Origin of the sequence: Nonomuraea sp. NPDC049400, assembly GCF_044466425.1 — a bacterium.
Classification (GTDB): Bacteria; Actinomycetota; Actinomycetes; order Streptosporangiales; family Streptosporangiaceae; genus Nonomuraea.
Window position 1 is genome coordinate 1 of record NZ_JBITMP010000053.1, and the last position, 56,547, is coordinate 56,547.

General features: G+C 71.4%; 52 protein-coding genes and 1 pseudogene (1 of these 53 only partly in view). 25 read left to right on the forward strand and 28 right to left on the reverse strand.

The window, feature by feature from the left end:
* Nucleotides 1-95 precede the first annotated feature (95 nt).
* Nucleotides 96-365: pseudogene (locus ACIBVN_RS48835) on the reverse strand (DDE-type integrase/transposase/recombinase); the annotation flags it as partial.
* A gap of 164 nt (nucleotides 366-529) precedes the next feature.
* Between ACIBVN_RS48835 and ACIBVN_RS48840 the strand changes: the two are divergent.
* Together ACIBVN_RS48840 and ACIBVN_RS48845 are read left to right on the forward strand one after the other, a co-directional pair.
* Nucleotides 530-826 (forward strand): hypothetical protein, encoded by a 297-nt coding sequence (locus ACIBVN_RS48840; protein ID WP_397147711.1) that lies wholly within the window; start codon nucleotides 530-532, stop codon nucleotides 824-826.
* Between the two features lie 47 nt (nucleotides 827-873).
* Entirely contained in the window at nucleotides 874-1,305 is a 432-nt protein-coding gene (locus tag ACIBVN_RS48845; RefSeq protein ID WP_397147713.1) for a type II toxin-antitoxin system PemK/MazF family toxin, read from the forward strand.
* 72 nt (nucleotides 1,306-1,377) lie between these two features.
* On the opposite strand, the gene ACIBVN_RS48850 is transcribed toward ACIBVN_RS48845, so the two are convergent.
* Complete coding sequence (locus ACIBVN_RS48850; protein WP_397147715.1) at nucleotides 1,378-2,376, reverse strand: LacI family DNA-binding transcriptional regulator; 999 nt, start codon at nucleotides 2,374-2,376, stop codon at nucleotides 1,378-1,380.
* A gap of 318 nt (nucleotides 2,377-2,694) precedes the next feature.
* Between ACIBVN_RS48850 and ACIBVN_RS48855 the strand changes: the two genes are divergently transcribed.
* Complete coding sequence (locus ACIBVN_RS48855; protein WP_397147717.1) at nucleotides 2,695-3,261, forward strand: hypothetical protein; 567 nt, start codon at nucleotides 2,695-2,697, stop codon at nucleotides 3,259-3,261.
* Between the two features lie 95 nt (nucleotides 3,262-3,356).
* Nucleotides 3,357-3,776 carry an HIT family protein gene (locus tag ACIBVN_RS48860; protein ID WP_397147719.1) on the forward strand — a complete coding sequence of 140 codons (420 nt, stop codon included), beginning with the start codon at nucleotides 3,357-3,359 and terminating at the stop codon, nucleotides 3,774-3,776.
* Between the two features lie 84 nt (nucleotides 3,777-3,860).
* Here the strand turns inward: ACIBVN_RS48860 and ACIBVN_RS48865 are convergent, their stop codons facing one another.
* Entirely contained in the window at nucleotides 3,861-5,681 is a 1,821-nt protein-coding gene (locus ACIBVN_RS48865; protein WP_397147720.1) for a PQQ-dependent sugar dehydrogenase, read from the reverse strand.
* 194 nt (nucleotides 5,682-5,875) lie between these two features.
* Nucleotides 5,876-6,763, reverse strand: coding sequence for a hypothetical protein (locus ACIBVN_RS48870; protein WP_397147722.1), 888 nt, complete (start codon nucleotides 6,761-6,763; stop codon nucleotides 5,876-5,878).
* A 104-nt stretch (nucleotides 6,764-6,867) separates the two neighbouring features.
* Between ACIBVN_RS48870 and ACIBVN_RS48875 the strand changes: the two genes are divergently transcribed.
* Both ACIBVN_RS48875 and ACIBVN_RS48880 read left to right on the forward strand, forming a co-directional pair.
* The gene (locus tag ACIBVN_RS48875; protein WP_397147724.1) at nucleotides 6,868-8,100 is read left to right on the forward strand and encodes an NAD(P)/FAD-dependent oxidoreductase; all 1,233 of its coding nucleotides are present in this window, start codon (nucleotides 6,868-6,870) and stop codon (nucleotides 8,098-8,100) included.
* Between the two features lie 80 nt (nucleotides 8,101-8,180).
* Nucleotides 8,181-8,906: a DUF3152 domain-containing protein gene (locus ACIBVN_RS48880; RefSeq protein WP_397147725.1), complete on the forward strand. Its 726-nt coding sequence runs from the start codon at nucleotides 8,181-8,183 to the stop codon at nucleotides 8,904-8,906.
* 62 nt (nucleotides 8,907-8,968) lie between these two features.
* On the opposite strand, the gene ACIBVN_RS48885 is transcribed toward ACIBVN_RS48880, so the two are convergent.
* Together ACIBVN_RS48885 and ACIBVN_RS48890 are read right to left on the reverse strand one after the other, a co-directional pair.
* The gene (locus ACIBVN_RS48885; protein WP_397147727.1) at nucleotides 8,969-9,526 is read right to left on the reverse strand and encodes a GNAT family N-acetyltransferase; all 558 of its coding nucleotides are present in this window, start codon (nucleotides 9,524-9,526) and stop codon (nucleotides 8,969-8,971) included.
* Between the two features lie 230 nt (nucleotides 9,527-9,756).
* Nucleotides 9,757-11,064 carry an MFS transporter gene (locus ACIBVN_RS48890; RefSeq protein WP_397147729.1) on the reverse strand — a complete coding sequence of 436 codons (1,308 nt, stop codon included), beginning with the start codon at nucleotides 11,062-11,064 and terminating at the stop codon, nucleotides 9,757-9,759.
* 28 nt (nucleotides 11,065-11,092) lie between these two features.
* Here ACIBVN_RS48890 and ACIBVN_RS48895 point away from each other — a divergent pair, with 28 nt between their 5' ends.
* The gene (locus ACIBVN_RS48895; protein WP_397147730.1) at nucleotides 11,093-12,103 is read left to right on the forward strand and encodes a DUF5937 family protein; all 1,011 of its coding nucleotides are present in this window, start codon (nucleotides 11,093-11,095) and stop codon (nucleotides 12,101-12,103) included.
* A 196-nt stretch (nucleotides 12,104-12,299) separates the two neighbouring features.
* On the opposite strand, the gene ACIBVN_RS48900 is transcribed toward ACIBVN_RS48895, so the two are convergent.
* Nucleotides 12,300-13,307 (reverse strand): phosphotransferase enzyme family protein, encoded by a 1,008-nt coding sequence (locus ACIBVN_RS48900; protein WP_397147732.1) that lies wholly within the window; start codon nucleotides 13,305-13,307, stop codon nucleotides 12,300-12,302.
* 706 nt (nucleotides 13,308-14,013) lie between these two features.
* Nucleotides 14,014-14,388, reverse strand: coding sequence for a hypothetical protein (locus ACIBVN_RS48905; protein ID WP_397147733.1), 375 nt, complete (start codon nucleotides 14,386-14,388; stop codon nucleotides 14,014-14,016).
* Nucleotides 14,389-15,053: 665 nt separating this feature from the next.
* Here ACIBVN_RS48905 and ACIBVN_RS48910 point away from each other — a divergent pair.
* Nucleotides 15,054-16,175 (forward strand): MBL fold metallo-hydrolase, encoded by a 1,122-nt coding sequence (locus ACIBVN_RS48910; protein ID WP_397147735.1) that lies wholly within the window; start codon nucleotides 15,054-15,056, stop codon nucleotides 16,173-16,175.
* Nucleotides 16,176-16,339: 164 nt separating this feature from the next.
* On the forward strand, nucleotides 16,340-17,266 hold the full coding sequence (locus ACIBVN_RS48915) for a pirin family protein (protein ID WP_397147737.1): 927 nt from the start codon (nucleotides 16,340-16,342) through the stop codon (nucleotides 17,264-17,266).
* On the opposite strand, the gene ACIBVN_RS48920 is transcribed toward ACIBVN_RS48915, so the two are convergent.
* A complete protein-coding gene (locus ACIBVN_RS48920) occupies nucleotides 17,263-19,575 on the reverse strand; it encodes a protein kinase (protein ID WP_397147738.1) in 2,313 nt (770 codons plus the stop codon). The two genes, ACIBVN_RS48915 and ACIBVN_RS48920, sit on opposite strands and share 4 nt — an antisense overlap.
* 38 nt (nucleotides 19,576-19,613) lie before the next feature.
* On the opposite strand from ACIBVN_RS48920, the gene ACIBVN_RS48925 reads away from it, so the two are divergent.
* On the forward strand, nucleotides 19,614-19,793 hold the full coding sequence (locus ACIBVN_RS48925) for a hypothetical protein (RefSeq protein WP_397147740.1): 180 nt from the start codon (nucleotides 19,614-19,616) through the stop codon (nucleotides 19,791-19,793).
* Nucleotides 19,794-20,020: 227 nt separating this feature from the next.
* On the opposite strand, the gene ACIBVN_RS48930 is transcribed toward ACIBVN_RS48925, so the two are convergent.
* Nucleotides 20,021-21,034 (reverse strand): DUF3558 family protein, encoded by a 1,014-nt coding sequence (locus ACIBVN_RS48930; protein WP_397147741.1) that lies wholly within the window; start codon nucleotides 21,032-21,034, stop codon nucleotides 20,021-20,023.
* A gap of 313 nt (nucleotides 21,035-21,347) precedes the next feature.
* Complete coding sequence (locus ACIBVN_RS48935) at nucleotides 21,348-21,560, reverse strand: hypothetical protein (RefSeq protein WP_397147743.1); 213 nt, start codon at nucleotides 21,558-21,560, stop codon at nucleotides 21,348-21,350.
* 705 nt (nucleotides 21,561-22,265) lie between these two features.
* On the opposite strand from ACIBVN_RS48935, the gene ACIBVN_RS48940 reads away from it, so the two are divergent.
* Together ACIBVN_RS48940 and ACIBVN_RS48945 are read left to right on the forward strand one after the other, a co-directional pair.
* Nucleotides 22,266-23,822, forward strand: a complete 1,557-nt coding sequence (locus ACIBVN_RS48940; protein ID WP_397147745.1) for a serine hydrolase domain-containing protein — start codon at nucleotides 22,266-22,268, stop codon at nucleotides 23,820-23,822.
* Between the two features lie 151 nt (nucleotides 23,823-23,973).
* Nucleotides 23,974-24,756 carry a MerR family transcriptional regulator gene (locus tag ACIBVN_RS48945; RefSeq protein WP_397147746.1) on the forward strand — a complete coding sequence of 261 codons (783 nt, stop codon included), beginning with the start codon at nucleotides 23,974-23,976 and terminating at the stop codon, nucleotides 24,754-24,756.
* 14 nt (nucleotides 24,757-24,770) lie between these two features.
* On the opposite strand, the gene ACIBVN_RS48950 is transcribed toward ACIBVN_RS48945, so the two are convergent.
* From ACIBVN_RS48950 to ACIBVN_RS48990, 9 genes are all read right to left on the reverse strand, one after another.
* Nucleotides 24,771-26,999: an ATP-binding protein gene (locus ACIBVN_RS48950; protein ID WP_397147748.1), complete on the reverse strand. Its 2,229-nt coding sequence runs from the start codon at nucleotides 26,997-26,999 to the stop codon at nucleotides 24,771-24,773.
* Nucleotides 27,000-27,240: 241 nt separating this feature from the next.
* The gene (locus tag ACIBVN_RS48955; RefSeq protein ID WP_397147750.1) at nucleotides 27,241-27,699 is read right to left on the reverse strand and encodes a hypothetical protein; all 459 of its coding nucleotides are present in this window, start codon (nucleotides 27,697-27,699) and stop codon (nucleotides 27,241-27,243) included.
* 159 nt (nucleotides 27,700-27,858) lie between these two features.
* The gene (locus ACIBVN_RS48960) at nucleotides 27,859-28,464 is read right to left on the reverse strand and encodes a DUF1707 domain-containing protein (RefSeq protein ID WP_397147751.1); all 606 of its coding nucleotides are present in this window, start codon (nucleotides 28,462-28,464) and stop codon (nucleotides 27,859-27,861) included.
* Between the two features lie 76 nt (nucleotides 28,465-28,540).
* The gene (locus ACIBVN_RS48965) at nucleotides 28,541-28,963 is read right to left on the reverse strand and encodes an ABC transporter permease (protein ID WP_397147753.1); all 423 of its coding nucleotides are present in this window, start codon (nucleotides 28,961-28,963) and stop codon (nucleotides 28,541-28,543) included.
* A gap of 31 nt (nucleotides 28,964-28,994) precedes the next feature.
* The gene (locus ACIBVN_RS48970) at nucleotides 28,995-29,420 is read right to left on the reverse strand and encodes an SHOCT-like domain-containing protein (RefSeq protein ID WP_397147755.1); all 426 of its coding nucleotides are present in this window, start codon (nucleotides 29,418-29,420) and stop codon (nucleotides 28,995-28,997) included.
* Nucleotides 29,421-29,431: 11 nt separating this feature from the next.
* Nucleotides 29,432-29,692: a hypothetical protein gene (locus ACIBVN_RS48975; protein ID WP_397147757.1), complete on the reverse strand. Its 261-nt coding sequence runs from the start codon at nucleotides 29,690-29,692 to the stop codon at nucleotides 29,432-29,434.
* Complete coding sequence (locus ACIBVN_RS48980; protein WP_397147759.1) at nucleotides 29,689-30,066, reverse strand: DUF2089 domain-containing protein; 378 nt, start codon at nucleotides 30,064-30,066, stop codon at nucleotides 29,689-29,691. The genes ACIBVN_RS48975 and ACIBVN_RS48980 overlap by 4 nt, the downstream gene beginning before the upstream one ends.
* 417 nt (nucleotides 30,067-30,483) lie before the next feature.
* Nucleotides 30,484-31,482 carry a coiled-coil domain-containing protein gene (locus ACIBVN_RS48985; protein ID WP_397147761.1) on the reverse strand — a complete coding sequence of 333 codons (999 nt, stop codon included), beginning with the start codon at nucleotides 31,480-31,482 and terminating at the stop codon, nucleotides 30,484-30,486.
* A gap of 113 nt (nucleotides 31,483-31,595) precedes the next feature.
* Nucleotides 31,596-33,251, reverse strand: a complete 1,656-nt coding sequence (locus tag ACIBVN_RS48990) for a protein kinase (RefSeq protein WP_397147763.1) — start codon at nucleotides 33,249-33,251, stop codon at nucleotides 31,596-31,598.
* Nucleotides 33,252-33,981: 730 nt separating this feature from the next.
* On the opposite strand from ACIBVN_RS48990, the gene ACIBVN_RS48995 reads away from it, so the two are divergent.
* Nucleotides 33,982-36,288 carry a bifunctional polysaccharide deacetylase/glycosyltransferase family 2 protein gene (locus ACIBVN_RS48995; protein ID WP_397147765.1) on the forward strand — a complete coding sequence of 769 codons (2,307 nt, stop codon included), beginning with the start codon at nucleotides 33,982-33,984 and terminating at the stop codon, nucleotides 36,286-36,288.
* Between the two features lie 15 nt (nucleotides 36,289-36,303).
* On the opposite strand, the gene ACIBVN_RS49000 is transcribed toward ACIBVN_RS48995, so the two are convergent.
* The 5 genes from ACIBVN_RS49000 to ACIBVN_RS49020 form a co-directional block, all read right to left on the reverse strand.
* A complete protein-coding gene (locus tag ACIBVN_RS49000; protein ID WP_397147767.1) occupies nucleotides 36,304-37,392 on the reverse strand; it encodes an FAD-dependent oxidoreductase in 1,089 nt (362 codons plus the stop codon).
* An 81-nt stretch (nucleotides 37,393-37,473) separates the two neighbouring features.
* Nucleotides 37,474-38,256, reverse strand: coding sequence for a phosphotransferase (locus tag ACIBVN_RS49005; protein ID WP_397147769.1), 783 nt, complete (start codon nucleotides 38,254-38,256; stop codon nucleotides 37,474-37,476).
* A gap of 113 nt (nucleotides 38,257-38,369) precedes the next feature.
* Complete coding sequence (locus tag ACIBVN_RS49010) at nucleotides 38,370-38,924, reverse strand: hypothetical protein (protein ID WP_397147771.1); 555 nt, start codon at nucleotides 38,922-38,924, stop codon at nucleotides 38,370-38,372.
* 2 nt (nucleotides 38,925-38,926) lie between these two features.
* Nucleotides 38,927-39,715: a hypothetical protein gene (locus tag ACIBVN_RS49015; RefSeq protein WP_397147773.1), complete on the reverse strand. Its 789-nt coding sequence runs from the start codon at nucleotides 39,713-39,715 to the stop codon at nucleotides 38,927-38,929.
* Between the two features lie 104 nt (nucleotides 39,716-39,819).
* On the reverse strand, nucleotides 39,820-39,981 hold the full coding sequence (locus ACIBVN_RS49020; protein ID WP_397147775.1) for a hypothetical protein: 162 nt from the start codon (nucleotides 39,979-39,981) through the stop codon (nucleotides 39,820-39,822).
* A gap of 562 nt (nucleotides 39,982-40,543) precedes the next feature.
* Here ACIBVN_RS49020 and ACIBVN_RS49025 point away from each other — a divergent pair.
* Nucleotides 40,544-40,879, forward strand: a complete 336-nt coding sequence (locus tag ACIBVN_RS49025; protein ID WP_397147777.1) for a hypothetical protein — start codon at nucleotides 40,544-40,546, stop codon at nucleotides 40,877-40,879.
* Between the two features lie 36 nt (nucleotides 40,880-40,915).
* Here ACIBVN_RS49025 and ACIBVN_RS49030 read toward each other — a convergent pair whose 3' ends face one another.
* A complete protein-coding gene (locus ACIBVN_RS49030; RefSeq protein WP_349456752.1) occupies nucleotides 40,916-41,569 on the reverse strand; it encodes an Lrp/AsnC family transcriptional regulator in 654 nt (217 codons plus the stop codon).
* A gap of 109 nt (nucleotides 41,570-41,678) precedes the next feature.
* On the opposite strand from ACIBVN_RS49030, the gene ACIBVN_RS49035 reads away from it, so the two are divergent.
* Genes ACIBVN_RS49035 through ACIBVN_RS49060 form a run of 6 tightly spaced genes read left to right on the forward strand, consistent with a single transcriptional unit; the run spans nucleotide 41,679 to nucleotide 47,966 of the window.
* Entirely contained in the window at nucleotides 41,679-43,262 is a 1,584-nt protein-coding gene (locus tag ACIBVN_RS49035; protein WP_397147779.1) for an ABC transporter substrate-binding protein, read from the forward strand.
* A 14-nt stretch (nucleotides 43,263-43,276) separates the two neighbouring features.
* Nucleotides 43,277-44,353, forward strand: a complete 1,077-nt coding sequence (locus tag ACIBVN_RS49040; protein ID WP_397147781.1) for an ABC transporter permease — start codon at nucleotides 43,277-43,279, stop codon at nucleotides 44,351-44,353.
* Entirely contained in the window at nucleotides 44,350-45,228 is an 879-nt protein-coding gene (locus tag ACIBVN_RS49045) for an ABC transporter permease (RefSeq protein ID WP_397147783.1), read from the forward strand. Before ACIBVN_RS49040 ends, ACIBVN_RS49045 begins: the two co-directional genes overlap by 4 nt.
* A 55-nt stretch (nucleotides 45,229-45,283) precedes the next feature.
* Nucleotides 45,284-46,060 (forward strand): ABC transporter ATP-binding protein, encoded by a 777-nt coding sequence (locus ACIBVN_RS49050; protein ID WP_397147785.1) that lies wholly within the window; start codon nucleotides 45,284-45,286, stop codon nucleotides 46,058-46,060.
* A complete protein-coding gene (locus tag ACIBVN_RS49055; RefSeq protein WP_397147787.1) occupies nucleotides 46,057-46,965 on the forward strand; it encodes an ABC transporter ATP-binding protein in 909 nt (302 codons plus the stop codon). The genes ACIBVN_RS49050 and ACIBVN_RS49055 overlap by 4 nt, the downstream gene beginning before the upstream one ends.
* On the forward strand, nucleotides 46,962-47,966 hold the full coding sequence (locus ACIBVN_RS49060) for a M24 family metallopeptidase (protein ID WP_397147789.1): 1,005 nt from the start codon (nucleotides 46,962-46,964) through the stop codon (nucleotides 47,964-47,966). Before ACIBVN_RS49055 ends, ACIBVN_RS49060 begins: the two co-directional genes overlap by 4 nt.
* Before the next feature lie 7 nt (nucleotides 47,967-47,973).
* Here ACIBVN_RS49060 and ACIBVN_RS49065 read toward each other — a convergent pair whose 3' ends face one another.
* On the reverse strand, nucleotides 47,974-49,035 hold the full coding sequence (locus ACIBVN_RS49065) for a hypothetical protein (protein WP_397147791.1): 1,062 nt from the start codon (nucleotides 49,033-49,035) through the stop codon (nucleotides 47,974-47,976).
* 62 nt (nucleotides 49,036-49,097) lie between these two features.
* Between ACIBVN_RS49065 and ACIBVN_RS49070 the strand changes: the two genes are divergently transcribed.
* From ACIBVN_RS49070 to ACIBVN_RS49090, 5 genes are all read left to right on the forward strand, one after another.
* Nucleotides 49,098-49,649: an acyclic terpene utilization AtuA family protein gene (locus ACIBVN_RS49070; RefSeq protein WP_397147793.1), complete on the forward strand. Its 552-nt coding sequence runs from the start codon at nucleotides 49,098-49,100 to the stop codon at nucleotides 49,647-49,649.
* A gap of 74 nt (nucleotides 49,650-49,723) precedes the next feature.
* Nucleotides 49,724-50,488, forward strand: coding sequence for a GNAT family N-acetyltransferase (locus ACIBVN_RS49075; protein ID WP_397147795.1), 765 nt, complete (start codon nucleotides 49,724-49,726; stop codon nucleotides 50,486-50,488).
* Entirely contained in the window at nucleotides 50,485-51,585 is a 1,101-nt protein-coding gene (gene menC / locus ACIBVN_RS49080) for an o-succinylbenzoate synthase (RefSeq protein WP_397147797.1), read from the forward strand. Before ACIBVN_RS49075 ends, menC begins: the two co-directional genes overlap by 4 nt.
* Nucleotides 51,586-51,928: 343 nt before the next feature.
* Nucleotides 51,929-52,240: a hypothetical protein gene (locus ACIBVN_RS49085; RefSeq protein ID WP_397147799.1), complete on the forward strand. Its 312-nt coding sequence runs from the start codon at nucleotides 51,929-51,931 to the stop codon at nucleotides 52,238-52,240.
* A gap of 45 nt (nucleotides 52,241-52,285) precedes the next feature.
* Nucleotides 52,286-54,499: a hypothetical protein gene (locus ACIBVN_RS49090; protein ID WP_397147801.1), complete on the forward strand. Its 2,214-nt coding sequence runs from the start codon at nucleotides 52,286-52,288 to the stop codon at nucleotides 54,497-54,499.
* Nucleotides 54,500-54,577: 78 nt separating this feature from the next.
* On the opposite strand, the gene ACIBVN_RS49095 is transcribed toward ACIBVN_RS49090, so the two are convergent.
* On the reverse strand, nucleotides 54,578-56,547 hold the 3' portion of the coding sequence (locus ACIBVN_RS49095; protein ID WP_397147803.1) for an Orn/Lys/Arg decarboxylase N-terminal domain-containing protein. The gene runs 268 nt beyond the window's last position; the window shows 1,970 of its 2,238 coding nt (coding positions 269-2,238); its start codon lies beyond the right edge, outside the window — the gene reads right to left on this strand; its stop codon occupies nucleotides 54,578-54,580.

Below are 56,547 nucleotides of genomic sequence, written 5' to 3' on the forward strand. Positions count from 1 at the left end.
ATCACGGACTCCCCAAGCTCGCCGACCGGCGACCTGCACAAACACCAGGAACAAGCGAATCGAACCGAAGGGGTGCAGTGTGAAGCCAACGTTTTGGTTTGTGGCCGGTAGGGGTGGGTGCGCTTGGGGGTGATGCCGGCCGCGTGCAGGGTGTCGCGCCGCAGGCGGGAGCGGTAGCAGTTGCGGTTGTCGGTCAGGACCCGGCGCACGGTGATGCCGCAGGTAGTGAAGTAGGCCTGGGCGCGCTGCCAGAAGGCGGCCGCGGTGTCCTTGGTCTCGTCGGGAAGGATCTCGGTGTAGGCCAGCCGGGAGTGGTCGTCGAGGGCGGTGTGCAGGTAGCCGTAGCCCAGCAGCGGGTTGCGGTGAGCGTTGCGGGGCCGGTCGGGGGTGGCGGCGGGAGTTCTCCGGGTACGCGGCCATCCAGGGCACCAGACCGCAGACACTGGCGTACGCCCTGGCGGACTCCCCCGCCGGGCTGCTGGGCTGGGCCCTCGACGCGTTCGCCTCCTGGGGGCAGGACGTGGGCGGAGTGCCCGCTGACGACATCCTCACCAATGTCACCATTTTCTGGCTCACCGGCACGGCCGGGTCAGCTACCCGCATCTACCGGGAGAGCGGCGGCGACTGGGAGGTGCCGGACGCGCCGGGGAAGACGCCGACCGGCGTGGCGGTCTTCCCCGGGGACAGCACGGTCAGGCGGTACGCCGAGCGGGCGCACAACGTGGTGCACTGGTCGGAGTTCACGGACGGCGGCCACTACGCCGCGCTCGAGGCCCCCGAGTCGCTGGCGTCCGACATCAAGGCGTTCTTCGAGGGCGTGGTGTGATCCGGGCCAGGCTGGATTTCGGCGGCGCGCCGCCGTAGGCTCCCCCAATGCGCGATCTAGGTGAGGATCCCCGGCCCGCCCGGGGTGCGGTACGCGAGATCCACTCGCTCAACGGCCCTGCAACCCTGGCCTACTCCCCCGACCTCGACGGCCTGGCCGACCCCGGGGAGATCGTCTGGGCCTGGGTGCCGTACGAGGAGGACCCGGCACGCGGCAAGGACCGCCCCCTGCTGATCGTGGGCCGGACCGGGCGCAGGCTCCTGGGCCTGATGCTGTCCAGCAAGGGCGACGACGGGCCCGACTGGCTGGAGATCGGCGCCTGGGGCCGGGACGGCCGGGTGTCGTCCGTGCGGCTGGACCGGGTCTTCGTGCTGGACGAGGACGACATCCGGCGCGAGGGCGCGGTGCTCGACGGGGAGCGGTTCGCCCGGGTGGCGGCCCGGCTCATGAAGACCCACGGCTGGGACGCCGGCCGGTAGCCCGTGCCGTGGCGACCGGCACCGATCACCCGGTCGCCATGCATGGGTCGGAATCCTGAGGAGGGGCGGCGGTCAGCGGGTGGAGGCGCGTGCCACCAGGTCGGGCTGGAAGATCACCTGGCAGTGCTCGTGGGCGTCCGGCTCGTTGGCCTCCTCCAGCAGCATCAGCGCGGCCGTGTGGCCGAGCTGCTCACGCGGCTGCCGGATGGAGGACAGCGGCACCGCGGCCGCGGCGGCGAAGTCGATGTCGTCGTAGCCGAGAATGGCCAGATCGTCCGGCACCCGCAGGCCGCGCTGGGTCATCTCCTGCAGCACCCCGATGGCGACCAGGTCGTTGGCGCAGAAGACCGCCGTGGGCCGGTCGGCGGGCGGCAGGGCGGCGATCTCCTGGCCGGTCGCGCGGCCCGTGGCGACGGTGAGGTCGGGCAACGGGATGACGGTCAGCTTCCCGGCCCGGCCCAGCACGGCGGCCAGGCCGTCGTGCCGCTGCCGCACCTGGCGTACGGTGAACGGCCCGCCGGCGAAGGCGATGTGGCGATGCCCCCGCTCGAGCAGGTGCCGCCCGGCCAGCCGCCCGCCGAGCATGTCGTCGACCGCGACGGCGCAGCCGTGCTGGTGCGGGGCGGAGCTGTCGAACCGCACCACCGGGATGCCGCGGGAGACCAGCCGGCTCAGCCGCTCCTCCTCGCCAGGGTCGTTGACCGGGGTGATCAGAACACCCAGCGGGCGCTGCTCCTCGAACGTCTCCAGCAGCCCGGCCTCGCGCTCGGCGTCCTTGTTGCTGTTGAAGACCATCACGGTGAGGCCCGCGTCGTGCGCGGCCGTCTCGACGCCGCGCAGCACGTCGATGAAGAACGGGTTGGCCAGGTCGAGCGCGACCACGCCGATGGTGCGGCTGCGCCCGGCCCTCAACTGCCGGGCGGAGCCGTTGCGGACATAGCCGAGCCTGGCGATCGCCGCCCGCACCCGCAGCCGGGTGTCGGGGGCCACCATCTCGGGCCGGTTGAGCACGTTGCTCACGGTGCCCACGGAGACCCCGGCGAGCCGGGCGACCTCTTTGATGCTCGACATCGTTCCTCGTGGCAGGCGTGTTGTTTGATCATAACGCCTTCGACCAGGGGTCCGGCACTACATGCGGCAGCGCGCTCCCGAAGGGGCAGCCTGGACGCCTCGCGAGTTGCCGGGTGACCGACAGCCGGCACAACGCCCCGAGCTGCGGTCGCCATCGCCACCCGCACACCGTGGCTTCGAAAGCGGTCGACAAACAGGACCCCAAAGGCGCGAGTCTGGCCGGCCCCGGCCATCGCCGGATGTGTAAAACGGCTGGAGATCGCTTGCGCGTGATCTCGGCAGTGCACACCCGACCCGCCTTCAACCACGGAGCTCATCATGACCAGCAGGCAGACCGCGTTCATTCCCCTTGCGCTGATGATGGCAACGGGCTTGACGCTCGAGTCGTCCGGCGCCGCCATGGCGGCGGTCCCGCGGCCGGTGACGATCGCCCCGCTCTCCGCGGCCCCCTATCCGCCGATTCCCGGCCCTATCCGCGACATCATCAAAGATCTCAAGAGGATCAGCCAGGACCTCCAGAGGCTGCAACGGGACATCCAGCAGCTGATCGACGATCTCCGGAGGTTGTTCCCCAGGTCCCCTTCGATTTCGGCCGCGAATGATGTCACTGCGGATGCCTCCGAGCTCATCTCCCGGATCGATGCTCTCGATCCCGCCGACGTCAGCCAGTACGCTCCGGGGATCGCCGCCGAAGCGGCCAGGATCGCCGCCAACGCCCAGCGGCTGGCCGCCCGCGCCCAGAGCACCCGTACGAGCATGCAGGCGGCGGGCAGAGCCCCCCGGATCTCCGCCACCGCCAAGCGGATCGTCGCCACCGCCAACAGGACCACGGCCAACGTCGAACGCTTGGACGCCCAGGTCCCCGCCCGTTCGAGTGTCGAGTGAGCCGGCTCGGGTACGGACGATCCGGCTGCCCCATCCGCTCATCTGGTCCCGGCACCCGCTACGCTCCTGCTTGATCGAGTCGAGGAGGGGTGGCCATGGCCGGGACCTGTACGTTCTGCGGCATCGTCGCCGGGCAGATTCCGGCGGAGATCGTCTACTCCGACGAGCACGTGGTCGCCTTCCTCGACATTTCGCAGGCGACCCGCGGCCACACCCTGGTCGTGCCCCGCCAGCACTGCCGTGACCTGACCGACATCGGCCCCGACCGCGCCGGCCTGCTGATGCAGGGCGCCGTGCACACGGCCGCCGTGCTCCGGCGCGCGCTGGAGCCGAGCGGGATGAACATCTGGCACGCCACCGGCCCCACGGCCTGGCAGACCGTGTTCCACTTCCACCTTCACCTGCTCCCCCGCTACTCCCCCGAGGATCTCAGGCAGGCGTGGACCCATCGGGAGCTGCCGCTGGCTTCGCTGGCGTCGCTGGCCGATCGCATCAGGGCCGCCGCGGCGTCCTAGTGCCTCGTTCCTCGCATCGCGCGGACGCGCGCCCGGGGGCGGGCGCGCGTCCGCGCGGCCGAGTCGCTCCTGCCGGCCCGGTGGTCAGTGGGTGCCGGTGACCTTCCAGATCTTTCCGTTGGCCTTGGACAGGACGAACAGGTCACCCGTCCGGTCCATGCCGATGCGCAGGTCCACCCGGGCGTCCCCGGCCATGGCCTGCATGGTGGTCAGCGAGCCTGCCGCGTTGTGGACCTTGAGCTGGTACAGCGGCGCCAGGTCGGTGCCCCCGCGGGTCATCTCGGCCTCGTCGGTGGCGAAGATCCAGCCCTGTACGAGGTCGCCGAAGACGTACTTGCCCTGCAGGGCCGGCAGCGCGCCGCCCCGGTAGACGAAGCCGCCCGCGATGGCCCTGCCGAGGTCGCCGGTGCAGCCGGGCGGGCCGTTGTGGTCGTAGGCGGCGACCGGGTAGGTGTAGCCGTACCGGGCGTCGTCGGCGGGCAGCGGGTAGAGGTAGCAGGGTTCGTCCCGGTTGAAGACGAAGGCGCCCTCGCGCTCGCTCCAGCCGAGGTTGTCGCCGGCCCTGACGTCGTAGACACCCTCGATGTCGTGCTCGCCGATGTGGCCCAGGAACATCCGGCCGGTGCCGCCGCGGTCCCAGCTGAAGCGGTGCGGGTCGCGCATGCCGAGGGCGTAGATCTCGCCGAGGGTGCCCTGCTGGCCCACGAACGGGTTGCTCGCCGGGATGCCGTAGCGGCCGTTGGCGCTGTTGGCGCCGCGCGGGTCGATCCGCAGGATCTTGCCGAAGGGCTGGTTGCGCTGTTGCGGCACGGTGCTGGACGTGCCGCGGCCGCCGTCGCCCACCGCGATGTACAGCAGCCCGTAGTCGGGGCTGCCCGGCGTGGCGTTGGGATTGAAGTCGATCTGCTGGACGGCGTGGATGTAGGTGCCGAAGCCGAGCCGTAACAGCTGCCTGCGGGTGCCGCTGAAGGTGGCCGCCGCCGGGTTGTTCGCCGTCCACTCCGTCACGACGCTCTGCACCACCGCGCCCGACTGCGTCCAGTCGGCGCGCTGGTTGTTCAGCGCCTGGAACGCCTCGCTGTGCACGGTGTAGAAGCGGCCGTTGGCCGCGAACTCCGGGTGGAAGGCCACGAAGCCGAAGCCGCTGCCGAGGCCGCGGCCGGAGAAGAAGTTCGACCCGACGGCCGCGCGGACGTTGAGGTACGTACTGGGGGTGCCGCCGCCGGGCGGCAGCGTGTAAAGCGTGCCGTTGAGGTCGGGCACGTACCTGCGGCCGTCGGCCAGCTGGCCGAGGTGGTTGATCCTGGCGTGCCGCTGCAGCCGGGAGTCGGTGGGCGTGGGCACCGGGTCGGACTTGGGGAACTGGGCGTACTCGGTGAGCACCAGGCCGAGGTCGGCCTGGATCGGGTTCTCCGGGACGGGATCGGCGATCGGGCCCGAGCCGCCACCGGCGACGCCCACGGTGAGCGCGTCGATGTTGGCCAGGCCGGCCGCGGTGGTGGCGGTGAGGCGCACCACGTTGGCGCCGGCTTGGAGCGAGGCGGCGACCGTCTCGTTGTTCCAGGTGGTCCACGCGCCGGTGGGGGCGAACTGGGGGGTGGAGTGGGTGGCGCCGTTGACCGTGAGGGTGGCCGGGCGCGCGGCCGTGGCGCCGTTGGCGTACCTGACGGCCAGATTGGTGTTTGCGTCCGCGTCGGCCTGCACGGTGAACTCCACCGCCGCGCCGACCGCGTTGGCGCTGTTGACGAAGCCGGTGCCCGAATAGCCGGCGTGGTTGCTCTCCACCACGCCGTTGATGATGACCGCGTCCTCCGCCTCGTGGACGACGGAGCCCGCGGCGGCGGTCTGGCCCGGCCAGACCAGCAGGGCGGCCAACAGCAGCGTGGCCGTCGTCGTTCTGCGCATGATGAGCCCTTTCCTGGAACGGAGATGGGATCTCTTCAGTGGAGATCGTGGGAAGCCCATCCGATGTTTCGAGAGCGGGGAAGGCCGGGTACGGCCCAGCCAGCCGCCCGCTCCGATCGCCAGATCGATGGTGCCGCGCCGCGAATGTGAGCCGCGGTCGGTGCCGTCGGGTCGCACGGCACTCACACGGGCACTCACATCGGCACGATCAGGGCCTGGGGGCGGCCCGCGGGGAAGGCCCAGACGTGCTTGCCGGCCGCGATCATCAGCGCGAGCGGCGCCTTGAGCCCCAGCTGGATCATGCGGACGGCGGCGCCGGCCGCTGGGGCGAGCGCGAACAGGTCACGTCCCCCGCCGGCCAGCACACCGTTCGCGCAGGCCAGGAACGGCACCGGGCCCGCGGGAGCGCCCACGAACCGCCGGGGCTCCCCCGACCAGGCGGAGACCCGCAGCAGCCCGCCCGCCACGCTGATCCACAGGGAGCCCGCGCACACGATCATGCCGCCGCGCTCGCGCGTGCCCAGGTCCACCTCCCTGGGGCCGCCGCGCAGCAGGGTGTCGCGTTTCGACGTCCACCACAGGCGCTCGCCCTCGACCGCGCACAGGTCCAGGCCGGGTAACGCCACCGGCTCGCCGAGGTGGCCGGGCTCGATGAGTCTGCGGGCCTGGCCGGCACCGACCGCCCAGATCTCGCCGCCGCCCGCGAGCACCCTGCCCTTGAAGCGCGCGCTGGCGACCGGCACGCCGCACTGGTCGAGCCAGTACACCCGGTCGGCCGAGGCCCCCGCCAGGGAGCCCTGCGGCAAGGAGTCCACGGGCGGTGCCGTGGCGAACGTCCTGGGCATCACGACGGTCCCCGCCAGCGCCCCGGGCACGCCCGCCGTGCCGGACACCGTGCCCGGCACCGCCGCCAGCGACCGTAACTCCGGCAGCTCGCCGGCCTCTTCCCCGGCGTCCAGCGGCGTGCCGGACGTCGTGTACGCACGCACCCCGCCGGCCCCCGCGCACCAGACCGAGGTGCCGTCCGACGCGGCCGCCCGGACTGGGCTCGGCAGCTCGATCCTCGTGACGGCGACGTCCATGCGCCGACCATAACCGCCGGAAATCCAGGTGGCATACAGGGGTGCCCTGCTGCGGAGGGATCCCGGCATCAGACGAGGTCAGCGAGGCTGCGATCATTGTACGCATGCGTGTTGTGGTCATCGGGAGCGGCATCGTCGGGGCGAGCGCGGCCTACTACCTCAGCCTGCGCGGGGCGGCGGTGACCGTGGTGGACGGCGGGTACCGGGGCGAGGCGACCCAGGCGGGGGCGGGCATCGTGTGTCCCTGGGTGGACCATCCGGAGGACGACGACTGGTACCGGCTCACCCGCGAGGGCGCCCGCCACTACCCCGGGCTGGTGGAGGCGCTGGGCGAGGACATCGGGTACGCCAAGGTGGGCGCCCTGCTGGTGGCCGAGGACCCGGCCGATCTGGAGCCGGTGCGCGGCCTGCTGCGCCGCCGCTATCCCGGCGCGCCGGAGATGGGGGAGGTCATCGACGTGGACACCCCCTCCGAGTTGTTCCCGCCGCTGTCCGACAATCTGAGTGCGCTGCTCGTGCCGGGCGCCGCCCGGGTGGACGGCTGCTCGGTGCGCGACGCGCTGCTGCGCGCCGCCGTGGCTCACGGCGCGGAGGTGCGTACGGGCGCCGCCACCCTCACCCCGGACGGCGAGGTCTACCTGCACGCCCTGGCCCGCGAGGCCGTCACGGAGACCGCCCCGGCCGCACCCCCGCCCCCTGAGGCCGCCCCGGGAGAACCCGCGGGCCAGGGCCGGTCCTGGCGACAGGGCGCGCCGCTGGCGCCCGCGGCGCCGCAGGGACCCACGTCCACGGGAGCTCCCCGGTTCGCCGACGAGGGCGTGCGGCTCGAGGCCGACGGCGTGATCGTGGCCGCCGGGGCGTGGACCGGCCAGGTGTGCCGGCCCCTGGGCGTGGAGCTCCCGGTCTTCCCCCGGCGGGGGCAGATCCTGCACGTCACCATGGAGGGCGTCGACACCGCGTGGTGGCCGATGGTGCTGCCGAGGGTCGGCCCGTACCTGCTGGGCTTCCCGAACTCGCGCGTCGTCATCGGCGCGACCGTGGAGGACGTGGGGTTCGCGCCGCGCGTCACCATGGGCGGGCTCGACGAGGTGATCAGGGCGGGGCTGCGGGTGGCGCCCGGGCTGTTCGCGGCGACGGTGACCGAGGCCAGGGTCGGCCTGCGTCCCGTGTACGCCCCCGGCCGGGCCCTCATCGGCCGGCTGGCCGGACGCGTGGTGGTGGCGACGGGCCTGAGCGCGTACGGGCTGACGGCGGGCCCGTTCACCGGCGAGATCGCCGCCGCGCTCGCCCTCGGCGAGGAGCCGCCCATCGACATCACGCCCTACGCCCCCGCCTGAGCCGCCCCTGTCGGAAAGGCGCGACAAGCGTGCACGTAACATCGGAATCCTCCCCACCATGAGCCCGTGGGGAGGCCGCGTTGCCGCTGCTCGCACTGTTGATGCTGCTCCTGCTGGTGTCCTGCGCCACCGCGCCGCTCCCGCCGCTCCCGCCGCCCCCGCCGCCGCCTCCCCTGCCTTCCCTGCCGACCGTGCCCCCGAAGCCTCCCCTCGCGCCCAGGAAGCATCCCGTCAAGCGGCCGGCCGAGGAGGTGAAGGTCCCGTACGAGGCCGCGGGCGTCTACGAGGTCGTGCTCGGCGGCGCGCCGCCCAGGCGGGGACGCGGGGAGGTGGTGCGGTACCTGGTCGAGGTGGAGCTCGGCCTGCCGTTCGATCCGGACGCGTTCGCCGCCCAGGTGCACCGCACGCTCAACGACCCGCGCGGCTGGGCGCGTTTCGAGCGCGTCGACCACGGCCCGGTGCACGTTCGGGTCGCCCTGTCGAGCCCTGGGCTCACCGTCCGCCAGTGCCGTCCCCTCCGCACGGGTGGCGAACTGTCCTGCTGGAACGGCGAGCGCTCGATCATCAACGCCCGGCGCTGGGCCAAGGGCGTCCCGCAGTACGGCGGCGACCTGGCCGCGTACCGGAACTATCTGATCAGCCACGAGGTCGGCCACAGCCTGGGCCACGAGCACCGCTCCTGCCCGGGACCCGGGCGCCTGGCCCCCGTCATGACCCAGCAGTCGAAGTCGCTGGGCCGCTGCCGCCCCAACCCTTGGCCCTTCCCTGACCGCACAGCGGGTGAAAACGAGGATCGGCGGCGATGACCCCGGCAGGGGTGCAGCCAAGGGCTGGTGATGTCGAAGTCGTATCGGCGGTTGGGCTGCTTTCAGTGCAGGTCGAGCAGCATCACGTCATGGAGGTCCGCGCCTGTCCCCCATGGCCGCGCCTCGCCGATCTTGCGGTATCCCCACGCCCGGTAGGCAGCCGACGCTGCCTTGCTGTCCGGGTGGACGTTCAACAACACCCGCTCCGCCTCGATGCCGTCGAGCAGCGTCTCGTGCAGACGCCGCGCGATGCCCTGCCCGCGCCACGGTCCGCGCACGGCGAGTTCCATCAGCCCGAAGGTGCGGTGTCCGTCCTCCCGTCGCATGTCGTCGGGCACCGGCTCGGTCAGTTCGTCCCACCAGCCGGTGTCGGGGGCAAGCGGGTAGCCGTACGCCATGCCGACCGGCTCGCCGTCCTCGGTACGGGCCAGGGCAGCGCGGAAGGCGTGCTTGCGGGCCTGGGAGGGGAAACGGCGGAAGGCGGCGGCGACGTCGTCCTCGGTCTCGTTGTAGGGAGGCTCGGCGAACGCTTCGGCATAGATCAGCCTGAACGCGTCCTCGGCCTGCGCCGCGGCTGACCCGTCCATGCGCTCTATCGCGATGGTCCCCTGCTGCGTCATGTGATGCCACCTCTGACGGTCTCGCGGATGCGCTCGCCACACTCACGGGCCGCGGCACTCTCGTCCCGGGACCGCGGCTCGCTCAAACTCCCGGATCCTATCCGGCACCCGCGGAAGTGAAGATCGACGACGACATGGGAGCCCGGTGCCCCGGTAAACCGCGCAGCGGAAGTCGCGAGACGCAGCCTCGAGATACCCGCAAGCTCACCAGCAAGTAAAGGCATCCCGTCTCAGCGCGCCTTCGCGCCGGCACCAGCCGGTACGGGTGCCTCTGGGACGGACGTTGCTCTGGGGCGATACCTTCGGGCGACCGCCGCGGCGCCGGTGCCGCCGGCGACGAACAGTGCGGCCAGCGCGAGCCAGCCCACGGTTTCGTGTTCGATGGCGGTGGCGGTGACGAGCACCGGTGAGACCATGGCGGCGATCGCGTAGCCGGTCTGGCTGAGGCCCTGGTAGGCACCCGCGTTGCGCTGGTCGGCCAGTTCGAAGGCCATGCCCCAGCCGCCCGCCTCGCCCAGGATCTCGCCGAAGGCGTGGGCGAGCCCCGCCAGGAGAAGCAGGACACAGGCGGTGATCATGTTTCCGTAGCCCGCCAGCGCGTACAGCCCGCATGCGAGCGCGAGCAACCACGACGCGCGCCGGACGGCGATCCCGGCGCGACGCACGTCGTGGACGCCACGCGAGACACGCACCTGGAGTACGGCCACGACCACGGTGTTGAGGACGAGCAGCACGGACACGATGGCGGTGGGGGCGCCGGTGGAGGCGACCCAGAGAGGTACGCCGACGGTCAGCAGGCCGAAGTGCACGGCCACGACGGCGTTGCACGCCACGCTCGCCAGATACGTGCGGTCCTTGAGCGGTGACCGTCCCCCCGCGGGGGTGTCGGCCGCCTGGCCTTCCGCCGAGGCGACCATCCGGGCCGGAAGCTCCGGCACCCGGGATCCGAGCCGTGCCAGCGGCACTGTGGCCGCCAGCAGCAGGACTCCGGAGGCGATCATCGCGGCCTGGTACGCCACGGCGGTGCCCGTCAGGAGCGCCGCGGCGGCGGCCAGGGTGCCCAGGCCGATGAAGACGTTCGTGACCACGCGCATCCGCGCCCGGACCACCACCCGTTCCGGGCCGGTGTACCACCGTGCCAGCATCGCCTGCTTCGACGTACCGCTCGCCGAGCGCATCAGCGCGGCCAGGCAGGCGACCAGGGTGAACACGACGGCATCCGAAGCGAGCGTGTAGGCGAGCATCGCCAGGCCGTTGAGGAGCGTCGCCACCGTCTGAACGCGATGCGCGCCGACCCGGTCGGCGAGCCACCCCGACGCGTACGAGGCCAGCACACCGGCGCCGCCCGCGATGCCCAGCCCCAGGCCCACCGTCGTCGCACCGAGCCCGATGACAAGGGTGAAGTACAGCGTGCTGACGGTGTAGAAGACGCCGCTGGACAGCGCGAACGCCATCGTGCTGAGAGTCAGCGAGCGGCCGACACGGTCCTCGGGGAAGAAGGTTCGGATCACGCCCCGTTTCTCTCGCACCTCGGGCATGGAAACGAATGATGTAGCGTATGGCTACATGGTCGCTGTCCGGAGCGGCGGGGTCATCGCGTACGAGCTCGCGGGGATGGACGTCGCCGATGTGCGCTTCGCCGCCTCGCCGATCAACGAGCTCACACTGTCACTGCGCACGTTCCGTGACCCCGGACGTTTTCCCGTGCACCTGCCCTGGCTGCGGCGCACGGAGCACGTTCGATCCAGGCTTGACCTGCCCCTGCTGCACGCCCTCACGAACGACGCGCTGTGGTCGCCCGACTATCTGACACCCCGGCCGCACGCTCCCCTCACCCGGATCGACGACGAACTCGCCGCCGTCGCGCGCGTGCCCCTGGAACGCATGCTCGACGACCTGCGCGCCCTCCATCCCGGGCGGCTGCCCGCACCGTTGCGGGGCGAGCCGGCAACCGTTCGCGCGCGCATCACGGAGGCGCTGCGGACGTACTGGCGCACCTGCTTCGCGCCGTGGTGGCCGCGGATGCGGACGGTCCTGCAGGCCGACATCATCTACCGCGGACAGGTCATCTCCGCGCATGGTCTGGCGGCGATGTTCGCCGACCTCAACGAGCGGGTCCACCTGGACGAGGGCGTCGTACGCGTTCGCCTGGTCAGCAACACCGGCTACCGCCGGTCCACCGGCGGAGAAGGGCTCACCCTGGTGCCGACGCTCTTCAGCAGGGGTGTGACCGCCCCGATCTCGCCGGAAGAGCCACCTCTGATCATGTACGGCACGCGCGGCGCCGGAACGCTCTGGCAGGCGGAGTCCCGCCGTTCCCCCGCAGCGCTCACCGAACTACTCGGCGCGACCCGCGCGGGCCTGCTTACGGCGCTGGAGACGCCGGCGTCGTCGACAGAGCTCGCCGGCCGCCTGGGCGTCACCACCTCGGCCGTCAACCAGCACCTGCGAGCTCTGCGCGACGTCGGCCTGCTCACCAGCGCACGCCACGGCCGCTCGGTTCTTTATCTGCGTTCGGAGCTCGGCGACGCCCTCATCACGGGCGGGGCCGCGGAAGACTCCGAAAACGCGCGGTGACACGCCGCCGGCGGATGACCGGCCGGAACCCGGAACCCCAAGGAATGCCGCTCGCGACCCTGCCCGCCGCCATCCCACCGTGACCTGCCTCCCGCCGGCGTCCGGAGCCGACCGTCAGCTCAAGCGGGCCGATGACCGCCTGCGGTCAGCAGGTGGCGCAGGGCGCGGGCGGGCCATGGGGCTCGCGCCAGCCGAGTCACCCGCGCCCGCCGGCGGCCGCGAGTGACCGGAGCTTTCCGCCGTTGGCGTCGAGCCAGCGGGTCGTGTCCTCCAGCTTGCGGATCCGGTCGACGACCTCGCTGAGCTGTGCCTTCCCGTTCAGCCAGCGGCCCGCCCGCGACAGGGCGCTGCCGACGGCCCGGGCGAGGAGCAGTTGGGGCAGCGCGTGGGCCTCGGCTGCGTCCAGCGGGCGGACCGAGGCGTACCCGCGGAGGAAGGCCGCCGTACGGAGCTGCCAGTCGCGCGTCTCCAGGGCCCCGCTGTAGAACAGCGCCGCGATCATGTCCTGAACCAGGAAGCCGACCCCGGCGAACTCGAAGTCAAGCAGCCCGCTCACCTCCCCGGTGTCCTCGTCGACCAGCACGTTCGAGACCGCCAGGTCACCGTGGATGACCTGGGTCGGCAGCGCGCCGCCGCCCGCGGGCCACTCCTGCCCGACTCGGCGAGCCACGGCGTCGAGGCGGGCGGCCCGCTCCGCGCTGATCCCGGCGGCGCGTAGCTGACGGCAAAGGGCACCGACGTGCGGCACGGCGGGGTGCGCCAGAGGATTACCGCGCCAGTCCCCCAGCCCGTCTTCTGGCGGCACGCCCAGCATGACCTCGCCGAGCAGCCCGGCCGCCCGGCCGAAGCGCTCGAGTGCCGTCTGGCCCGTGAGGTCGGGCCGCGCGCCGGGGATCCACCGGCAGACGGTGGCGGGCCCGGCCGCAGTCTCGATCACCGTGTCCCCGCTGGGGGCGGCGACTGGCTCAGGCACCTGGAAGGGAAGTCCGGCCTGCCGTAGCCACCGCAAGAGCCGGTGCTCGGCGCCCACCTGCGCGGCGGACAGGGTCTGGCTGACCCGGAGCACACATCGGAGGCCTCCCTGGCGAAGCAGGAACGTCTGGTTGTTGGTCCCCTGCTCGGCTCGGATGATCGTCGTGCCCGGGGGGAAGCCCCACACTGCCAGCAACCGGGCCAGGAACTCCAGATCGGCGGGCGCGCTCACGCGCCAATTCTGGCGGCATACCCAGGCCGACGCGCAACCGGTTATAGGGCCACCTCAGAGCAAGAGTCAGGAAGGGTTCCAATTCTGGTCAACCAGCCATCAGTCGATCATGTTCGTAATTTCGGAAGTGGATTCGAAGTGCTCCCAGACTCTGGGACGTCCCGGCGGGGAGTGGGACACGGTGGCATGGTGCGACGGCGTCCGGATGGGCGCCGGGAACGCCGCGGTAGGAGCAATCGACCGTCGTGCCCGCTACACGCAGCAGGTCGCCGAGGACGGCGTCGTTGACGGGCGCAACAGCATCAGCCCCACGACACCAGGCCGAGCGCCACCGTGGTGACCAGGAGCCGCCGGACGACGGCCGGCCGTACCTTCGACTCCTTCGAGACCCGGCGTATGCAATCACCTTGCCAGCCTTACCGCCGACTCTCATCTGCCCAGCTCAAGAGTGCATACGACCAGGGGTTCGGCCGTCGCTCGGACGGCAGGCGGGCGAATGCCGTCCCCTGTCCAGGCCCTCTCCCCACCCTGGGCATGCTACCGGCCGTTGATCATCACGCCCATGGCGCGACTGCTGAGGCGGAGCGTCATCACCACGCATTCTGGCCGCGCCCGCCTGGCGAAACGCACTCAATGTGGGTTCTGGGCGTATCTGGGCCAAGTGCCTGTCAGGGACGTCAGCGTCCAGTGGGTTCGGGAGGGTGGTTCAGCCGACGGAGCCGCTGAGGCTGCTGGTGCCGCCGCCGCTGGTTCCTGAGCCTGCGGTGCTGGTGATGAGTCGGCCGTCGACGTAGGCAACGGCACTCACCGAGCCGGCGCCCAGGCGCCGTATGGAAAGGCTCCAGGTGTCCTCGCCCTGTTCAGCGAGGGTGATGTCCTTCCGCCAGGGAGGCCTCACCTGGGGCTCGGTCGTGGAACGGCCGTTGATGACGTACGTGATGGCGAAACTCCCTTCGCCCGTGACATCGAAGGTGAGCGTGTGCGGCTCGTCAGAGGAGCAGGCGGCAGCCAGCAGCACGGTGGCGGCGACCGGCGCCAGCGAGCGCGTCCATCTGCCTGATGCCGCACACGAGGCGGCCAACAGTCCAAGGACCGCAACGAGTGCCTGTTCGACTCTCCTTCTACCGGACCGGGGGAACTCCTTCTTCTGGGGAGGAGGAGCATCCATTCCGCCAGCCGGCGCGCAAAGCCGTCATGGCATTCATCATCCCAACGATGACCGGGACCCCTCCCGCGCCGACGCCGAACGCGCGCGGATGCGTGCCGAACATCGCTGCGACGACTACCAAGCGGTCACCGTGCGGCCTGCCTACGATCTGACACCCCCACGACGCCCGCGCCTTCCTCCAGTTCGTGCCGTCTGGGTTCGCCGTACACGACGTAGGCAAGATCACCAATGTGCGCATGCGGGCCAACCCGCACCGCTCTCGCGACCGCCAGGACGCCGACGCCGGGATCACCAGCCTGCTCGAGCGGCTGACCTGCCTCGGCTTACCTTGGCTACCCCCCGGAACGCGCGGTCGCCGGCAGGGGCTGCCGTCGGGTGCGGGAGCGACGACCGGTAGGTTCATCGGACCGGAACAGGTCGCCGCTCTGGTGACGTGGCTATCGCCCGACGCCGGGAGCAACAAACGGCGGGGACAATCAGCGCGGTCTGACCTATCGCGATATATCGTATAGCCGGGAACACAGGGGAATCCCGTTCGGTTGGGCGGGATGGACAGACTTTCCAGGGGAGTGTGGGCGATGGCAGGAATGCGGACGGCACGGCGGATCCTCGTGGGTGGCGTGACCCTGGCCGCGGCGGGCTGGGCGTTGCGCGAGGTCCCCGCCGAGCTGGGCGTGCGGCCTCTGGCCTCGGGGCCGGACCGGGTGGCGAGGATGCGGCGTTCGCCGCAGTTCAGGGACGGCACGTTCTTCAACCCGATGCCGGAGCCGACCAACCTGATGACCACGCCGCCCGCCGGTCTGCTCGGCGAAATGGCCAGGAACAAGGAGCAGCGCCGCCCCGGCGGCATCGTGCCGCTGCGCGTCCCGCCGTCCGATCCGCCACCTGCCGAGGGCGTCCGCGCGGTCTGGTACGGCCACGCCTCCACGCTGGTGGAGATCGAGGGCAAGCGGGTGCTGTTCGACCCGGTGTGGAGCAAGCGGCCCTCCCCGTCGCAGCTCGTCGGCCCCAAGCGGCACCACCCGGTGCCCATCGAGATCGGCGAGCTGCCCGTGATCGACGCGGTCGTCATCTCGCACGACCACTACGACCACCTCGACCTGGCGACCGTGCGCTCCCTGCTCAGGACGCAGAAGGCCCCGTTCCTGGTGCCGCTGGGCATCGGGGCGCACCTCGAGCGGTGGGGCGTGCCGGCGTACCGGATCATCGAGCTCGACTGGGAGGAGGAGGCCCAGGTGGCGGGGCTGCGCTTCGTCGCCACGGCGGCCCGGCACTTCTCCGGCCGGGCCCTCACCCGCAATGACACGTTGTGGGGGTCCTGGGTGGTGGCGGGGGCGAACAAACGGGTCTTCTACGCGGGCGACTCCGGCTATTTCGAGGGCTATCGCGGGATCGGGTCGGCGCACGGGCCGTTCGACCTGACGCTGATGCCGATCGGCGCCTACAGCCCCGCCTGGCCGGACATCCACATGAACCCGGAGGAGGCCGTCAACGCCCACCTCGACCTGGGCGGTCAGCTGCTGCTGCCCGTCCACTGGGCGACGTTCACGCTGGCGCTGCACCCGTGGGCGGAGCCGGTGGAACGGCTGTGGCGGGAGGCCAAGGCCCGGGACGTCAAGATCGTCGTACCCCGGCCCGGCGAGGCCGTCGAGACCTCCGACGCCCAGGCGGTGGAGGGCTGGTGGGAGACCCTCAGCTGACCCGCTTCGAGCGGGCGGCCTGTCGCCGCGACTCCCACTGACCTGGTTTGAGCGGGAGACCTGTCGCCGGGTCACCCGCTCGGCCGGTCACCCGCTCGGGCGGTCGGGCGGGCGTGGCGGGGGCGGCCTGGGCGAAGGGCGAGGACGCCCCGTACAGTCTTCGGGTGAGCAACCTGGAGCTTGACCCGCAGGAGATCCGCTGCGGCGACGACGCGGGCCCCGACGTGGAGGCCGCCGGCGAGGTGCTGGTCGGGCGGGCGGTGCCGCTGGGCGGGCCGCGCGCGATGACCGTGAGCAGGACTCTGCCGGGCGCGCACCGGCGCATGATCGGTGCGTGGTGCTTCGTGGACGCCTACGGGCCGGAGCGGGCCACGATGCGGGTGCCGCCGCACCCGCACACCGGCCTGCAGACCGTCAGCTGGCTGGTCGCTGGCGAGGTGCTGCACCGCGACAGCCTGGGCACCCTGCAGGAGGTACGCCCCGGGCAGCTCAACCTCATGACCGCCGGTCGCGGCATCTCGCATTCGGAGGAGTCGCCGGAGACGGTGCTGCACGGGGTGCAGCTGTGGGTGGCGCTGCCCGGCGAGCACCGGCACACCGGGCCCGCGTTCGAGCACCATCCGGTGCTGCCCACGCTGGCGAGGCCAGGTTTCGAGGCGACCGTGATCATGGGGTCGCTGGGCGGGGTCTCCTCCCCCGCCACCGCCTTCAGCCCGCTGGTGGGGGCCGAGATCGCGGTCGACGGCGCGTGCGAGATGCCGCTCTCACCCGGGTTCGAGCATGGGCTGCTGCTGCTCGACGGCGCGGTCGAGCAGGTGTCGCCCGGGTCGCTGACGTACCTGCCGCCGGGGCGGTCCGGGCTGCGGCTGTCGGGGCGCGGGCGGGTGCTGCTGATCGGCGGGGAGCCGTTCGGCGAGGAGATCGTCATGTGGTGGAACTTCGTGGGCCGCTCCCACGAGGAGATCGCCGCGTTCAGGAAGGACTGGATGGAGGGCGAGGGGTTCGGCTCCGTCGAGGGGTTCGACGGGGCGCCGCTCCCCGCGCCCGTCCTGCCGGGCACCCGGCTGAAGCCGCGCGGGCGGGTGCGCTAGCTCCGATACGTGTAGACGACGCTGAGGTCGGCGGCCCCGACCGGGACCTCGGCCAGCAGGCGCACCATCTCGCCGGTGAAGTCGATCACCTGGATCTGCTGCCGGTCGCCCGTGCCGTCCGGGCTCACCCAGCAGACCAGATGATCGTCGTCGAACCAGGTGGCCAGACCGTTGCAGGGCGATTCGATCCGCTTGACCTCGGCGCCGGTCTGCGCGTCGTACACGCAGTTGTTGCCGCTGTTCAGGCCCGGGCAGTCGGTGACGAACAGCCTGCCCGACGGGGTGAACAGCGCGTCGGCTATGCCGGCGCCCACGTTCGGGATGCGGCGGACGCGCGTGCCGTCGGGGTTGAAGAAACGCAGGGCCTGCTGGCCGGTGTCGTTCGACATGGCGACCACGCCGGTGTCCGCGCCGTCGAAGCCGTACCTGATGTCCTTCAGCGAGCCCTCCCTGAGGGAGGCGATCGTGGCCTTCCTGGCGGCCACGTCCAGGATGGCGAAGCCGGTCGACTGCCAGACGTCCTTGACCGGGTTGCCGACGTTGAGCAGCAGGCGGGTGCTGTCGCGCGACCAGGCCTGGATGTACGCGCTGAGCGGCTGCTTCGTAGTCCTGACCGAGAACTTCTCGCCCGTCGTCTTGTCGGTGAACTCCACGGTGTCGTAGCGGTCGATGAAGGTCTTGCCGCGCTGGGCGAGGTAGCGGCCGTCGGGCGAGAGCATGGCCTCCCACTGGTCCTGATACTTCGTGAACGCTCCCGTCAGGGACTCTCGGGCGTAGTACACCCATTCCTTGGTCTTGGCGTCCCTGACCGTGTACGTCGTGAGCCTGACCGAGTCGTCCGGGCTCTCGTAGAACGTGGCGGCGGTGCCGGGGAGCCTGATCGGGGTGAGGTTCGCGGTCGGGACCGGGGACGCGGTGGAGCTCGGGGAGGTCGTGGTGGTGGCGGGAACGGGTGTGGGGAGTGCTCCCTGCTTCTTGGACGGCATGATGACGGTGACCACGACGATGGCGATGGCCGTCACCAGCGCCACGCCCGCGATCGCGCCGCCGATCAACCAGTTCTTCCTGTTGGACGGGGGTGGGGGCGGGGGGCCGTACGGAATGGTCCAGGGTGGGGTCCCCGGCTGCTGGAAGGGGGCGGGAGGCTCGAAGACCGGCCGCCCGGTGGGAGGCGGCGGCTGGTCGCCTGCCGTCGGGCGGTACTGGAGGTTTGGCGGCTGAGGGTACGGCGGCTGGCCGGGCCACGGCTGGGGGCCTGAGCCGGGGCCAGAGGGCTGGCCGTGCCACGGTTGCGGGCCGGATCCGGAGAGCTGATCGCCGCCGGGCGGTTGCCACTGAGGTCCGCTTCCCACCGAAGGCGCGCCACCAACAGAAGGCGCCCCACCCGCCGGAGACGCACCACCCGCCGGAGTCGTGGCCGCAGGAGCCGTCGCCGCAGGAGCCGTGGCCGCGGGGATGCCGCCGACCGTGGCGGCCGCCTGGTGGAGTCCGTCGGGGATCGGGGCCGGATGCTCCAGGAGACGGTGGATCACCTGCTCGGCCGTCGGGCGGCGGGCGGGATCCTTCGACAGGCAGGCCGCGGCCAACTCCCGCAGGAAACCCGGAAGCCGGGCCAGGTCCGGCTCGCCGTTCAGCACCCGCTCCACGGTCGCGGGCACCGTATCGGCCTGGAACGGCCCCCTCCCGCCGGCCGCGAAGACGATCGTGCTCGCCCAGGCGAACATGTCGGCCGCCGGCCCGACGGGATCGCCGAGAAGCTGTTCAGGCGCCAGGGACAACGAGCCGCTCACGGGCACGGTCACGCTGGAGGTGGCGTCGAGCGCGGTGGTGATGCCGAACCCGATCACCCGGGGCCCTTCGCTGCCCAGCAGCACGTTGCCGGGGTTGAAGTCGCGGTGGACGATGCCGGCCTGGTGGATCGCCGCGAGCGCGGTGGCGGTGCCGATGGCCAGCCGGTGCAGCGCGGGCCCGGTGCGGGCCCCCTCCTCGCGCACCGCGCGCTGGAGCGTCGGCCCGTCGACGTACTCGCTGACGATGTACGGACGGTCCTGGTGCACGCCGGTGTCCAGCACCTTCGCGGTGCAGAACGGAGCCACCCGCCGAGCCGCCGACACCTCGCCGGCGAACCGCTCCGCCGCTGCCCCGTCACCGGCCAGCTCGGGCCGCAGCCATTTGACGGCCGCCCGTCTCCCCTGCTCATCCACGCCTAGATAGACGACGCCCTGAGCGCCCTCTCCCAACCGCCCCCGGATCTCGTAGCCCCCGAGACCAGCCGGATCCCCTGCTCTGAGCTCAGTTATCGACGGCATAAGCGAATTATGGGCGGCTAATCTTGCAAACCGCTTTCATGAATCGTGCCCCCGGCCTCTCACCGGAGCACTTCCTTTACGTCAACCGGGCCTATAAGTGGACCGCGGTCAAGATCCGCTGGCAGCTGTCCATCGGCGCCGCCGAACAGCAGGCCCTGACCGCGAGCGCGGCCGCCTGCCCCACTCAGCACGTGCCCACGACGGACGACCACCGATGAGCCGCGCGGGGCCGGCTCAGGGCCGGCCGTTCTGCCTGGGGGCTGATCGTGGACCATACCCAGTGTGTCGCTACCCCGGCGAACGTTGTGGTCACCGCCCCAGCCTGCCGCCGTGGACCGGCTCCTGACGTCGGCCCGGCGGGTCAACCCAGGCCCGCGCCGAGCTGGGCGCGGGGAAGAGGTTCGCATCGCCCGTGACGGCTTCAGCCCCCTAGTGCGGCGCGCGCCTACGGCTCGGGGAGGCGGGCGAGGGCCTTGGGGGCCAGCTTCTGGGCGAGGGAGCACAGCTTCTGTCTCGACGAGTCGCCGGTGACTCCAACCGAGACCACCTCGGTACGGCCCTTGGCGGTCGGCCCGGCCTTGCCGTACTCGACGTCGACCGCGCAGCTCGGCAGGCTGGGCCCGAGCAGATTGCTGTTCTCGTCGGCGGGGCGGTAGTTCACCGCCGCGGGGCGTCCGCCGACCGTGAGCGGGCGTCCCTCCAGCGCGTCGTCGAGGTGCTGGAAGAGGACGTACAGGTGCGGTTCGTCGATGCTCTTGCCGCCCCAGGTGCAGCTCTGGCCGGTGAACTCGGCGTGCCGCTCGCCAGGGTCGATGTCCGGGACGCGCGCCGCCTCGCTCTTTTTGACCAGCTCGCACGCGTCCTGGTTGGCCAGCGAGTCCGGGGCGTGGCGGGCGGAGGGAAGGTCGCCGGACCTGAGCAGGCGGATGACGTCACCGGCGGCGGTGTCGGCGATCCGGCAGGCGCGAGAGCCCGCCTCGTCGCCGAAGACGCCGATCGCGACCGTCGCGATCCGTTCCCGCACCACCACGTCCCGCGTGCAGTTCTTGTCGCCGGAGAGCTCGCCGATGCCCTCGCTCTCGTAGACGGTGACGCCGTCCCGTAGCACGGGCGTCGGTGCGGGATCGCCCGCGGCCCCCTCGCTCGGTCCGGCCTGCAGGTCCACGAAGACCGAGACGGACTCGTCGTCCGGTCCGTCGAGCACGATGTCGCACTGGCCGTAGCTGATCCCCTTGTCGTACTTGACCTTCCCGAACTCCGCCAGCACATTCTCGTCGATCAGCTTGCAAGGGTCGGCGCCCCGCAGCTCCTCGGAGGTGACGGACAGGGAGACCGTGCTGGGCGCGGATTGTGTGGGGCCGGCCGAGGCGTCAGCAGGAGCCTCCGAAGACGCGTTGTCCTGTGCGGAGCATCCCGCGGCGAACAGCGCGACGGCCAACGCCGCCGCCGATATCGCCACCGTGGTACGGCCGCGCCAACCCCCGTATGCAGTCGTGTGCGCATCGTAGCTGCGCCGTGTGCCTGGACGTGTGCGCGAACCACGAGCCTCACGCCCGCACCGACCTGTGCCGGTCAGCGCCCGCTGGCCGACGGCTGGGCGTTCGTACCGCCCCCGTCCACCCGTTCCGTTCACCCGCGTCCTCCTTCGCTCCCGCCCGGCCGCTCGACGGTCGCTGCGCAGTCACCCGCCAGCTCAGCGCCGACGGGATCGTTCAGCGAGCCACTTCTGCACCTGCGAACAATGCGCCGCAGACCACGTGCGAGCTGAGACGTCATCGGATATGGGTCAGGGCGGCAGCGGCGACCGACGCCCCCGCGGGACACGTTGCATCCTGCGACACCCCGCGGTCCGGAATGGTCGTCGTGCCGATCAAGCGATCGACATCGTCCACCGCGACGAAGATGAAGCAGATCCCCTGAAACTCGGCCTGCACAGCCTTGTGCAGGCCGACCGGCACCTGCGAGACGCGCCCGTTCTTGGTCATGGTCCGCGCGTAGGACAGTGGTAGATCCAGTGCGAGGCTGACGTTCTGGCCCGCCAAATTCCACGAGCACGACGCCCCGTGCTTGCCGGACTCCTGCTCCCCCGGGCCGCTGATTCCGAGAGCCGCGAGGTCGCGCTCGTCGAGAGCGAGGCACGGCCGCGCCGCCAACTGCGCTTGGGTGTACTTCCTCGGCTGCGCGGGGGCGGAGGGAGAGGCGGAGGCGGAGGCGGAGGCGGAGGCGGAGGGAGAGGCGGAGGCGGAGGCGGAGGCGGAGGCGGAGGCGGAGGGAGAGGCGGAGGCGGAGGCGGAGGACGAGGCGGGGGCGGAGGGCGAGGCGGGGGCGGAGGGCGAGGATGTTGGATGGGGGGACGATGGCCGCGGACCGGCCTGCCCGCTCGAACACCCGGCGCTGAGCAGGCTCACGGCAAGTACGAGCACAAGTCCGGCTTTTCGGCGCGAGCGCCCGCCCGTAGGACGCCGATCGAGAGCGAATGGCGGCATATCGGCACGGTAGCGGCGCCGTGCCGGGACCGGTCCCGCAGGCGAGCGCGGACAGCCGGCCGCCACGGCTGATTGGTGCACACGACCAAGAGGCCGGGAGCTGTGAGCTAGATCACGGTTGAGGTTGACCTTGGGTCAGGGTGGAAGCTCGGCGCAGCGGCACGACGCCGACCGGACATAACAGATTTGAAGGAGCAAACCTCCATGTCCATCACCCTTTCCGGCCAGGACAAGAGCACCCTGCGGACCGCCGCGTACGGCGCGGTGTCGCTGGTGGCCGCCGCCACCGGCTCCCCCCACAAGGCCGCCACGAGTGCCTCCATCGCCCTGACGTCGGCGACCGGTCTGGTCGGGCACGTGCTCGCCGCGAACGCCAAGGACATCGAGCTGAACGGCAAGACCGTCGCCGAACTCGCCGACCGAGTGCTGCCGGCCCTGACCGCAGCCATGAAGCTGCTCGGCAAGCAAGCTCCGGCAGAAGCCGGCAACTTCCGCAGCACCGTCCTCCTCGCCATCGAAGCCGCCCAGGCCCATCAGGACAAGCCCAGCACCACCACGGCCGAGATGGCCCGCAAGATCACCGCCGCTCTCGACGCCGCCGGGGCGGCCGCTGCGGACAGCGGGGCTGCGCCGGCGGCCGCTGCCGGGCAGGATCGCCCGGAGCTGCAGAAGGCGATCGAGGAGATCGTCGATTCCGGTTTCCTCGGGGTGTCGCTGCGCGTGCACGATGAGCAAGGCGAGTGGGTCGGCAGTGCCGGGGTGGCCGAGCTGGGCGGGACCGCGAAGCCGCCGGTCAACGGGCATGCCCGGATCGGCAGCAACACCAAGACCTTCACCGCGACCCTGGTGCTGCAGCTGGTGGCCGAGGGCAAGATCGAGCTGGACGCCCCGGCGGATGACTACCTGCCCGAGTTCGGGCTGGACCGGCGGATCACGGTGCGGATGCTGTTGCAGCACACCAGCGGGCTGTTCAACTTCGTCGGCGAGGTATACGACGACGGGTCGATCGTGCACGGGATCCCCGTGCCCTACGGCACCACGGGCAAGGAGTGGGTGGACAACCGGTTCCACACCTACCGGCCCGAGGAGCTGGTACGACTGGCGCTGTCCAAGCCGGCCCGGTTCGAGCCGGGAACGGGCTGGAGCTATTCCAACACCAACTACGTGCTGGCCCGGCTGCTGATCGAGAAGGTCACCGGCCGCTCGCTGGCCGAGGAGATGCGGCACCGGATCCTGGGGCCGCTCGGGCTGTCGGGTACGGTGGTGCCGGACGCCTCGCCGGAGATCCCTGAGCCGCATGCCCACGTCTACTACCGCTACGAGGAAGCCGGTCGGCAGAAGACGATCGACGTCACCCGCCACAACCCCTCCTGGGTCTCCACCGGCGGTGACATGATCTCGACCAGCCAGGATTTGCACACGTTCATCTCCGCGCTGGTAGGCGGCAAGCTCCTGCCGGCCCCACTGCTGGCCGAGATGTGCACCCCGCACGCCACGGGCCTCCCGAACATGGACTACGGGCTGGGAGTGTTCGTACAGAAAACGGACTGCGGCACCGTCATCACCCATAACGGCGGCACGATCGGCTCCATGACGCTGATGTACAGCACGCCCGACGGCAGCAAGACCCTGACCGCCGTACTGAACTGGGTGGACGACGCCGACCTGTCCATAGCGCCAGTGGTGCAGAAGGCCCAGCAGAGGCTCGTCAACGAGGTGTTCTGCGGCGAGCAGGCCGATCCGGCTCAGCCGGCGGACTGAACACCTGTGACCCGTACGCCTTGAGAGGCGACCCCTTCCGGTCGTGCATCAGGCAGAACGCGAACCGGGGCGATGCGCTCGGCGTGGCCCGCCACCTGCTCGGCTGTGGTCTGCCTAGTCGCCGAGCTCGAGCACAAGGCAGGCTGAGCACATGAGGAACGGAGTCACAATCGGGCAGGCGGCGGCATTCGTCGGCGTCACGGTGAAGACGGTGCGGCACTACCACAAGCTTGGCCTGGTGAAGGAGCCGGAACGCGACAGCTCCGGCTACCGGCGGTACGGATCAGCCGAGCTGTTGCGGCTGGTGCAGGTCCGGACGCTGGCCGCCGCCGGGGTGCCGCTGACCGAGATCCGGCCCCTGATCGACGCCGACGCCGCGCTGTTCGCCGCCGCGCTCGCCGACGTCGAGCGGCAGCTCACCGAACGGATCGAGGAGCTGATCGCGCGGCGTGACACGCTGCGCCGGCTCGCCGACGGTGACCGGGCTCTGCTGCCCGACCGTGCTGTGGCGCTGCTGGAGCGGCTGTCCGGCCTCGGCCTCCCCGCGGACGAGGTGGCGGCCACCAGGGAGGGCTGGGTGCTGGCCAGGGCCCTGGTCCCGGAGGGCTTCGACGACTTCCTGACCAATGTCGGGCACGCCCTCGACGACCCCCGCTTCGTCGCGTTGAGCAAGCGCGCAATCGAAGCCACAGCATGGGAGCCGGACGACCCGCGCCTGGCCGAACTCGCCACTGCCATTGCCGACCACTTCCTCGCCAACCCCGCACACCTGAAGATCGTGACCGGCCTGCAAGCCCGCACCGACGCCGCGGCCCGGTACCATCTGATCGCCCACTACGGCGAAGAGCAGGGATCGGCCACGGCCCGGGGGGTCGCGCTCGTCGAGAGCAAACTCCGCGCCGCCGGCATCCATATCCCCAGGGGACCTCGATAGCCGCCGCGACCCCACTATCCGCCCTTGCCCGGATCTCCAGGCGGGGCCACCCGTTGTCGTGCGCTTTTCCGCGGCCCTGCCTGAGGATTCCGGGTGGGGCCGCTCGTCATCGTGCCTGTCCGCGTCATCCGGCCCGCCTTGGGGTGGCCGATCCGCTCGAACAGCTTCCGCGCCCGGTCGTAGTCGGCCAGGGCCGCCTCGTTGTCGCCCAGCTCCCGGTGCAAGTCGCTGATCGCCGTCGAGGCGTGCGCCTCCCCGAGCGGATCGCCGAGCTCGCAGTACATCTCGCGAGCCCGTACCAGGCTGGCCATGGCGGTCCGGTGATCGCCGGTCCGCTGCTGGACGTGGCCGAGAGTGTGCAGGGCGCTGGCCTCGCGCAGACGGTTGCCGATCTCGCCGTGCAGCCTCATGGCAAGGGTCAGGTCCGCCACCGCCCGCGCGTGGTCACCGGACCGGTGCCGCGCCACGCCGAGGGCGATGAGCGTGTCGGCCTCCCCCACCCGGTTGCCGGACGCCCGATGCGTCTCCAGAGCGCGCGTGAGCCCGTCAGCCGCCCGCTCACCCTCCTGCAGCGGACCCAGGTTCGTCAGCACGTTGGCCTCGCCGAGCCGATCGCCCGCACCCCGGTACAGGTCCAGCGCCCGGGTGAGATGGGCGGTGGCGGCCGGACGGTCCCCCGTCCAAAAGTGCAGCACGCCGAGGTCGTTGAGCACGCTGGCCTCGATGCGGGGGTCGCCGATGCGGCAGGCCGCCTGCAGCGCGATCCGGTAGAGCGCGAGCGCGTCGTGCCAGTGGCCGCGTACCCGCAGGAACCCCAGCATCGCGGAGGGGATCCCGACGGCGTGCTCGGGCCTGCCGTGCTCGGCGGCGTACGCGGTGGCTGCGTAAAGGTTGGCCCGTTCCGCCTCCATCCAGGCGACGGCCGCCGCCCAGGTGTCCAGCTCCGGCAGGTGAGGCGGCTGGGCGGTGACCGCCTCAGGGACGCCCGCCGGCAGCCCCTGGTTGAGATGACGATCGGCGGCGCGCACGGTGTGCAGGTAGTGGTCCAGCAGCCGGACCAGGGCCGCCTCGCTCTGGGCGGTGTCGTCGGCGGCGGCCAGAGAGCGGGCGTGCCGCCGGATGAGGTCGTGGAAACGGTAGCGGCCCCTGGCGGGCTCGTTGAGCAGGTGATAGTCGAACATCTCCGCCAGGCGGCGCCGCGTGACGGGCAGGTCCGTGCCGGCGAGCGCGGCGGCGGCGTAGGCGTCGATGTCCTGGCCGAAATGCAGGCCGAGCCGGCGGAACAAGCCGCGCTGGGCCGGCGGCAGATTGCGGTAGGACAGGTCGAAGGCGGCGGAGACCGATACGTTCTCGGCGCGCAAGCCGGACAGGTCCCCGGCCGGCGAGGTCAACTCCTCGACGAGGTCAGCCGCGTCCCAGCTCGGGCGGTGTTTGAACTGCCCCGCCGCCAGGCTGATCGCCAGTGGCAGGAACCCGCACGCCGCCACCGCTTCGGCCACCGCGCCGTCCCCGCAGTCCAGACCGGCCCGGCCGCTCAACCGGACGAACAGCCGGGCGGCCTCGCCGGGCGACAGCACGTCCAGGGAGACCACGACCGCGTCTGGCAACGCGGTAAGCCGCCGGCGGCTCGTGACCAGGACGAGCGTCCCGGGCGTGCCGGGCAGCAGGGGCCGTACCTGCGTGCTGCCTGCGGCGTCGTCCAGCAGCACGATCGCTCTCTTGCCGGACATCCGGTCCCGCCACAGCGCGGCCCGCGCCTCCAGATCGACGGGGATCCGCCCCGAGGGCACGCCGACGCCCTCCAGCAGGGCGGCCAGCGCGTCCGCCGGCTCGACCGGCCGCTGACCGGGGGTGTGGCCGTGCAGGCGCACGAACAGCCGCCCGTCGGGGAAGCGCTCGGCGAGCCGGTGCGCGGCGTGCACGGCGAATGTGGTCTTGCCGATCCCGGCCATGCCGTCGATTGCGGTGACAGCAGCGATGTCGCCGTCCCCCACCAGATCCGTCAACTGCCGCCATGCGTCTTTCCGCCCCGTGAAGGAGGCGATATCGGCGGGCAGGGAATGCGGCCGCGCGACCGAGTCGTACGTTTCGAGGTGCTTTGCGGCCTCTTGTGCGATCTCCTGGGAATCATCACGTCGCCGTCGCCGCCGCAGCTCGGCCAGGGCCCGCCAGGCGCCCTTCCCGGCTTCGGCCGCGACAGAGCCGGCCACTGCGGCTACGACCGCCAGGACGATCTCCATCATTCCTCATCCACGCGGCGCCGCGCCTTCGCCGCGCGGCTTACGCGACCGTGACGGGGTCGCCTCGCCCCGCCGCGCGCGGCCCCGCCACATACGCGCACGCCTCGGCATGCGGCCCGAAGCCCTCACCTGACATGACTGACACGCCTGCAGACCTCTGAATGCTGGTAAGGCAAGTACGCACCAACCTTACTTGCCTCACATGGCCGACTACTTGAAGTCACCCAAGACAGCCCGCTGTTTGTCAGGCGAGGGCGGCGATCTCGATCCGGGTGCGGTCGGCGGAGGACACCAGGCAGGGAAACACGACGTTCCCCTGCTTCAAGCGCTCCTCCATGGACGAGGCGATCCGGGCCGTACGCTCGATCTCGTACGGGCTGCCGGCCCGAGGGGTCACCCGGAGCCGCAACCACCAGATGTAGCGTCTGTTGAGCTTGTTGTCCGTCTTGTCGGCCTTCAGCACCGCCGCGTCGCACGACAGCGCCGCCGCGCGCTCCGCCGGCGTGAAGGTGCTCAGCGCAGCGGATTCCAGGCCCGCGAGCGAGAAATGGCCCATGGCGAGTATCCCCGCGGCCATGAGCAAGATCACCGCCGCGGCGTACGCCCCGACCCGGGTGTGTGGCCGCCGCCTCAACACGAGGAACAGCACCACGCCCACGATCACCGCGACCACGGCGAGTATCCCGAAGACGGTCGATGCCATCGTTCTTTCCTCACGCTGAAAGGCGAGCCCGGCGGCTGGCCTGGTCCGTTCCGATGCCGGTAGTTGATCAGCTATCGCTTGCATGGCGACTGCAGCCTGCCTGATCGGCAGGTGGAAGGAGCGCGCCGGCAACTGCGCCGCGGCCAACCCGCGCCTTCGTCAGTGGTGCGGTGCCTGCCACCGGGTCTTGAGCCAGCCGTGCCGTATTCGGCCTGCCAAGCGGACGTGCAGCGTCTCCGGCGTGTTGTCGCCCGCGTCCCTGCTGATCGCCACCAGGCTGTGGCGCACCGACAGCTCGTTGGCGTCCACCACCATGCCCGGCGCGAGGACCAGCTCCACGTTGCCGCCGTTCACCCGCAGCTCGATGACCAGTTCGGGCGCGCTGCGCACCGCGTTGGTCAGGTCCAGCAGCACCTCGCACCACGCGGTGCGCAGCGCCAGCCGGTGCGGCAGCGTCCAGCGGCCGTCACGGCGCACCGAGCCGTGCCGCTCCTTGATGGTGAGCAGTTCGGCGGCCGGCTCGGCCGGCGTCCCGGCGAACGGCAAGGTGAGTGCGCCGCCGCTGCCCGGCACCGCGACCAGATCGGTGATGAGCGGGGCCAGCGCGTCGATGGTGCGGGCGGCCAGCGCCGCATCCAGCCGCTCGTCGAACTCGACCGGGTCGAGCCGGCCGTCGGCGACGGCGGCGCGCAGCAGTTCGATGACCCGGTCGCGTTCCGCATCGGACGCGCGCAGCGCGGGTGAGCTGGGCAGATCTGCCGACATCCGGCTCTCCTCCGTGGCGAGGGGGTGGCACAGAGCCACCGCAATTGCTGACTGATCGGTCTAAGAAGACAGCTACCTAAGCGATCCTGCGGCGGTACGTGTTCATGGCGAAGAGGTAGGCGGCGAGGAGGATGCCGAGGCACCAGGCCAGAGCGAGCCAGAGGTCGGTGCCGACCGGTTGCTGGGTGAACAGGGCGCGGATGGCGTTGACGATGGAGGTCACCGGCTGGTGCTCGGCGAAGAAACGCACCGGGCCGGGCATGGTGGCGGTGGGCACGAAGGCGGAGCTGAGGAACGGCAGGAAGATGAGCGGGTAGGAGAACGCGCTCGCGCCTTCCACGGACGTCGCGGACAGACCGGGGATGACGGCGATCCACGTCAGCGCCAGGGTGAACAGGATCAGGATGCCGGCGACCGCGAGCCATGCCGGCACTCCCGCCGACGAGCGAAAGCCCATGACCAGGGCGACGGCGCGGCCTCGGAGGGGGTGTTCCAGCACCCTCCCGAGGGCCCGTCCAATCGGACGGCGCCTACTCGCAGAAGACCCGCAAGTGGCCATCTGGCTGCTCGAGCTCCACGATCGTCTCGTCGAGATGCTCCACGAGCGCCTCGAGGTGTTCCGGCTTGAGCTGCGTCAGGTCGAGCGGCACGCCCGACTTGCTCAGCTCGGCGTTGGCCCGCTCCAGTGCCCGCGGCGGGACCAGGGCCGCCAGCTGTACGCCGGCCCGCAGCAGCTGCAGCGGCACGCGCATGTTGAGCCGCCCCGACTCGCCGTCCTCCTCGATGAACTCCATCACCACCCGCAGGTACTTCGCCCTGCCTTTCGGCCGGGCGGCGGGACTGGCCGCCGTCGGCGGCTGGGCTCGTTCGAGTGCGGCGATGAGCTGCTCCGCCTCCTCTGCGGTGATCTTTCCTTCGGCCAGCATGGCGAGGATGTCCTTGCGCTGTTCGTTCATCGAAAGCTCTCCTATCGGACGGCCAGGAGCACAGCCGTACGGTTGTGCTCGACGTCGAACCGGGTGCCGGGCAACGCGCAGACGATGCGCCAGCCGGTGCCGAGTGCCCGCACCACATCGATGTGGTACACGTGGCAGGCCACGGCCCCCGCCAGCACGGCCAGGACCACGACCGGTGAGAGCACGAGCACGACGGGCAGTACCGGGACCCAGATCCGGATGGGACGACGGTCCGGGCGTTTGACCCGTACGGTCAGCAACTGCGGCATCATGTGTGCCCCTCCAGTTCGGACAACGCCTGCTGCGCGGTGATCTCGCCGCGGCGCAGCCGATCGATGACCTCTGCCCGCGACGGCGCCGGATCGGTCTCGACGAAGTCGAGCATCTGCGCGATCCGGTTGAGTCGTGCCTTGATCGTCGGGTAGCTCACCCCGAAGATCCGTTCCATCTGCTTGATGGAGCCGTGGCACCGTACGAACGCCGTGACGAAGACCTGATCCTCGACGTTGAGCTGAGCCAGTTGCGGCAGCTCGAACTCGCCCTCGATCGCGACCCCGCTGCCTGCCAGGCGCACCCGCTCGACGAGGAACGACTGGCCCCGGGTCAGGTTCGTGAGTTCCTGCCAGTCCATCGCCTCATCTTTCATATCTAAAGTTGTACTCAGCGGATGTTCAAGTTTCAAGATGTTGATCTTAATTTTCTTAAGCTTTCCCTATCAGCGCCTGGCCGCTTCCGCTGGCCGAGCGCCACCAGCGCGGTCGTGGTGCGGCCGCAGTTGCCGCCGATCTTGACGGCGATCAGCCGGCCCGATGGCGGGACCTGCGCCGGCCTGGCGCGGCCTTCGTCACCGGCTCCACGATGGTGCCGCCGGCGGCCGGCCAGGTATGCGAAAACGGCGCTGCTGGACGGGCCGGCGATCCTGCCGATCTCGTCGCACGTGAGCGAGCTGGCGGAGAACTACGACAGCGTGGTCGTCCTGCGGGACGGGGCGATCACGGAACGACTGACCGGCCCGCAGTCCGCGCCCGCCGACGCGAGAACGGCGCGCTGTGAACTCCAGCCGTCAATAGACCGAGATGTGCGGATGGTCGTAGTGGTTGGCCGTCGTGCCGCCCCGGTCGGACATGGTGCGCCAAGTGCCCGATCTGGCGTGCCAGATCCGCTGCCGGTAGATGATGTACATGATCCCGAGCCGCTTGGCGTTCTTGATGGCCCACGCCGCGATCTGGTTGCCGCGCTCGACCTCCGCCGCCGACGGCATCGCGCCGCCCCGGCTCAGCATGAAGTCGCAGGCCCGCCCGAGCGGATGCTCGCCGCCGTCCTGGATCGCCCGGTAGCACCCGATGCCGTTCGGAACATCGAACCGTTCCTGGATGAGCTGCTTGACCAGCCGCATCCTGGGCGTGATGTTGTCGGACCCGCCGGGCAGCTGCGGCACCCACGTGCCGTCCGGCCGCCGCACCCCCGGCGCCGTGTACAGCTGATCGATCTTGTCCTTGATCCGCTCGATCTGCTTCTCGGCCTTCTTCTTGCGCTTCTCCAGGTCGTCGGCCGTCCGGGAGAGCTCCTTGGCGCGGGCGTCGGCCTCGTCCTTGGCCTGCTGGTGGGCGTCCCTGACCTGGGCGTAGCCACGTAGCCGGGCGTCCTGGAGCCCGATGAGGTGCTGGTTGAGCGCCATCCGGCCGAGGAGCGACGACGGGTCCTGGTTGCTGATGAGGAGGGCGAACTGGCCGGGGTCGCCGCCGACGTACTGGCTGACGGCCATGGCTCTGAGCTCGGTGGACTCGCGTTCGTAGACGGCCTGGGCGGCGGCCAGCTTCTCGCGCGCGGCTTTTTCGGATTTTTCCGCTTTTTGCTGGGCGATTCTGCTGTTGTAGTACTCGGTGATGAGCTTGTCCGAGTCCTTCTGGAGCGCGGAGAGCTCCTTCTTGAGCTGCTTCACCGTGGGCTTGGGGTCGGCCTGCGCCGGAGCCCCCGCCATCAGGAGCGCCGCGCCGAGCGCCGTCACCGAGAGAGCCCGGACTGGACCGCGTAGCCGGTCGGCACGGGACGCAACCGCCACACTTCTCCTTACCCCGAGCCGCAGGGCAGGTTCCGGTCAGCGTTTTATTCAGGCCGGGGGGCGCCCTCTATCCGACTGCTGATAGTAGAGGATCACGCCACCTGGCACACAACTTACGACTTTTCGGTATCGCGCGGTCGCCGCACCCTTCGCACCACGATCTGCCGTCCGACCAGCACCGAGCCCGGTACGACCACCAGCCCCAGGAGGCTCGATCCCAGGCCGACGCCGACGTCGGCGTTCAGCAGCCCGTCGCCCTCGCCGCTGAGGAGCGGCACGTTCACAGAAACCTTGACCGAGACGGAGATGAGCGGCTCCCTGTTCCTGGCCGGAGGCGGCGTGTTCGGATCGGGCGCCCTCGTGGTCGGCGGCCGGGTGGCCGGTGGCCTGGTGGCCGGCGGCTCGGTGTCCGGCGGCCTGCTCGTCGGCGGCCGGGTGGCCGGCGGCTCGGTGGTGGGCGGACTCGTGCTCGGCCGGCTGGAATCCGTCGGCTGCCGGGTCGTCGGTCGGTTGGACGGCTCCCGGGTGGACGTGGGGGGCTGGGTGCTGGGTCCACCCCCGGTCGGTCGGACCACGGGTGGAACGGTCGGGATCGTACTCGGCTCACCGGCGTACGTGACGGTCGGCGTACCCGGGATGGACTCGCTCGGGGTGGGCTCCGCAGAAGTGGGCGCCGCAGACGTCGGGGCGGTGGGCGCGGGCGAAGCGGGCACCTGGGTGCGCGGCGGGGAGGACGTGGCGGGCGGCAGCGCGAGGCCCGGCCCCGGCTCCGGGGAGTCGGCCCAGATCACGAACGCCGACGTCACCGCGGCCGCGGTCGCCAGCACCAGCCCGCCCGTCACCGCGAACTTGCCCGCCGGCGTCAGCGTCGTCTTGAACACGCTGGTGGTGCTCTCCGCGGCAGCCGCCTGCGCCCTCGGCAACAAGCCGGCCAGCGGCACGGCCAGGGCCCCAAGCCCGGCCCGTCCGCGCTGATCCCATTCGTCCCCGTATGCGGTGAGCGCGACGTCCTCCAGCTCGGTCAGGAACGCCTCCGCCGACCCGGGACGCTCCGCCGGGTCCTTGGCCAGGCCGTGTTCGAGCAGCGGGCGCAGCGGCTCGTCGATGTCCTCCAGCGGCGGTGACACGTGCTGGTGCTGGAAGGCGAGCGCTGCCGCGTTCTCGCCCTGGAAGGCCCGGTGGCCGGTCAGGCACTCGTAGAACACCAGCGTGGCGGCGTACACGTCGGTCGCGGGGCTGGCCGGAGAGTCCTCCCACTGCTCGGGAGCCATGTAGGAGGGGGTGCCGACGAGCGCCGCCGTCTCCCCGAAGTGCGCCGCCACGCCGAAGTCGACCAGCTTGCTCTCGCCGTCCTGGGTGATCATGACGTTCTCGGGTTTGAAGTCCCGGTGTACGACCCCGCGCCGGTGCGCCTCGGCCAGCCCGAGCAGCGCCCCCTTCAGGACCACGAGCGCCGCCTCGGCGCCCGTCGCGCCCTCGTGCTCCAGCAGCCGCCGCAGCGTGACGCCGTCGACCAGCTCCATCACGATGACGGCGTCGTTGTCACCCTCGACGTACTCCAGCAGCCGCGCGGTATGGGGACTGTCGATCTCGCGGATGACCTCCGCCTCCGCCCGGAACCTCTCCACGAACTCCCCGTCCGCGCGTAACGGCTCGGACAGATGTTTGATCGCGACGGATTGCCCGTCTGAGTCCCGTACGGCGAGCATCACCCGCCCTGTCCCGCCGTGTCCGAGTTCCCGGATCTCGGTGTAGCCGGGAACTTCCATGCTGGGACCTCCTGACCGGATAAAGATCCTTATGTCAGGAAGCTAACCTGGGGTCACACCCTGTGTCGAGCCCCTTCACAGGAGTGATCGCCCTGCTGCCCCAATCGGTATTTTTACTACTTCCCATAGTAGGCTCGCACGCATTCCCGACCCAAGACGACAGGAGGTCAACTCGCTCTTAATTCCTATATGTCCGCATCTGTCACTACGATTCCCGCGTGTCCCCTGAGCAACCAAGCACGACAGCCGTCTTCGTCAACCAGAGCGGTCGCCGTCGAAAGCTGATCATGATCGGCTCGATCGCCGGGAGCGTCCTTGCTCTCGCGCTGCTCGCCGTCGTGATCGGCGGAATGTTCTCCAGCACGACACTTTCGGTGAACGGCTGGCCGGGCGAGCGACCAGGAGCGGCTTCACCGGATCGCACGTCGACGCCTCGGCCGAGACTGTCCGAGCGGCCGACCCCTTCCGTGACGCACCCGGTGGTGACAGGCTCGCCGTCGCGTCGTCCGACAACCAGCGCCACTCGCCCGGTCCGGCCATCGGCGACGTCCGAGCTGACCTCGCCGCAGCCGGAACGGACGAAATCGCGGTCCAGCAGTGACCCGGGGCAGAGCTCCGATCCCACCGCGGACCCCACGACCGCTGAGCCCACGGATGCCGGGACCGAGCCGCCCGGCCAGGTCAGGACGCCGCCGGGACTCGATCCGAGCCGGACGAAGGGCCCGAAGAAGTGAGCGGCCCCTCTCAGCGCGACAAGCTGGTCTGGCCGTCCAAGCCGGTCCCTGCCTGGCAGGACTTCCGCACTGCCCGGCCGGGGAACGAACCACCGCAGAACCCGCCTGCGCAGCAGCCCGCGCCGGCCGCAAGACCTCCGGCCGATCCCAAGGGCCACTGGTTCCCGCTCGCCGTCGGCTTGCTGCTGGTCGCCGCCGCTCTGGTACTCAACGGGTACGTGACCAACGTCGTCGGCGAGACGCACGCACCCCCGGCCGCCGCCGGCTCTCCCTCCCCCGAGCTGGAGAAGGTACGGCGTGGCGGCCCGGTCATCAACATCACGGCGAAAGGCCCCGCCAGCGCCCGCCTGCCGAGCAGGACCATCGCGCTGACCTTCGACGACGGCCCCGACCCTGCGTGGACCCCGCAGGTGCTCGACATGCTGAAGAGGTACGGCGCCAAGGCGACCTTCTTCACCGTCGGCTCCAAGGTGGCGAAATACCCGGAGCTGGCGCGGCGCATCGTCGCCGAGGGGCACGAACTGGGCAACCACACCTATTCACACGCCGACCTTGCGACGCTGCCCGGCTGGCGGCTCAAGCTGGAGTTGTCGCTGACGCAGCGCGCGCTGGCCGGAGCGACAGGGTTGCACACCACGCTGGCCCGCCCGCCGTACTCCTCCAGCCCCGCGGCGATCTCCGGGCCGCAGTGGGCGGGGATGAGGGCACTGGCCGCCGAGGGCTACCTCATCGCGTTGACGGACCTCGACACCAGGGACTGGAGTCGCCCCGGGACCACGAAGATCGCGGCGTCGTCGATCCCGGAAAAGGGCCGGGGCGCCATCGTGATGATGCACGACTCGGGTGGCGACCGGCGGCAGACCGTCGAGGCCGTCGGAGCCGTCCTGCGGGAGCTGACCGGCAAGGGCTACCGCGCCGTCACGGTGACCACGGCGCTCGGCATGCCCTCGGCTCACCAGCGGGCCGGCGGGGCGGAACGGTTCATCGGCTCCGCGCTCAACCTGGTCCAGCGTGCCTCGGAGGCGTTCGCCGGCGCGCTGGCGTGGGTGCTGCTGGCCGCGGGAGCGCTCACCTTGGGACGGCTCGGCTTCTTCGCCGTGCTCGCGTGGGTGCACGCGGCACGCACCAGGGGCGGGAAGCGGCGAAAGGGCCGGGCGCCCGTGTGGTCCGCGCCCCCGCCGGTGACGGTGATCGTGCCTGCCTACAACGAGGCCGCCGGGATCCAGGCGACGGTGCGGTCGCTGGCCGGCACCGCCTACCACGGCGAGCTCGAGATCCTCGTCGTCGACGACGGCTCCACCGACGGCACCGCCGAGCTGGCGGAGGCGCTGGGACTCCCCGGCGTACGGGTGATCCGCCGGCCCAACGGCGGCAAACCGGCCGCGCTCAACACCGGCATCGCCCAGGCCGCCCATGAGCTGCTCATCATGGTGGACGGCGACACCGTCTTCGAACCCGCCACGATCGGCCACCTGGTGCGCCAGCTGGCCGATCCCGCGGTCGGCGCGGTGAGCGGCAACACCAAGGTCGGCAACCGGCGCGGCATGATCGGGCGATGGCAGCACATCGAGTACGTCATCGGCTTCAACCTCGATCGGCGTGCCTTCGAGCTGCTCGACTGCATGGCGACCGTGCCCGGTGCGATCGGGGCGTTCCGGCGGTCGGCGCTCATGGCACTGGGCGGGGTGAGCGCGGACACGCTGGCGGAGGACACCGACCTCACGATGGCGCTGTGCCGGGCCGGATGGCGCGTCGTCTACGAGGAGAAGGCGCTGGCCTGGACCGAGGCGCCGGCCTCGCTCGGCCAGCTGTGGAAGCAGCGCTACCGCTGGTGCTACGGCACGCTGCAGGCGGTGTGGAAACATCGGCGCGCCGTCCTCGAACCCGGCCCGTTCGGCCGCCGCTGCCTTGGCTACCTGACGCTGTTCCAGGTGCTGCTGCCCCTGTTGGCTCCCGTCGTCGACCTCATGGCGATCTACAACACGGTCCTGGGCGAGCCACTCCCGGTCGTAGCGGTGTGGGCGGGTTTCGTGGTGGTACAGGCGCTGACCGGCTGGTACGCGCTCCGCTTGGACGGTGAGCGCGCCTCGGCGCTCTGGGTGCTGCCGCTGCAGCAGTTCGTCTACCGCCAGCTCATGTACCTGGTGGTCATCCAGTCACTGGCGACGGCCGTGCTGGGCGTGCGGCTGCGCTGGCACACCGTACGCCGGGAGGGAACGTTCAGCGATTCCGGCGAGACCGCGGCCCACGCGCCCCAGGGTCGCATCCCCGAGAAGAGCGCGCTGGGAGAGGCGATGCACTGAGGCGGCCTGAAGTGGTCAGGCGGCGGGCCGCGCCGGGTGGGTGCTCAGGTACCCGCGGACGTTGCGGGCGGCCGTGCGGCCCGCGCGGTTCGCGCCGATGGTGCTGGCGGACGGGCCGTAACCGACGAGTTGCAGCGCCGGCTCCTTGACGGCCCGGGTGCCGTCCACCATGATCCCGCCGCCCGGCTCCCGCAGGTGCAGGGGCGCGAGGTGGTCCAGGGCGGAGCGGAAGCCGGTGGCCCAGACGATCGTGTCGGCGGCCAGGAAGCGGCCCGCCGGCGAGTGTTCGTCCGAGGGCCAGGTGACGCCGTGTTCGGTGATGCGGTGGAACATGGGCAGGCGGTTCAGGACGCCCTTCGCCAGTGCTTCGCGCACGACCGTGCTGTAGCCCAGGCCGGTGACGCTCACCACGCTCTGCGGCGGGAGACCGGCGCGGACACGCTCCTCGACCAGGGCGACGGCCTCGCGCCTGGCGTTCTCCCCGAAGTCGCCGTCCCGGAAGACCGGCGGGCGCCGGGTGACCCAGGCGGTGGTGGCGGCGATCCCGGCGATCTCGGACAGCACGTGCATCGCCGAGGCTCCCCCGCCCACCACGATCACATGCCGCCCCTTGAACTCCTCCGGCCCTCGGTAGCTCGCGTAGTGGAGCTGGCGCCCTTCGAAGCCGGCCGCGCCCGGGTAGTAGGGCCAGTGCGGACGGGTCCAGGTGCCTGTCGCGTTGACCACGGCCCGGGCCGACCACTCCCCCGCGTCCGTCGCGAGCACCAGGCGAGCGTCCCGGTCGCGCCGCACGGAGGTGACCTTCACCGGTCGCACGACGTCCAGCCCCAGTTCCTCCTCGTAGCCCGCGTAGTACGCGGGGACCACCTCGGCGGCGGGGCGGCGGCCGTCCACATCCGGGTGACGGGGCACGCCGGGCAGGTCGAAGATCCCGTGCACCTTGTCCATGGTCAGCGACGGGGACCGGTGGCGCCACGCCCCTCCCGCCCCGTCGCCCGCGTCCAGCACGACCGGCTCGAACCCGAACCTGCGCAGGAAGTACGCGCTGGACAGTCCCGCCTGCCCGGCGCCGATCACCACTACCTCGGTCTCCTCCACGATCACGTGAAACCACCGAGGCGCCCGTGGTCTTCCCGCCGGCCCGTCAAGGCGCATGTCCCGGTACGACGTGCCGGTCCTGGCAGGTCAGGCCGTGAGGGCGGTGCGGAACGTGGCCTCGTGGCGGGCCAGATGCGCCATGTCGGTGCGGTAGAAGCGGTCGTCGCCCCGGGCGATGTGGCTCGCGAAGGCCTCGTTGCCCGCGGCGGCCTGGTCGTACATGTGGCGCACCAGATGGTCCAGCCGGGCCCGGGCGGTGGACACCAGCGCGTGCCGGTCGGCGTCCCCGAGCCCGTACGCGTCGGCGAACAGCCGCAGCCGCCGCGCCTGCTCCTCCACCGGCCACGAGCCCACCCCCTCGTGCCGGGAGTCGCTGAGCGACACGAAACGGTAGGCGGCGTAGGACACGTCCCAGACCCGCGGCCCGGGGTGCGCCGTGTCGAAGTCGATGAGCGCGACCGGCCGCCCCGCACGGAAGACGCAGTTATACGTGGCGACGTCGCCGTGGCAGATCACCTCCGCCGGCTCCACCGGAGGGAAGTACCACGAAAAATCCGAAGAAATCGGGAAGTCGAGGGTCGCGTCGTGGTATTCCCGCAAAAGCCCGCCGACGGCCACCAGCGCCTCGTCCGTCAGCGCCCACTCCGGCAGCGGAAAGCCGGGAACGTCGCCGGGCACGAAGTCCAGGATCTCCCGCCCCTCGCCGTCGATCCCGTGGCCGCGGGGCGCGCCGGCGAACCCGCGTGCCTCCAGGTGGCCGAGCAGCGCGTGCACAGCCGGGGTCCAGGCCCCCGCAGGCCGCCGTACGGTGTCGCCGACCCTGACCACGTGGTTGACGCCGCCACCGGTCAGCACCTCTTCGTCGGCCACAGCCGCCTCTCCGCCGATCAACGCATACGACCGCCGAGCCCGAAGGATGACCGCCAGGCCCGGCGGTCAGTCTTCCACGCGGCGCCGGACGCGGCACGCGAATAAAGCGTCGATCAGCGGCGGGAACGGAACGCCACGGCCGTCGTCGAGGTGATCGCCGACACCAGCACGCCCATCACCAGCACGGTGGTCAACGGGCTCTGGCGGCGGGACGGCGGGGCCGCCGCGCGCCGGAAGGGCGCCCGGGGAGTCGCCTTCGGCGTGGGAGCGGGGGTGGGGGCCGGGGTGGGCACACGCACCGGCGTCACCCAGGGAACGGGCCGCCGCAGCCGGCGCGGCCCCTTGCGCGGGCACTCCCCCACCTGGACCCGGCCGGTGCACACCCCGTCCGGGTAGATCGTCACGTGGGGCAGCGTGACCGCGGGCGCCGCCCGCCGCTTCCGGGGCGGCACCGAGATCGACACCCCGGGGACCGGCGACCGCCAGGCCCGCACCCGGGGCACGGACACCGTGGGCCCGACGGTCACACCTTTGGGTGGCGCGGGCGGGCGTACCGACACCTGCGGCACCGGGCGCGGCCACGGCCCCCGGTCGGCCGCCGCGGGACCCGCGACGGCCACGGCGACCAGGGCGGCGGCAAGCAGCAGCGGCGCTCGCCTGACGCCCACGCTCACATCCCCCCGCCGATACGCGCGAACTCCTGCAGCGCCCCCTGGAACGCCTGGGGCCCGACAGCCAGCGGCCCGGCGAAGGCGTGGGAGATGTCCCAGGTCAGGTACGTGCCGAAGCCCAGCAGCGCCGCCGTGGCCACCAGCGGCAGCATCGCCAGCCCCCTCGGTCTGGCCCCCGCCAGGAACGGGAAGACGACGACCAGCGCGCCGGTGAGGACGGTCAGGATCAGCAGCCCTTCTGGAGGCGTGGCGGCGGCGTCGGCGGTGCGCAGGGCCCGCGCGGTGGACAGCTCGCTGAGGTGACCCAGCACAGCGTCCCTGGCCCCCTCCTGCTGGTCGCCGCTCACCTCCAGGTCGGTGACTCGGCCGCGCAGCTCGTCCACCCTGGCGGCGCCGACCGGGTCCATCCTGCCCTCGGCCATGAGCGGCCACTCGTCCCTGACGACGAAGGTGACGTAGTCGCGCAGCGCCCTGCGCACGTCCTGCGGCGCGGTGCCCGGCAGGCCGTCGGCCGCCCAGTACGCGTCGACCGCCGCCTGGCTCTCGGTGTGGGTGTTGAGGCGGGCGGCGTCGGCCGTGGTCCAGGGCACGATGATCGCGATGGCGAACACCAGCAGGAACATGGCCGAGAGCATCGCGCCCGCGTGCGCGGCGGACGGCCCGCTGGGATCGCGATCCTCGCCGGCCCTCTTGACCTTCCTGAACACCAGCGCGGTGAGCGCCACGGCGCCCACCGCCGCCAAGATCGAGAGCAGGTACGCCACCATGAAGAATCTCCCGAGCCGCATCGGATACGTAACGTCACATTACTATCACACAGTGCAATGATGGCGTCAGGCACGGAACGGTAAAGCGCCGGGCATCCACGGCCGGGCAGTCGATGATGCCGCCGCTACAGACGGTCGTAGAGCAGGGCCAGGCCGCGCAGGACCTCGGCCGTGGACGCCAGGGTCCGGTTGTCCAGGTGACTGAGGGTGTCGTCGAGGGCCGCGGCGAGGGGCGCTTCGCGTTCGCGGTGGCGTTCGAGCCCGGCGGGGGTGGAGGCGACGGCCACGGAGCGGCGGTCCTGCTCCAGGCGCTCGCGGGTGACGTAGCCGGCCTGGTCGAGGCCGTTGACGAGCCAGGTGGCCGCCGGGCCGGTGGTTCGGCAAGTTCGACGAGCTCACCCGGCTCGAGCAGGCCCTCGCCGGCCGGCACGCCGAGCCGGGCCGCGACGAGCGCTACAACGTCCGCGACGACGGCCGCACCACCGACGGCAGCGCCCAGCCCGACTGGTGGCTCGGCGCCACACCCCCGGAGATCGCCGAGGCAACCGCCGCACAGGGCTGACTGGAACCGACGGGCGAGCCCAAGCGCGATGCCAGCATCGAAGCCGACCGCACCGGCTTCCAGGCCGGCCGCCCGAACGGCAACACCGCGCTTCCGTCCGGATACACCTGCGCCTGACCGTCAGCACTCCCCTGACCTGCCCACCCCGGGTGGGCAGGCACACCTGCGCCCGTTGGGGCTCGCCGCCCGGCCCCCCGCTGGACGGATTGCCGATCATTGACCGTGGTCCCTCACCATCTGTCCAGCCGGATGCTGATATTTCGGAAACGTTGGGCACCATGGCGGGCGTGAATCTCAACGGCCGCAAATTCGTGATGGTGAGCTCGACGGCGAGCGAAGTCGACCAGGACAGCCCTACGGAGTTCCGCTACGAGGAGTCCGACGGGGTGGTGTGGGGCAGCTACACCGGCGACACCGTGACCCACGGGCGCTTCGTCGGCACGCGGGACGGCCACCTGGTGTCGATCTCGTACGTGCACGCGCTGAAGGCCGGTGGGACGGCGGGCGGGCAGAGCAGCAGCCGCATCGAGACGGGGGACGACGGGCTGCTGCGGCTGGTGGAGGAGTTCAGCTTCGACGGGGACGACACGGTCCACGTGAGCGTCTGCCGGGAAGTCGGCTGATCGCCGCGTCGTGCTCGCGCGACCACGACGGCATCGCTAGCCGTCCTTGCGGAGGGCGGCGCGGCCCTCGGCGGCGCCGACGAAGCGCATCTTGCCGAGCGGCACGCCGCCCTGGTCCCCCTCCTGGGCGGCCCGCCGTGACGGGCGGGACCGGTCCCTGTCGCGGTCGCGGTCGCTGGGCAGCACGTACGGCCGCCTGAGCACCTCGTCCAGGATGAACACCGTCTCGGTCGCCTTGACCGCCGGGATGTTGGCCAGGCGGTCGGTCACCATGGTGTGCACGGCGGCCACGTCCGACACGCGCACCTGGATCATGGCGTCGTGCTGCCCGGTGGTGATCGCGCAGTACTCCACCTCGGGCATCCGGGCCAGCTCGGCTCTGAACTGCTTCCACATCTGCTGCCGCACGGTCACGAAGATCAGTGCGGTGATGCCGAGCCCGGCCCGCACGTGGTCGATCTCGGCGGTGAAGCGCTTGATCGCGCCGTCGGCGCGCAGCGCCTCGAAGCGGGTGTAGGCGTTGGCGCGCGAGATGCCGACCCGCTCGGCCAGCGCGGCGACCGAGATCCGGCCGTTCTCGCGCAGGACCTCGAGGATCTTCATGTGGATCTCGTCCAGCTCGAGACCGATGCCGATCCGTCCAGGCTGACCGCCGCCGCCAGCACCATTTCTAGAAATTTCACTCATCATTACCTCATCGACCTTTATATACGTCTCGCGGACCACGCGGGACCTGGACGTTCTGCCGGACAATCCTCGACATCCTTCTGCCGAACGTCCAAATCTTGGAGGACCAACCATGGCGACCCGCTCGCAGACGGCGGCTGTGCTGCTCGCCGGTGCACTCGCCCTCGCCGCCTGCGGAAGCGGCGGCAGCTCCCAGTCCCCCGCCGCCTCCTCCGGCGGTGGCGGCAAGACCCTCGTCATCGACACGTCCTTCGACCTCAAGACGGCCGACCCGGGCCGCACGTACGAGCCGACCGGCCTCATCGTCGGCAAGGCGGTCTACGAGACGCTGCTGACGTTCGACGGAGCGGACGTGACCAAGCCGGTGCCCGCGCTGGCGGAGTCGTACGAGCTGAGCAAGGACGGCAAGACGCTGACGCTCAAGCTGAAGAAGGGCGCCACGTTCGCCGACGGCTCGCCGGTGACGGCGGACGACGTGGTGTTCTCGCTCACCCGCGTGCGTGACATGAAGGGCACGCCGTCGTTCCTGCTGGACGGCGTCGAGGTGGCCAAGACCGACGACTCGACGATCACGCTGACGTCGAAGGCGGCCAACCCGGCGCTCCCGTACATCCTGCCGAACCCGGCGCTCGGCATCATCAACAGCAAGCTCGCCAAGCAGCACGGCGCCACCACGGACGCCCAGGACAAGGCCGAGCAGTACCTGAACTCGGCCTCCGCCGGCTCGGGGCCGTACCAGATCGAGTCGTTCAACGTGAGCAGCCAGGTCACGCTGAAGGCGAACCCGAAGTACTACGGCACCAAGCCCGCCTACGACAAGGTCGTCATCCGCAACGTCGAGGCCGCCACGCAGAAGCTGAACGTCCAGCGCGGCGACAGCCAGGTCGCGCTCAACCTGTCGGGCGACCAGGTCACCGGCATGCCCGCGACCCTGCAGGTCAAGAAGACCGCCTCGGCGAACGTCATCTTCCTGCTGGCCAACCAGGACTCCGGGATCAGCAAGACCACGCCGAACGCCAAGTTCGTGGAGGCGGTGCGCAAGGGCGTGGACTACGCCGGGCTGCTGGAGCTGGCCGGCGAGGGCGCGACGCAGGCGCCCGGTGTCATCCCGTCGCAGCTGCTCGGCGCGCTGCCCGCCACCGCGGCGGCCAAGCGGGACGTGGCGGGCGCCAAGGCGGCGCTGGCCGCGAGCGGCCTGACGAACCCGACCGTCAAGCTGGAGTACCCGAGCGAGCTGACCGTGAACGGCCTGTCGTTCCAGCCGCTCGCCGAGCGGGTCCAGGCCAACCTCAAGGAGGTCGGCATCACGGTGGATCTGCAGCCCGCGCCGGTCACCACGGCCCTGGACAACTACCGCAACGGCAAGGAGGAGATGGGCCTGTGGTACTGGGGCCCTGACTACCCCGACCCGAGCGACTACCTGGCGTTCCTGCCCGGCAAGACGGTGGGCCTGCGGGCCGGCTGGAAGGCTGGGGCGGCCAAGGACATCGAGGCCGCCGGTGACAAGGCCGCCGTGGCGATCGGCGACGACGCCCGCAAAGCCGCTTACGAGGACGTGCAGACCAAGCTGAACGCCTCGGGGCCGTTCATCCCGCTGATCCAGCCCAGCCAGAACATCGTGACGGCCGCGTCCGTGACCGGGCTCGAGTACCACCCGGTGTGGACGGTGGACGTCGCCGACCTCGGCGTGAAGTAAGGGAGCCTCGTAAGGTGTCCGACATCCCGGGCGCGCCGCCCCCGTCCCGAGCGGGGCGGCGGGCGGCGCATCCGCTCGTCCGCTTCCTGGTCCGGCGCATCCTGCTCGCGGTCCTGATGGCCTGGGGCATCACGCTCGTCACGTTCGTCCTGACGAACCTGGTCCCCGGCGACCCCGTGGCCGCCAACCTCGGCCAGCGGGCGCTGGGCGATCCGGCGATCGTGGCGCAGTGGCGGGCCGAGCACGGCCTGGACAAGCCGCTCTGGCAGCAGTACGTGCTCCACCTCGAGGGCCTGGCCCACGGCGACCTGGGCACCAGCCAGCAGAGTCACCGGCCGGTCAGCGAGGACCTGGCCGAGTTCGTCCCGGCGACGCTGGAGCTGGCCGGGGCGGCGATCCTGGTGTCGCTGGTGCTGGGCGTGGCGTTCGGGGTGATCGCCGCGCTGCGCCGGGACCGGCTGTCGGACCACGCGCTGCGCGTGCTGAGCCTCATCGGCATCTCCGTCCCGACCTTCTGGCTGGCGCTGGTGGCGTTCTACGTGTTCTTCTACCGGCTGCAGCTCACCCCGGGCAGCGGCCGGGTGGACGCGGCGCTCAACGGCGCGGTCCCCGCCGTGACCGGGCTGCAGACGGTGGACGCGCTGCTGGCGGGCCGGTGGGACGTGTTCTCCTCCGCGGTCGGGCACCTCGTGACGCCCGCGCTGGTGCTGGCGCTCTACACGATCGGCCTGCTCACCCGTTTCACGCGCTCGGCGGTGCTGGAGGTGCTGGGGCAGGACTACGTGCGCGCCGCCAGGGCCAAGGGGCTGCCGGGCCGCACGATCCTGTTCCGGTACGTGCTGCGCTCGGCCCTGGTGCCCGTCATCACCGTGGCGGGCCTGGCGTTCGGCAGCCTGCTGTCCGGCACCGTGCTGGTCGAGGCGATCTTCGCCTGGCCCGGCGTCGGCCAGTACGCCTACAAGAGCGCCACCACCCTCGACCTGCCCGCCGTCATGGGCGTCGGCCTGGTCGTCGGCGTCGTCTACCTGGTCATCAACCTGATCGTGGACGTCCTGTACGGCGTCATCGATCCCCGAGTGAGGCTGCAATGAGACGGCGGGACCCCCTGGCCCGCAGGGGCCTGCTTTCGCGGCTGCCCGAGGCGTGGCGGCAGCCGCTGGCCGTGGTCGGCGCCGTGCTGGCGGTGCTCTGGCTGGTCGTCGCGCTGGCCGCGCCCGCGCTGGCGCCGCACGACCCCCTCGCCCAGGACCTGCCGCGGCTCGCGCCGCCGGGACCCGGGCACTGGTTCGGCACCGACCAGCTCGGCCGCGACATCCTCAGCCGCGTCATGTACGGGGCGCGGGTGTCGATCCCGCTGACGTTGCTGCTGGTCGCGCTGTCGGTGCTGATCGGCGGGCTGCTCGGCGCGTGCGCCGGCTACTTCGGCAGGTGGGTCGACGAGACGATCATGCGGGTGGCGGACCTGGTGTTCGCGTTCCCGACCGTGATCCTGGCCATGGTGGTGGCCGCGGCGCTCGGCGCCAGCCTCACCAACGCCGTGCTGGCCGTCCTGGTGGTGGCCTGGCCCGCCTACGCGCGGGTCACGCGCGGGCTGGTGCTGGGCGTGCGGGAGCGGGAGTTCGTGCTGAGCGGCCGGCTGCTGGGCTTCTCGGTGTGGCGGTCGCTGCGGGTGGACGTGCTGCCGAACGTGACCGGACCCGTCCTCGTCCTGGCCACCCTGGACATCGGCACCGCCCTGCTGCTGCTGTCGGGCCTGTCGTTCCTTGGCCTCGGGGCCAAGCCGCCGTCCCCCGAGTGGGGGGCGATGGTGGCCTCGGGGGTTGAGGTGTTCGACAGCTGGTGGGTGGCGACGTTCCCGGGGCTGGCGATCCTGACCGTGGTGCTGGCGTTCAACTTCCTGGGTGACACCCTGCGCGACGCGCTCGATCCCCGTACGGCCCGCGCGATCAAGGAGCGTGCACTGTGAGCGAGCGAACGAGACAGCACAGCGACTTGGTCGCAGGTCCGACGAAGGAGGACCTGTGACAACGCTCGACATCACGGCACTGAAGGTGACGATCGGCGGCAAGGAGATCCTGCGCGGCGTCGACCTCACGCTCGAGCCGGGGCGCGTGCACGGGCTGGCCGGGGAGAGCGGCTCGGGCAAGACCATGACGGGGCTGGCCGTGCTCGGGCTGCTGCCGCACGGCGCCCGCGTCTCGGGCGCGATCCGGCTCGGCGAGCGCGACCTGCTCGCGCTGCCGCCCAAGGAGCTGAACCGGGTGCGCGGCGGCGAGGTCGCCATGGTCTTCCAGGACCCCGCGACGAGCCTGCACCCGATGCTGACGATCGGCAAGCAGCTCACCGAGCACATGCGGCACCACCTGGGCCTGGGCAAGGCCGAGGCGCGGGCCAGGGCGGTGGAGCTGCTGGGCAAGGTGCGGATCCCGGGCGCCGAGGAGGCGTACGGACGCTATCCGCACCAGTTCTCCGGCGGGATGCGGCAGCGCATCGCCATCGCCATCGCGCTGGCCTGCTCCCCCAAGGTGCTGATCGCCGACGAGCCGACCACCGCGCTGGACGTCACCGTGCAGGCGGGCGTGCTGCGGCTGCTGCGCGGGCTCTGCGACGAGCTGGGGCTGGCCGTCCTGCTGGTCACGCACGACCTGGGGGTGATGTCGGCGGTGGCGGACGAGGTGAGCGTGATGAAGGACGGGCTGGTCGTGGAGTCGGGTCCGCGCGGGCGCGTGCTGCGTGAACCCGAGCACGCCTACACCCGCTCCCTGCTGGACTCCCTTCCCGACGCGGAGGCACGATGACCCTGCTGACCATCGACGACCTGGTCGTCGAGCACCGCTCCCCCGGCCGTCCCGCCGTGCGGGCCGTGGCGGGGGCCAGCCTCGCGGTCAACCCGGGCGAGGTCGTCGGCCTGGTCGGCGAGTCCGGGTGCGGCAAGTCGACCCTGGCCCGCGCCGTCTGCGGGCTGAACCCCATCACCGCCGGCTCGATCGCGTTCGACGGGCAGCCGGTCACGCCGCTCGGCCTGCGCCGCAGGAAGCTGACCGGCATCCAGATGGTGTTCCAGGATCCGTACGCCTCGCTCAACCCGCGGCGGCGGGTCGGCGACCAGATCGCCGACGGGCTGCGCACCTCGAACGACACCGCCACCTCACCCGCCGACCTGCTGGAACGCGTCGGCCTGCCGCGGGACTTCGCCGGGCGGCATCCGCACGAGTTCTCCGGCGGGCAGCGGCAGCGCATCGCCATCGCCCGCGCCCTGGCCGCGCGGCCGCGGCTGCTGATCGGGGACGAACCCATCTCGGCACTGGACGCCTCGGCCCAGTCGCAGGTGGCCAGGCTGATGCGGGACCTGGCCGTGGACTCGGGCGCGGGACTGCTGTTCATCAGCCACGACCTGTCCGTGGTGCGGCTGATCGCCGACCGGATCGCCGTCATGTACCTCGGCAAGATCGTCGAGGTGGGCGACACGGCCGAGGTGTGGGCCGACCCTCAGCACCCGTACACGAAGGCCCTGCTGCAGGCCATCCCCAAGCCGGACGGCATGGGCGTGCTGCCCGCGGAGCTGCCCGGCGACGTGCCGGATCCGGCGAACCCGCCGGGAGGGTGCAGGTTCAGCCCGCGCTGCCCGTTGGTGATGGATGTGTGCCGCGAGAAGGAGCCGGAGTTCGGGCCGGTCGCCTGCTGGCTGCACGAGCCGAAGTGACGCCCGCGCCGCACGACGCACCCGCGCCGCGGCAGGTTGCGGCGCGGGTGGCGGCGGTGCGGGCGGCCATGGACGAGGCCGGGGTGGATGCGCTGGTGTTGCGCTCCTCGCCGGACTTCCGCTTCCTCGGGGGCGGCGAGAGCGCGTACCTCGTGGTGACGCGGCACGTCGTCGCCGAGACCGCCGATCCGGCAGGGATGCTGCCCGAGGGGGCGCGGCGGGTCGGGGTGGATCCGGAGATGCGGGTGCGTGAGCTGTTCGGGCTGACGATCCAGGCCGAGCTCGTGCCCGCGTCCTCCGTGCTGTGGCCGCTGCGACTGCGCAAGGAGCCGTACGAGATCGAGGCCGTCCGGCGGGCGGTGGCGGCGGCCGAAGGGGTGCTGGGGCAGGCGCGGGAGCTGGCCTGGTTCGGGGCGACCGAGCGGGCGATGGCGCACCGGCTGCGCGTGCTGCTGGCCGAGTCGGGGTGCGAGGAGCTGGTGTCGCTGCGGGTGGCGGCCGGCGAGCACTCGGCCCGGCCCGCGCACGTGCCCGGAGAGCGCGTGATCAACCCCGGGGACGCGCTGGCGGTGTCGGTGTGCGGGCGCTGGGACGGCTACTGCGCCGAGGTGGCCAGGGTGTTCGCGGTGGCGGAGCCGCCGGAGGACTTCGAGGCCATGTACTCGGTGGTGCTGGCGGCGCACCGGGCCGGGCTGGCCGCCGTACGGTCCGGCGGTGCGGTCGGGGCGGTGGCCAGGGCCGTCGGCGAGGTGATCGACGGCAGCGGGTACGGGCGCTTCGCGGCGGCGCACGTGGGCCGGGGCGTCGGGCTGGGCCACGACGAGGGGCCGTGGCCCGGCGAGGACGCCGTCTTCGCCCCGGAGATGACGTTCTGCCTGGAACCCGCCATTTACCTGCCCGACCTGTTCGGGGCCCGGGTGGCGGACGTGGTGGTCTGCACGGACGAGGGTCCGGTCCCGCTGGGCACGTACCCGCACACGCTGCACGTCCTGGAGCGGTAGCCCTGCGCTAGAGGGATTCGGCCAGCCTGCGGGCCTCGTCCGCCCAGCCCATCAGGAACATCAGCGCCTTGCCCCGCTCCCTGTAGCGCCGGGCCGCGTCCACGGGCCTGGCGCCGCCGTAGTCGAGCTGCGCCTGCCCCACTCCGGCCAGCATCATGGGCGCCAGGAAGTCGTACTTGACCGCCGAGGCGCACACCGCCAGCCGCACCAGCCGCTCGTCCCCCCGCCACCCCGACTCGCGCAGCCCTCGCACGTAGGCCCCGTAGACGGCCGCGTCCAGGCCGGGCAGCAGGTCGGCGGGCAGGAACAGGTCGAACACGCTGTCCGGGATGTGGTTGCCGACGTCCTCGCCCAGCGCGCCGTCGCCCGCGAACGCCCAGTCCACCAGCACGCTCTCCCCGTCCCGGTCGATCACGTTGCTCGGCCACACGTCGAGGTGGCACAGCGCTCTCGGCAGCGACTCCAGCACGGCCAGGAACTCCTCCCGGTCCCGGTGCAGCCGTACCAGCTCTCCGCGCAGGCCGGGCGGGAAGTTCTCGCTGACCAGGGGGTGCCGCCAGACCGCGTCGTCCTCAAGCAGCTCGTACGGGACCGGCTTCGACCCCAGGTAGTCGCGCAGGAACGACCGGCTCAGCCACGGCCGCTCCACCTCGCCCGCCGCCCCCTGGGCCAGGCCGAGCTGGTGGCCGAAGAGCGTGTGGCGCTCGACGTCCCAGGCGGTGCCGGGCCGTCCCGCCACGTCCTCGGTCCACAGTGCCAGGTCGCCGTCGTCCCGTTCGACCAGCTCCAGCAGCTTCGGCGCGGTCAGCCCCGAGCCCGCCCACAGCCCCGGCAGGCCGCCGGCGTAGACGTCGGCCTCCCTGCGCCAGTAGTTCCAGTGGCGCGGGTCGTCGGAGTGCCCCCAGCCTTCGCCGCCGTCCTTCCGCCGGGTCAGCACCTTGAGCACCGCCGACCGCGAACCCCTGCGCACCCGCCAGATGCCGCCCGTGACCGCGTTCTTGGGGTTGTGCGTGAGCGGCTCGACGACCGCGTCGACACCGCCGAGCACGCGCGAGATCTCATCTTCCACTCGCGCAACTTTAAACCTGTGACAGTGTGTGATGGTTCACGGCAAAGGGTAGTCAACGAAACATGCTGCGCATCGGCACGTGGAGGTCTGCCAGGTCCGCCAGGTCGGCCGACGTCGTGGCCTGCGGGTGGCACGACGGCGGCCCCGGCCCTCTCGAAACGGGCATCAAACTCATCTACGGCGTGGGCGGCCCGGTGCCGGCGTTCCCCGGGCTGAGCGTCGGCGCCCAGGTGGCGACCTGCGCGGAGGAGATCGCCGAGGCCATGTCGCAGGGCGCGGACGTGGTGGCCACCGCGGCGGGCTGCTGCCCGGCGGCGCCGGTGGTGGCGGCGGGCATGTGGCACTACGGCTGGACCGGGAGCGACCTGGGCGCGCTGGCCGGGGCGACCGTCGCGGGCCTGGTCCTGGCCGCGCAGCCGGGGCCGTGCGCGGTCGAGCTCTCCCGCGACGGCCGCGGCTCGCTCGACGGCGACGTGACGGCGGCGGCAGTGCTCGCGCGCCTGGCCGCCCGCTTCTCCGGCGGCCGCTATCGCACCCCGGAGGTCACGGTCCCCCTGGAGTCGGTCCGCCTCAGGCAGGAGGAGCCCAGCAGGCTGCTCATCACGGCTCGTTAGGCCCCGGAGGCCACCGGCGCCGCGCGGTCGCATACTGTCGCGAGTGAACGTCCGGCAGGAGGAGGAGCGGCAGGTTGGTCGAGGTCAGAGAGCTCCATGAGATTGCGGAGTTCGAGCGGGTCAACGCGCTGTGGGACGACATCTGGCACTTCGGGCCCGGCAGCCCGCCCGTCACGATCGAGCTGATGCGGGCGATCTCGCACGCGGGCGGCTACGTGGCGGGCGCCTTCGACGGCGACCGGCTCGTCGGCGGCTCGGTCGGGTTCCTCGCGGCGGACGACGCGCTGCACTCCCACGTCACCGGCACGGCGGCGGGGCGCGGCATCGGGTTGGAGCTCAAGCTGCACCAGCGCCGCTGGGCCCTGGCGCGCGGCCTGGAACGGGTCACGTGGACCTACGACCCGCTGGTGCGCCGCAACGCCCACTTCAACCTGGCCAAGCTGGGCGCCCGCCCGGCTGAGTACCTGCCCTGCTTCTACGGGGTCATGAGCGACGCGATCAACCAGGGCGACGAGTCCGACCGCCTGCTTGCCGTCTGGCCGCTGTCGGCCCCGCACGTGGAGGCGCTGGCGCGGCGGGAGCCGTACCCGGCGCCGGCGCCGGACGGCGCGGTGGTCGCGCTCGCCGACGAGGACGGGCGGCCGGTGCCCGGCCCGGCGGACGCCGACACGGTGCTGGTGGCCGTGCCCGCGGACATCGAAGGGTTGCGGATCGCGGACCCGGGGACGGCCAAGGCGTGGCGGCACGCCGTACGCGACGTGCTGGGCGGCCTGATGGCCGAGGGCCGCGCGGTCACGGGGTTCTCCGGGAAGAACTACTACGTTGTGGAGAGAGTGTGAAGATCACAGGAGTAGAGCTGCGGCGGCTCGCGATGCCGCTGGTGGCGCCGTTCCGCACGTCGTTCGGCACCGAGACGGCCCGCGACGTCCTGCTGGTCAGGGTGGTGACGCCGGACGCCGAGGGGTGGGGCGAGTGCGTGGCGATGGCCGAGCCGCTCTACTCCGCCGAATACACCGACGGCGCGGCCGAGGTGATCCGCCGCTTCCTGCTGCCCGCGCTGCCGAAGACCCTGGACGTGCACGACGTCGGCCGCGCGCTCGAGCCGATCAAGGGCCACCGCATGGCCAAGGCGGCGCTGGAGACGGCCGTGCTGGACGCGCAGCTCAGGGCGGCGGGCGAGTCGTTCGGCCGCTTCCTCGGCGCGGCCCGCACCCGCGTGCCGTGCGGGGTGTCGGTCGGCATCATGAACTCGGTCCCGCAGCTGCTGGACGCCGTGGCGGGTTACCTGGACGAGGGGTACGTCCGCATCAAGCTCAAGATCGAGCCCGGCTGGGACATCGAGCCGGTCCGCGCCGTGCGCGAGAGGTTCGGCGACGACCTGCTCCTCCAGGTCGACGCGAACGCCGCCTACTCCCTGACCGACGCCCCCCGCCTGGCCCGCCTCGACGCGTTCGACCTGCTGCTGATCGAGCAGCCCCTCGCCAACGACGACCTCGTGCAGCACGCCAAGCTGGCCACGCAGCTCAGGACGCCGATCTGCCTGGACGAGTCCATCGAGTCGGCCGAACACGCCGCCGCCGCCATCGCGCTCGGCTCCTGCTCCATCGTCAACATCAAACCCGGCCGGATCGGCGGCTACCTCGAGGCCAGGCGCATCCACGACCTGTGCCGGGCCAACGGGGTGGCGGTGTGGTGCGGCGGCATGCTGGAGACCGGCCTCGGCCGGGCCGCGAACGTCGCGCTGGCCGCCCTCCCCGGCTTCACCCTGCCCGGCGACACCTCGGCGTCGCGGCGCTACTACGCGACCGACGTCACCGAGCCGTTCGAGCTGGCCGACGGCCACCTGGAGGTGCCCACGGGGCCGGGCCTCGGCGTGGAGCCGATCCCCGACGTGCTGGCCGAGGTGACCACCAGCACGGAGTGGATCACCCTCTGAGCCGCGGTCCCGTCGTGGGGATTGGTCTCCGCCGACGAACACCACCGCACCGTCTCCCGGCACCACTGCCTGCTCGACATCAACCCGCCGGAGATCCGCATCCGCCGAGCCCTCGCCGCCACCCTCAAGTAGGGGATCCGCACGTCACACACGCTTCGAGTGGTGGTGGTGATGGCGCTCTTCACGCCGCGCACCCGGACCCCGGTGACGGAGACCCCAGGAGAAGGCCGCGGGAGCCGTACCCCGCACTAGGGCTATCCCCTAATGAACCCCTGGGGCGCCGGCCCCACGCGCGGGTTACGGTGCGGACAGCAGGAGCCGGCAACATCCGAGAAGTCAGGACGTGCAGATGGCCTCCGTGCGCATCGACTTCACCGAGGGCTTCGACGATGACGAGATCATCCTCCGCGTCGCCGACGAGGTCGTCTTCCACAAGCGGGACGTGACGACCATGCCGTTGATCGGACTGGCCGACTCGGTGGAGCTCGCGCTGCCCGGCGAGCGCCTGGAGGCCGAGGTCGAGCTGCCCGGGAGGGGCACCCGTACGCGCCTCGACGTGCACGTCGGCGGCCGGCGGCAGATCGCCGTCTCGGTTGACGGTTCCGCGCTGTCCCACGTCGTCTCAGCAGAAGGCACGGAATTCGGCTACGGCTGACCGCGCCGCGCAGCCCGGCGAAGGCGCCGGGGTGGGAGGGGTTCCATGTCGATCTCATCAGAAGAGCCGCAGTACGGGCAGAGCATGCCCGACCCGATGACCGGGTACGCGCCGGCATCCGAAGCGGCACCGTCCGACGCCGAGCAACAGCAGGCGCTGCCGCCGTGGCACTGCGTGCGGCTCGGGCCCGTCAGCGGGAGGTACCAGGGCTTCCAGGCCGCCAGCCGGACCAGCTACCTGGACTGCCGCGTGGACATCGATCCGCGCGGCGTCAACTCGCCGGTCACCAACCGCGTCAGCGGCGACTTCTACGACGTCTTCGCGATCCACCTGCCGGGCCGGCCGCCCATCACGTGGCGCAGGTACCGCGAGTCGTGGATCATCGACGCACCGCAGGTCACCTGGACCAGGTGCAACGTGACGATCACCGGCGAGGTGCGGTTCTGGAAGGGCACGCATCCGCTGACCCACGCGCGGATCAGGATCCCGTGGCGGACGCTGGGCCCCGCCGGCCCCGCCGAGGTGGTCTTCTCCGACAACGGCGGCGGCAGCAGCACCTACCACTGCCCGCGTACCTCGGCGAACTTCCGCGAGATGACGCTCGAGGTGGACGTCTGCCAAACCGTGCAGGCCACTCCGCTGCTGCCGAGCTACCACACGCACGCCCACTCCAACCACCCGGCCGGCGTGCCGGCCCGGACGCTGACCGTCGCGGGCGCCTACCAGGAGGCGGGGATCGGGCTGACGCTCAACACGCCGGCGCACACGATCTTCGACGATCAGAACCCGAGCTTCAGCACCTGGTCGGTGAGCGAGCTGCACGACGCCATGGAGACGGCCTTCAGCCAGTTCTCCGGCGGCTGGCCGAAGTGGAGCATGTGGGGTCTCATGGCCGGCACGTTCGACAGTTCGGGCGTGGCCGGAATCATGTTCGACGCGGCCGCCGCGTTCGGCGGGTCCGGGGAGGCGCCGGAGCGGCAGGGGTTCGCGCTGTTCCGCAAGCACTCGTGGTTCAACAACCTGCCGCAGGGCGCGCCCGCGAACGACACCGAGGCGGCGGCCCTGCGGGACCTGCTCTACACCTACGTCCACGAGGCCGGGCACGCGTTCAATCTGCTGCACAGCTGGGACAAGGGACGGCCGGACTCGCTGTCGTGGATGAACTACCCCTGGCGGTACGACCTGCGCAACGGCACGGACACGTTCTGGAACCGGTTCATGTTCCGGTTCGACGACGCCGAGCTCATTCACATGCGGCACGGCGACCTGTCCTCGGTCATCATGGGCGGCGACGCCTGGGCCAGCGGCGGGCATCTGGAGCAGCCGCAGGCCGGGGAGGCGTTCTCGGTGCAGGAGGGCAACGCGCCGCTGGAGCTGCTCGTTCGCGCCGAGCCGCCCGTCTACGACCTCATGGAGCGCGTCGCGGTCGAACTGCGGCTGCGCAACCTGCTCGACGTGCCCGTGGAGGTCGACACCCGGTTCGACCCGGCGTACGGCACGATGGCGGTCTTCGTGCAGCGGCCGGACGGCCGGGTCACCAGGTTCGAGCCCATCATGTCCGTCATCGGCATTCCGGACACGGCCACGCTCCAGCCGGTCTCCGAGGGCGCCTACGGCGGTGACCGGCACAGCGCGGAGGTCGACCTCACCTACGGCCGCGCCGGGTTCACGTTCACCGAGCCCGGCACGTACCGGATCAGGGCGACCTACCACGGGCCCAGCGGCATGGTGGCGATCTCGAACGTGCTGGCCATCCGGGTGCTCACGCCCGCCACGCGGCAGGACGAGGTCCAGGCCGCCGACTTCTTCACCGACCAGGTCGGGCTGAACATCGCCCTGGGCGGCTCGGCCTCCCCGTACCTGGCCAAGGGGCTGGACGTGCTCACCGAGGTGGCGCAGCGGCACAGCGGCCGGCTGCTCGGGGCGCGCGCCGCCGAGGTGCTCACCGGCGCGCACGGGCGGGCGTTCAACCGCATCACCGACTACGAGCAGGGGACGTTCAAGCGGGTGAGCGACGCGCAGCCGCAGCTCGCGGTCGAGCTCACGGACTCGGCGCTGGACTACTACAAGAACAGCGACGAGCGACGGCTCAACCTCGCCTACCACAACCTGGTGAGCAAGCGGGCCGACCTGCTCGCCACGGCGGACAACTCCGACCAGGCACGGCGGGAACTGGAGGACCTGCAGCACAAGCTCGAAGAGCGCAAGGTACGGCCCAGCGTGCTGGAGCAGATCAGGATGACCCGCGAGAAGATGTAGGAGTGCGATCTGTGCGGCGCCTTGCGGAATTTCCGTAAGGCGCCGCACCGAGTCGCAGGCGCATGATGGACGCCGAGCTCAGTCCTTGACGACCTCCACCCAGTAGCGGCCGTCGCCGTCACGGTGGGCGCCGTGGATGTCGGTGGCCAGGTCGGGGAAGGCCCGATCGAAGTCCTCCAGAGCCCGCAAGTACGTCATCAGCGGACCGCCTGCCGGGCCGGTCGCCTCGCCGGGCATCAGCATGGGGATCCCGGGCGGGGTGACCACCACCGTGGCCGCGGCGACCCGGCCCGGCAGGTCGGCCAGCGGGACCCGCTCGGTGCGGGCCCGGATCATGGCCTGGTAGCAGTCGGCAGGAGTCGACACCGCCTCCGGCAGGGTGGTGAAGACCTGGTCGAGCAGCTTCCCGAGCTCGGAGTCACGCAGCTTCTCGTGGACCAGGGTGCAGAACTTCTGCAGCGAGATCGCGGGCGGCCCGAAGCCGGGCAGCACCTCCGCCAGGGGCAGATCGCCGTCGTAGGCGTTCTTGAAGTCGGTGAGCGCGTCGATCAGGGTGCCCCACTTGCCCTTGGTGATCCCCATGGAGAACAGCACCAGCAACGTGTGGTCGCCGGTCTTCTCCACCACGATGCCGCGCCGCTGCAGGTAGGCGGCCACGACGCGGGCCGGGATGCCCCACTCGAGCGTGCCCGCGGCGGCGTCGGCGCCCGGGCAGGTGATCGTCACCTTGACCGGGTCGAGCAGGCAGTAGCCCTCGGACATCCCGTCGAACCCGTGCCAGGCGGCCCCCTCCTCCAGAGTCCAGCACCGGGGCTCGGCGCACAGCAGCGCCGGGTCGGCGTCGGCGAACGAGACGGTCTGGCCGGTGCGCGGGTCGGTGACCGCAGGGGGCTGCCAGACGCCGAAGAACCAACGGGGCCGACGGCCGTCCTCGCGGATGCGGGCGGCCAGCCGCACCATCGCCTGCCGGAACCGCACCGCCTCGACGATCGCCTCCCCGGTGAGGAACGGCCCCGAGGGGCCGTCCATCATCGCCGCCGCCACGTCGAGCGAGGCGATCATCGGGTAGAGCGGCGACGTGGAGGCGTGCATGAGGTAGGTCTCGTTGAACGTGTCGTAGTCGACCGCCGCGCGCTCCGCGGGGCGGACGTGCAGCATAGCCGCCTGCGACAGCGCGGCCAGCAGCTTGTGCGTCGACTGGGTGGCGAACACGGTGGGACGGCCGGGGCCAGGCAGCGTGCGCTCGTCGATCGCCATGCCGTACCGGCCGGTGTAGAGCGGGTTGAACCGGGCGTAGGCGAACCACGCCTCGTCGAAGTGCAGCCGCGGCACGCTGGCGCCCAGCAGCTCGCCGACCCGCACCGCGTCGTAGCACACCCCGTCGTACGTGGAGTTGGTGATCACCGCGTACGTCGGCCCGCCGGCGGCAAGGGGGTGGGCGGCCACCCGCTCACGGACCGCGCCCGCCTCCAGCGCGGCGGGCGGGATCGGGCCCGCCAGCCCGAGCCCGTTGCGCTCGGGCACGAGGTAGACCGGCCGGGCACCGCTGATGGCCAGCGCGTGCTGGACCGACTTGTGGCAGTTGCGGTCCACCAGGACGGTGTCGTCACGGGCGATCGCATGGTGGCCGACGATGCGGTTGGCGGTGGAGTTGCCGTTGACCACGAAGTAGGTGCGGTCGGCGCCGAAGACGCGGGCGGCGTTGCGCTCGGCCTCTCCGATCGGGCCGGTGTGGTCGAGCGGCGACCCCAGCTCGGTGACGGAGATGGACAGATCGGTGCGCAGCAGCCGTTCACCGTAGAAGTCGAAGAACGCCCGCCCCACCGGTGACTTGAGGAACGCCACGCCTCCGGCGTGCGCCGGTGTGTGCCAGGAGTAGCGATGGTGATCTTGAAGCCGCCGCAGGGCGCCGAAGAACGGCGGAAGGATCTTCTCGGCGTACTGGTCGGCCGCGTAGGCGATGCGCCCGGCGATGAACTGCGGGGTGTCTTCCAGCGGGAAGACGTAGCCCTGGATGACCTCGTACACCCAGAGCGGAAGCTCCTGCT

Coding starts and splice junctions, on each gene's coding strand:
- ACIBVN_RS48885 (WP_397147727.1), bottom strand. CDS start 9,526: ATGACGCAGCAGGGGACCATCGCGATAGAGCGCATGGACGGGTCAGCC.
- ACIBVN_RS48865 (WP_397147720.1), bottom strand. CDS start 5,681: ATGCGCAGAACGACGACGGCCACGCTGCTGTTGGCCGCCCTGCTGGTC.
- ACIBVN_RS48975 (WP_397147757.1), bottom strand. CDS start 29,692: ATGATGCCGCAGTTGCTGACCGTACGGGTCAAACGCCCGGACCGTCGT.
- ACIBVN_RS48860 (WP_397147719.1), top strand. CDS start 3,357: ATGGCCGGGACCTGTACGTTCTGCGGCATCGTCGCCGGGCAGATTCCG.
- ACIBVN_RS48890 (WP_397147729.1), bottom strand. CDS start 11,064: ATGCCCGAGGTGCGAGAGAAACGGGGCGTGATCCGAACCTTCTTCCCC.
- ACIBVN_RS48940 (WP_397147745.1), top strand. CDS start 22,266: ATGTCCATCACCCTTTCCGGCCAGGACAAGAGCACCCTGCGGACCGCC.
- ACIBVN_RS48870 (WP_397147722.1), bottom strand. CDS start 6,763: ATGGACGTCGCCGTCACGAGGATCGAGCTGCCGAGCCCAGTCCGGGCG.
- ACIBVN_RS49035 (WP_397147779.1), top strand. CDS start 41,679: ATGGCGACCCGCTCGCAGACGGCGGCTGTGCTGCTCGCCGGTGCACTC.
- ACIBVN_RS48920 (WP_397147738.1), bottom strand. CDS start 19,575: ATGCCGTCGATAACTGAGCTCAGAGCAGGGGATCCGGCTGGTCTCGGG.
- ACIBVN_RS48925 (WP_397147740.1), top strand. CDS start 19,614: ATGAATCGTGCCCCCGGCCTCTCACCGGAGCACTTCCTTTACGTCAAC.
- ACIBVN_RS48950 (WP_397147748.1), bottom strand. CDS start 26,999: ATGATGGAGATCGTCCTGGCGGTCGTAGCCGCAGTGGCCGGCTCTGTC.
- ACIBVN_RS49055 (WP_397147787.1), top strand. CDS start 46,057: ATGACCCTGCTGACCATCGACGACCTGGTCGTCGAGCACCGCTCCCCC.
- ACIBVN_RS48980 (WP_397147759.1), bottom strand. CDS start 30,066: ATGAAAGATGAGGCGATGGACTGGCAGGAACTCACGAACCTGACCCGG.
- ACIBVN_RS48910 (WP_397147735.1), top strand. CDS start 15,054: ATGGCAGGAATGCGGACGGCACGGCGGATCCTCGTGGGTGGCGTGACC.
- ACIBVN_RS48970 (WP_397147755.1), bottom strand. CDS start 29,420: ATGAACGAACAGCGCAAGGACATCCTCGCCATGCTGGCCGAAGGAAAG.
- ACIBVN_RS49070 (WP_397147793.1), top strand. CDS start 49,098: ATGCTGCGCATCGGCACGTGGAGGTCTGCCAGGTCCGCCAGGTCGGCC.
- ACIBVN_RS48945 (WP_397147746.1), top strand. CDS start 23,974: ATGAGGAACGGAGTCACAATCGGGCAGGCGGCGGCATTCGTCGGCGTC.
- ACIBVN_RS49045 (WP_397147783.1), top strand. CDS start 44,350: ATGAGACGGCGGGACCCCCTGGCCCGCAGGGGCCTGCTTTCGCGGCTG.
- ACIBVN_RS48855 (WP_397147717.1), top strand. CDS start 2,695: ATGACCAGCAGGCAGACCGCGTTCATTCCCCTTGCGCTGATGATGGCA.
- ACIBVN_RS48960 (WP_397147751.1), bottom strand. CDS start 28,464: ATGTCGGCAGATCTGCCCAGCTCACCCGCGCTGCGCGCGTCCGATGCG.
- ACIBVN_RS49015 (WP_397147773.1), bottom strand. CDS start 39,715: ATGCGGCTCGGGAGATTCTTCATGGTGGCGTACCTGCTCTCGATCTTG.
- ACIBVN_RS48895 (WP_397147730.1), top strand. CDS start 11,093: ATGGTCGCTGTCCGGAGCGGCGGGGTCATCGCGTACGAGCTCGCGGGG.
- ACIBVN_RS48845 (WP_397147713.1), top strand. CDS start 874: ATGCGCGATCTAGGTGAGGATCCCCGGCCCGCCCGGGGTGCGGTACGC.
- ACIBVN_RS48935 (WP_397147743.1), bottom strand. CDS start 21,560: ATGACCAAGAACGGGCGCGTCTCGCAGGTGCCGGTCGGCCTGCACAAG.
- ACIBVN_RS48850 (WP_397147715.1), bottom strand. CDS start 2,376: ATGTCGAGCATCAAAGAGGTCGCCCGGCTCGCCGGGGTCTCCGTGGGC.
- ACIBVN_RS49030 (WP_349456752.1), bottom strand. CDS start 41,569: ATGATGAGTGAAATTTCTAGAAATGGTGCTGGCGGCGGCGGTCAGCCT.
- ACIBVN_RS48955 (WP_397147750.1), bottom strand. CDS start 27,699: ATGGCATCGACCGTCTTCGGGATACTCGCCGTGGTCGCGGTGATCGTG.
- ACIBVN_RS48875 (WP_397147724.1), top strand. CDS start 6,868: ATGCGTGTTGTGGTCATCGGGAGCGGCATCGTCGGGGCGAGCGCGGCC.
- ACIBVN_RS49090 (WP_397147801.1), top strand. CDS start 52,286: ATGTCGATCTCATCAGAAGAGCCGCAGTACGGGCAGAGCATGCCCGAC.
- ACIBVN_RS48990 (WP_397147763.1), bottom strand. CDS start 33,251: ATGGAAGTTCCCGGCTACACCGAGATCCGGGAACTCGGACACGGCGGG.